This window comes from Bosea sp. 124, from assembly GCF_003046175.1.
Lineage (GTDB): Bacteria > Pseudomonadota > Alphaproteobacteria > Rhizobiales > Beijerinckiaceae > Allobosea.
Window position 1 is genome coordinate 1,831,594 of sequence record NZ_PZZM01000001.1, and the last position, 55,149, is coordinate 1,886,742.

Consider the following 55,149-nt stretch of genomic DNA (forward strand, 5'->3'; position numbering starts at 1 on the left):
AGAGGTCTCGCCGAACTGCGACCGCAAGGTGCCGGCATGGACGAGCCGCGTCTCGGGATGAAGGCTGGCTGCGCCGCCGTCCGATGCCGACATGATGAAAACTCCAAAACGTTCGATATAACGAACTTCCGAGGTATCATCCTGCATCGCGTTCGTAAAGAAGAACAGGCTTCTCCCAGCGTTGGAGACAGCAACAGCCTATGTCCGCGCGAGCGGCGTCAGGAAACCGGTCAGGTCGGAGGTGACATGGTGAACGTGGCCGGCCTCGACGGCGGCCTGCTCCCAGGCCTCGCGGAATGGGTCCGGCGTCTGCGGGATGATTAGCACCGTCTTCATGCCGAGTGCGCTCGGGACGAGAAGGTTCTTCTCGATATCCTCGAACATCGCCGCCCGACCGGGATCGACCGCATGTTTGGCGAGAAACAGCTCATAGGTCGAGCGCTCGGGCTTCGGCATGAAACCGGCCGCGACGATATCGAAGACGTCCTCGAAATGCTGAAGGATGCCGAGCTTGCCAGCGACGTTACGGGCATGGCCGACCGAGCCATTGGTGAGGATCAGCTTGCGCCCAGGCAGTGCCGCGATCGCCGCGCCCAGCGCCGGGTCGGGCTCGAGCAGGCTGAGGTCGATGTCGTGGGCGAAGTCGAGAAAGTCGTCGGGCTCGACGCCGTGCTCGGTCATCAGCCCGTTCAGCGTCGTTCCGTAGCGGTGATAGTAATAGTTCCGGAGCGCGTGCGCGGAGAGGCCGTCGAGCCCGAACAGCTCCTGCAGGAACAGGGTGATGCGCTGGTTGACCTGCGGCCAGACCTGGCTCTCATGCGAATAGAGCGTGTTGTCGAGGTCGAACACCCAGTGATCGACATGCGCGAAGGCCTCCGCCTGCAGCGGCGGCACGGAAACGGGAATGGGGGCGTGCGTGTTCATGGGATGGACTCATGTGGCGAGCCGATCCTGACATGCAAGAGTTCTGCTAAGGGTTAAAGGCAACCCGAGATGCTCGGGCTTGACCCGAGCATCTCGGAAACCAGCACCTTCGTGTCACGAGATTCCCGGGTCGCCGCTTCGCGACGCCCGAGAATGACGCTCTCCCCTCAGCGCCGGATGATCGTGCCCGAGCCGGTATCCGTGAACAGCTCGATCAGCGCCGCATGCGGCACCTTGCCGTCGAGGATGACGACCGCCTCGACGCCCTTTTCCAGTGCATAGATGCAGGTCTCGATCTTCGGGATCATGCCGCCCGAGATCGTGCCGTCGGCGATCAGGTGGCGGCATTCCTCGACCGTCAGCTCGGGGATCAGCTCCTTGTCCTTGGTCAGGACGCCGGGAACGTCGGTGAGCAGCAGCAGGCGCTTGGCATTGAGCGCGCCGGCGATGGCGCCGGCGAAGGTGTCGGCATTGACGTTGTAGGTCTGGCCATCGTCGCCGGCGCAGACCGGCGCCAGCACCGGGATCAGCTCGGCCTTGAGGACGGAATCGAGCACAGAGGTGTCGACCTTGTCGGGCTCGCCGACAAAGCCGAGATCGAGCACCTCCTCGATCTTCGAATCGGGATCGACGATGGTGCGCGTCACCTTGCGGGCCGTGACCATGTTGCCGTCCTTGCCGCAAAGGCCGATCGCCTTGCCACCTTCGCGCGAGATGTAGCCGACGATCTCCTTGTTGACCGAACCGGCCAGGACCATCTCGACGACGTCGACCGTTGCCGCATCGGTGACGCGCAAGCCCTGCTTGAACTCCGACTTGATGCCGAGCTTGCCCAGCATGCGGGCGATCTGCGGCCCGCCGCCATGGCAGACGACCGGCTTGAGGCCCGACTGCTCCAGCAGGACGATGTCCTCGGCAAAGTCCTCGGCGGTGGCGGCATCGCCCATGGCGTTACCGCCATATTTGATCACGATGATCTCCTGATCGTAGCGCTGCATGTGCGGCAGCGCCTGGACCAGCAGGTCGGCGGCTTGCGACGGCGTCAGATGGGCGGGGTTGATCATCGGGCAGGGTCCGCAATACCGCGAGGAAGTGTGCGGCGCGCTTCTAGCGGAAGATCGGCCGCGGCGGAAGGATGAACCGCCATCGAGGCGTGCCAGAGATCACATCGACAACCTGAGATTGTATTTTTTTCGAATGCTCGCTTTAATCCCAATCTGCCGATGATTCGTCGGCTGAAATGGAGACAAGCCGATGAGCAGTTGCACCGACAAAAATGGGGACAGGTGGGAAATCTACCCGTCTGGAAGCGAGTGGCGCTGGCGTCGAACGGCATCAAACGGGCGTATTGTTGGCGCTTCGACTGAGGGCTACTCAAGCAAGGCCGCCTGCATCGCCAACGCGCAGCGCAATGGCATGACCTGCACGCCAAGCTGACGACCTCGGCGGTCAGGTGCGCGGCGCGAAGAGGGCCGAGAGCGCCAGCCCGAACCAACTGGCCATCATCAGGAAGCCGCCCGTGGGCGCCGCGTCCTGAAACAGCCGCTGACCGCCGAAGCCGCGGCGCGCGAGATCGGCTGCAAACACCACGACGCCCAGGCACAGAAAGGACAGCGCGATGCGGGCCATGATCTGATGCAGCAGCCCGACCTTGCGGGCAGCCGTGGCAGCGATGACGACCGGCGCATGGAAGAGCAGCATCTGGCCGGCTGTGGTGACGGATTCGGCGACGCCGCTATGGGCGCCCGCCGCGAGGAGCCCGACACCAGCCAACCCCAGCAGCATCGCGATGGTCAGATGGATCTTGGCGGCGTTGTGCCTCATCCCCGCTCCGCCAGCACACGCCCGACCGCCGCGCGCAGTTCGGGAATTCCCAGGCCCGTTTCGCTCGAGGTCAGCAGCACCTCGGGAAAGGCGGCGGGGCGACGCTTGATCTCGTCATAGGTCGCCTCGCACATGAACTGCTGGTCGGCCTTCTTGAGCGCATCGCCCTTGGTCAGCACGACCTGATAGGACATCGCCGCCTTGTCGAGCGTCTCGAGCACGGCATTGTCGACGTCCTTCAAGCCATGCCTGGCGTCGATCAGCAGATAGACCCGCATCAGGTTCGGCCGCCCGCGCAGGTAGTTGTGGATCAGGTTGGTCCAGGAGGCGACCTTGGCCCGGCCGACCGCCGCATAGCCATAGCCCGGCATGTCGACGATGGTCAGGCGCTCGTCGCCGCCGACCTGGCGGAAGAAGTTGAGCTGCTGGGTGCGGCCGGGCGTGTGCGAGGTGCGCGCCAAAGCGTTCCGTCGCGTCACGGCATTGATCAGGCTCGACTTGCCGACATTGGAGCGGCCGGCAAAGGCGATCTCGTGGCCGACCATCGACGGCAGGTCGTCGATATGGGTCGAGGCCCAGACGAAATCCCACGGCCCCTCGAAGAGCTTGCGGGCGGATTCGATCTCATCGTCGGTGAAGGGTGTCGTCATGCTCGTGGTCATGGCGCCTACGCCTACACGGCCGCGTGCAGCGCGTCGATGTCGGCACCCGCGATCGCCGCGACATTGCGCGCGATCTTGTCCGCTTCCCAATCCCACCAGCGGATCGCCAGCAGCGCCTCGACCACCTCCGGCGGGAAGCGCAGCTTCACCACGCGGCCGGGATTCCCGACAACGACGGCATAGGGCGGCACGTCCTTCACCACCTGCGCCCGCGTCCCGATGACGGCGCCGTCGCCAATGGCGACACCCGGCATGATCACGGCCTCGCGGCCGATCCAGACATCGTTGCCGATGACCGTATCGCCGCGATGGGCATGGCCCGCGATGTCGGGCGCTCCTTCGATGCCGAACATCTGGAAGGGATAGGTCGAGAAGCCGCCCATCGGGTGGTTGGCACCGTTCATGACAAACTGGGAGCCTTGAGCGATCGCAACAAATTTCCCGATGACCAGCCGGTCGCCGACGAAATCGAAATGGTAGCGGACGCAGCGGGCGACGAAATGCTCGGGGCCGCGCGAGTCGTCGTAATAGCTGTAGTCGCCGACCTCGATCAGCGGGTGGTCAACGATCGCCTTCAGGAAAGCCGTGCCCTTCCAACCGGGGATGGGGTGGCGCGTGAGAGGGTCGGGCAGCGGCATCGGCTCTAAAGGCGAAGGGCGGGGAAACCCCGCCCTTCGCTCCTTCACTTCTTGTTGCTGTTGGCGGGCTTGCCCGGCGTGGGCGCAGCCGCGGCAGGGTCCGGCTTCTTGCCGAACATTCCCTTGAGATTGTCGAACAGCTCGATCTTCACACCATGCTTGCGCATGATGTAGCCCTGCTGCGTCACCGAAAGCAGGTTGTTCCAGCTCCAGTAGATCACCAGGCCAGCCGGGAACGAGCCGAGCAGGAAGGTGAAGAACACCGGCATCCAGGTGAACATCATCTTCTGGACCGGGTCCGGCGGCTCCGGGTTCATCTTCATCTGCACGAACATCGTGATGCCCATGATGATCGGCCACAGGCCGAGATGCAGCATCGCTGGCGGCGTAAAGGGCACTAGGCCAAAGAGATTGAACAGATTGGTCGGATCGGGCGCTGCGAGATCGCGGATCCAGCCGAAGAACGGCGCGTGCCGCATCTCGATGGTGATGAACAGGATCTTGTAGAGCGCGAAGAAGACCGGGATCTGCACCAGCACCGGCCAGCAGCCGGCGAGCGGGTTGATCTTCTGGGTCTTGTACAGCTCCATCAGAGCCTGCTGCTGCTTCATCTTGTCGTCGGCATAGCGCTCGCGCAGCGCCAGCATCTCCGGCTGCATCGCCTTCATCTTCGCCATCGAGGCGTAGGACTTGCTGGCGAGCGGGAAGAAGACGCCCTTCAGGAGCAGCGTGACGATCAGAATCGCGACACCGAAATTGCCGACATGCTTGTAGATCCAGTCGAGCAGGAAAAACATCGGCTTGGTGATGAAATAGAACCACCCCCAGTCGATCAGCAGGTCGAAGCGCTTGATGCCGAGATCGCGCTCATAGCCGTTGATGGCGGCAACTTCCTTGGCGCCGGCGAAGAGCCGCGCCGTGCTCACAGCGCTGGCGCCAGGCGCGACCGTCACGGCTTCCGAAAGGAAATCCGCCTGGTAGGTGCGCTGCGAGCCGGTCTGCACCGAGGAGAAGCGGCCCTCATATTTGCGGCTCTGCTCCGGGACGACCGTCGCCGCCCAATATTTGTCGGTGATGCCGACGAAGCCGCCGACGGCATCCTTCCAGACGCGCCCATTGGTGCCGGGTGCGAGCAGCGGCTCCTTGTCGACATGGTCGTAGGTGAACTCCTGCAGACCGTGTTCGCCGAGAACGCCGATCAGGCCCTCATGCAGGACGTAATAGCCGAGCGTCGGCGGCCGGCCGTGACGGACGACCTGGGCGTAGGGGAACAGCGTTACGGCGGCCGCGCCCTTGTTCTCGACTTCGTCCTTGACGGAGAACATCGCGTTCTCGTCGATCGTGACGATGCGGCGGAAGAGCAGGCCCTGGCCGTTATTCCAGGTCAGGGTCAGCGGCTTGGCCGGGGTGAGCACCTGCGCGTCCGGCGTCCAGACGGTCGAGGCATTCGGCAGCGGCACAGTGGTGCCGGGCGCCGCGACCCAACCGAAGTCGGAGTAGTAGCCGTTGGGGCCGCCCAGCGGCGACAGCAGCACGATGATCGGGCTGTTGGGATCGACGGTCTCGCGGAAGGCCTTCAGCGAGATGTCGTCGATGCGCGAGCCGGTCAGCGAGATCGAACCCGCGATTCTCGGCGTATCGATGCGGACACGCGGGCTGGCCGCAAGCGCCTGGTCGCGCGTCGCGGCAACCGCGGTCACCGGAGCAGCGCCGGGAACCGTCGTTGCGTTCTGGCCCGGCACGGTCGAGGGTGCAGGCGCGACGCCCGCTCCCGGAGCCGCCTGGCTCTGCGCCTGCTGGTTCTGCTGCGCGATCTGCTGCTGCTTGTCCATCTGCGGCTTGGCGTAGAAGAACTGCCAGCCGAGCAGAATGACCACCGAGAGCGTGATCGCGAGAAGCAGGTTGCGGTTGTCTTCTTTCATCATGATCGGAAACAGATCTCGCTGACGCCCCGTCGGGCTTTAGGGATTTCGGGGGCTTTTAGGATTGCGGGCGCGCATCGCCGCTGCGGGCGGCCGCCTTGTCGGGCAGGGCCTTGTCGGGCAGCGCGGCCTTATCGGAACGAGGCTTGTCGAGGCGAGGCTTGCGGCCCTGCCCCTGCGGCCGAGCGCGCTCGATCGCGACAGAGAGTTCGTCGACCAGCATGCGGAAATGGGTGGTGAGGGTCTCGGGGCGCGCGACGATGACGACATCGCAGGGCCGGCCAGCCTGGCCGGCCAGAGCCTCGGCGGCTGCGACGCGCAGGCGCCGGCGAATGCGATTGCGCTTGACGGCGTTGCCGGCCTTGCGCGACGCGGTCAGACCGAGGCGCAGGCCCTCGGGCTCGCGCGCATCGCTACCGTTGGCATCGCGCAGCGGGGCGTCGAGGACCTGGACGGTGAATGCAGACGAACGAAAACGGCGGCCTTTATCGGCCGCCGCCAGAAACTGCTTGCGTTGCGTCAGACGGGCTAGGCGCATGGCGATTGGCCAGTCTTCCGGAAAAGGCGCGCCGAAATCACGCGCCTGTGGCTCAGGCCGAAAGCTTCTTGCGGCCGTGAGCGCGGCGAGCGGCGATGACCTTGCGGCCGCCGGCGGTGGCCATGCGGGCGCGGTAGCCGTGGCGGCGCTTGCGGACCAGCTTGCTGGGTTGATAGGTTCTTTTCATCGTCCGTCTCCGGGGCCCTGTCGGCGTCGCGGTCGCAGCCTTCCGTGGAAAGCGTGGCCGGCGGCGCCTGTCATGCAAAAGGTTCCGCGCCGCCCGGAGGGCTGCGCAAGTGGCGGGCTTATGGCGGATGGCCCGATCCAAGTCAATGCCGAAGTCGCGACCGAAGCGGCACCTGCGGCGAAGCTTCACGCCGATTTTCGACAGTCGGCCCGGTTCGCTGCGCTTGCGCTCGGCATTCTTATCACCGATATAGCGGCCGGGAGGTTGGCGAGGGACGTCTCACTCGCCAACCGGGTCAGGTCCGGAAGGAAGCAGCCCTAACGAGACCGAACGGGTCTTCGTCCAGCCTCCCACCCTGCTGGCGCGCGTGTTGCGACGCCGCTCCTGCCAGACCGGCGTCGCCACCCGAAAACGGGCGTTGACCCCCGCGCGGCGAAACGCCAAACCAGACCGATGAGCGACGATACGAACGCAGCGCCCCCCGCCGACGAGCCGGGCTTTGCCGGCTTCGACCCGGCGCCCCCGGCCGCGCCCGCGTCGACGGCTGCCTCGCCCTATCGCGTGCTGGCGCGCAAATACCGCCCGGCCCATTTCGGCGACCTGATCGGCCAGGATGCGATGGTGCGCACCCTCACCAACGCCTTCGCCGCCGGGCGCATCCCGCAGGCGTGGATGCTGACGGGCGTGCGCGGTGTCGGCAAGACGACGACCGCCCGCATCCTTGCCCGTGCCCTGAACTACCAGACGCCCGATGGCGGCGGCGGGCCGACGACCGATCTCCGGGAGTTCGGCGTCCACTGCAAGGAGATCATCGAGGGCCGCCATATTGACGTGCAGGAGATCGACGCGGCCTCCAACAACAGCGTCGACAATGTCCGGCAGATCAACGACGCCGTGCGCTATGCCCCAACCTCGGCCCGCTACAAGGTCTACATCGTCGACGAGGTGCACATGCTCTCGACCGGCGCCTTCAACGCCTTCCTGAAGACGCTGGAGGAGCCGCCGCCGCATGCGCGCTTCATCTTCGCGACGACGGAGATCCGCAAGGTGCCGGTGACGGTTTTGTCGCGCTGCCAGCGCTTCGACCTGCGCCGCGTCGATGCCGGGCTTCTGGTCTCGCATCTCGCGGGCATCTGCAGGGCGGAGAATGTCGAGGCCGAGGACGAGGCACTGGCCGCGGTCGCCCGCGCCGCCGAGGGCTCGGTGCGCGACTCGCTCTCGATCCTCGACCAGGCCATCGCCCATGCGGCCGGCACGATCACGCTGGAGGATGTCCGCTCGATGCTCGGCCTCGCCGACCGGGCGCGCGTCATCGACCTGTTCGAGGCGGTTATGAAGGGCGACATCGCCGCGGCGCTGGGCGAATTGCGGGCGCAGTATGATGCCGGCGCCGACCCGGTCGTGGTGCTGACCGATCTCGCCGAGTTCACCCATCTGGTGACGCGGCTCAAGCTCGTGCCCGATGCCGTCAAGGACAACAGCCTGGCCCAGGCGGAGCGCGTGCGCGGCGGCGACTTCGCCCAGCGCCTGTCGATCCGCATCCTGGCACGTGCCTGGCAGATGCTGCTGAAGGGCATCGGTGAGGTGAAGCAGGCCGACCGGCCGATCATGGCGGCCGAGATGGTGCTGGTGCGCCTGGCCCATGCCGCCGACCTGCCGACGCCAGACGAGGCCCTGCGCCTGCTGCGCGACGGCTCGGGCGCCCTGCCTTCTGGCCAAGTGTCCGGCCAAGCCGCCTCGTCTTCGCCGCGTCCGCCCTCGGGCGGCGGCAACACCGCGCTCGCCGCGCGGCCGGTCCTGGCCAGCGCCAATCCGATGCCCGAGATCGCGGCCGCGCCGCGCGCCCAGGCCCAGCCCGCCGTGATGGTGGCCTCGCTGGAGGATGTCGTCGCGCTCGCCTCGCAGCATCGCGACATCACGCTGAAGCTGGCGCTGGAGCGCGATGTCCGGCCGGTGCGCTTCGAGCAGGGACGGATCGAGTTCGCCCTGGCCGCCGGCAGTTCGCGCACGCTCGCCACCGATCTCTCGCGCCGCCTCAAGGAATGGACCGGGCAGACCTGGATGGTCGCCGTGGTCAATGGCGAGGGCGGCGCGACGCTGCGCGAGCAGATCGAGGCCGCGCGCGGCCAGCGCGAAAGCGACGCTGCCTCGCATCCGGCCGTGAAGGCGGTGCTGGAGCGCTTTCCGGGCGCACGCATCGTCGATGTGCGCGATCCGCGGGCGGCGGAGGCGGACACGCCCGCGACCGCTGCGGCGGAAGATGAATACCTGCCGGATGGCGAACCGCTCTTCGACGATGCGGAGCCCGATTTCGACGGCATCGATTTCTGAGATTCAATAAGGAGACCGACGCGATGCGCGACATCATGGGCCTGATGAAGCAGGCGCAGGACATGCAGCAGAAGATGGCCAACGTTCAGGCCGAGCTCGACACGATCGAGGTCGAGGGCGCGGCCGGCGGCGGCATGGTCACCGTGACGATGACGGCCAAGGGCGCGCTCAAGGCGGTGAAGATCGACCCGGCCCTGATGGTGCCCGACGAGCGCGAGATTCTCGAGGATCTGATCGTCGCGGCCAGCAGCGACGCCCGCAGCCGTGCCGACCGCGTGATGCAGGAGCGCATGGCCGAGATCACCAAGGGCCTGCCGATCCCGCCGGGCATGAAGCTGTTTTGAGCATGTGGCGCGCGGACGGCTGTCATTCCGGGGCTTCGCCCAGCGAAGAACCCGGAACCCACGACCGGGCGAGCCTGCTCGTGACGCCGCGTCGTATCGCGGTCACCCGGTCGGGGGTTCCGGGTTCGTCCTGCGGCCGCCCCGGAATGACGGCGTAGCCCCATGTCCCGCGCCATCGCCGGCCCCGAGATCGAACGGCTGATCCAGCTCTTGGCCAAGCTGCCGGGGCTCGGGCCCCGCTCGGCGCGGCGCGCGGCGCTGCACCTCGTCAAGAAGCGCGAGGCCCTGCTCGGGCCACTGGCCGAGGCGATGGCGGTGGCGAAGGAGCGCATCGTCGTCTGCTCGACCTGCGGTAATGTCGATACCAGCGACCCCTGCTCGCTCTGCCGCGACCCGCGCCGCGACGACGGGCTGCTCGTCGTCGTCGCCGACATCTCCGATCTCTGGGCGCTGGAGCGTTCGGGCGCAGTGCCCGGCCGTTACCATGTGCTGGGCGGGGTTTTGTCCGCACTCGACGGAGTCCGCCCGGAACATCTTTCTTTCGACGCGCTGGTGGCGCGCGCCTCCAACCCGGCCGTGAAGGAGGTCATCCTGGCGCTGAGCGCCACGGTGGATGGCCAGACCACGGCGCATTTCATCACCGATCTCTTGGCGCATCTGCCGCTCAAGGTGACGAAGCTCGCCCATGGCGTGCCGGTCGGCGGCGAACTGGACTATCTCGACGACGGCACGCTCGCCGCCGCGATCCGCCAGCGGACCGGGTTCTGAGGCAGTCTCAGAACTTGTAGGCGACGCTGGCGCGCAGCGCGTGCGTCGTCGATTCCTGGCGGATGGCGAGCCCGAGCAGCGGGCCGCTCGCAGCGTAGTTCAACTTGCCGAAATCAGTGTAGCGGTATTCGACGCCGAGGATCAGGTTGTCCGTATAGGCGAAGTTGACGCCCGCGCCGGCTGTCCAGCCGGTTTTCGAGCGATCCGCGCTTTCGGCCAGCCCCGTCGCGGTGTTCTGAAGCTGGTAGTCGAAGTCGGTGAAGGCGGCGCCGCCAGTCGCGTAGATCATGAAGCGGTCCAGGGCGAAGCCGACGCGGCCGCGCACGGAGGCCTGCCAGTCGCGCCGGACTCGCGCCGCGATCCCCGGGGCGATGAGCGTTTCGCCGACATCGAGCGCCTCGACGTCGCCCTCGATGCCGAAAACAATGCTGCCCGCCTGATAGTTGAAGCCGGCATGCGCGCCACCGAGCGCGGAATCGGAGCTCTGGCGGAAGGCGGCGCCGTTGAAGGCGCGCCCGAGCGTGTCGGAAAGCGCTGTGCGCTCCTGCCCCCAGGAAGAACCCGCTTGCACGCCGAGATAGACGCCCGTCCAGGAGTAGAAGGCGGGCAGGGCCGGAGCCGGCGGCAGGCGGGACGAGGGCATGTCGGCTGCGCCGGCCGGGGCGAGCGACAGAAGCCCGCCACACAGGGTGAGAACACCAGCCAGACCGGCTTTCCGATGCATCGTCATCACGGCCTCAACTCGTCAACGAAACGGGGCGGCGCGCGCCTCATGCGGCGGCGAACATGGCCATGATCAGAAAGCATTAAGGTTAACGATCGGCTAAGCCCGGGCCATCGGTGGCGTCGCCTGGAACCTTCGCGGCGACACGCTGTTGCTTCGCGGTGCTGCCGCGACGAAGCTGGAGCGGCAGTGGAGACGGTCCTGAATGTCCTTCCTGAAACGGATCACGGGTGCGGCAGGCGCTGGCGTCGCGCTGGGCTATGTCACCGAGGCGATCACGGCGCGTCTGTCGCGGCGCAAGCGCGAGGCGGCGCGGGGACGCATGGCCCGCACACCACTGCAGATGCCCTGGCTCGGCTGGAAGGATGTGCTGCTGCGTTTCGCCGGCAATGTCGCCGACAACCGGCTGAGTTCGCTCGCCGGCGCCGTCGCCTTCTTCACGCTGCTGTCGCTGGTTCCGGCCCTGTCGCTGCTCGTGACGCTGTATCGCTACTTCACCGACCCGGCGACGATCGCAGGGCAGCTCGATACGGTGACGACGGTCTTTCCGCAGGCGGCCCGCGACCTCATCCATGAGCAGGCTATGCGCCTGGCCCTGCTGCCGGCCTCGCCGCTCTCACCGACCTTCATCATCAGTCTGCTGGTCGCCGTCTGGTCGGCGAACGCCGCCGTCAAGGCGATCTTCGATGCCTTGAACATCATCTATCGCGAGCAGGAGAAGCGTAGCTTCCTTTGGCTGAACGCCGTCTCGCTCGTCACGACGCTGAGCGGCGTCATGCTGCTCGTGGCGGCGCTGACCGCGATCGCCAGCGTGCCGGTTGCAACGGCGCTGTTTCCCTTCGCCTTCGAGCTGGAGCGCCTGCTGAGCCTTGTGCGCTGGCCTGTCTTCCTCGTCGTCGCCACGCTGTCGATCGCCTGCCTGTACTGGATCGGACCGAGCCGGAAGCGAGCGCGTTTCGTCTGGGTGATGCCGGGCGCCGTCGCGGCGGCGATCCTGTGGGCCGCCGCCTCCTGGGCCTTCTCCTGGTATGTCGGCACGCTCGGCAACTACACCGCGACCTATGGCTCTCTCGCCACCGTCGTCGTGTTCATGACCTGGCTCTGGCTCTCGGCCATGATCGTGCTCGGCGGGGCGGAGCTCAACGCCGAACTCGAGCACCAGACCGCGCACGACACCACGACCGGCCAGCCCAAACCGCTCGGCATGCGCGGCGCCACGATGGCAGACCGGGTCGGCCCCCCGGCCGCCGGATAGGAGTCTCGCCCCGCCATGCTCAACCCCGAGAACACGCGCCAGGACGATCTGCGCAGCGGCCACAGCCCCTGGCTTGCGGGGCCGCCGCGGCCGGCGAGCGCAGGGCTCGACGCCGACATCCGCTGCGACGTGGTCATCGTCGGAGGCGGCATCACCGGCGCGCTCGCCGCAGAACATCTGACGGCGCTCGGCCACGATGTCGTCGTGGTCGATCGTGAGCGCGAGGGCTTCGGCAGCACGGCCGCCAGCACCGCGATGCTGCAATGGGAGATCGACCTGCCGCTGCGCCGTCTCGCGGCGCTCTATGGCTTCGACAAGGCGGCCGATATTTACCGCCGCAGCTTCAAGGCGGTCGAGGGGCTGCGCGACCGGATCGCACAACTGGAGCTGGGCTGTGCGTTCCTGGCGCGCGACACCGTCTATCTCGCGGCAGGCGAAGTCGGCCCGCGCGAATTGCTGGATGAAGCGATCCTGCGCCAGAAGGCCGGCCTGCCCGGGACGCTGCTCGACCATGCCGCCCTGCTCGGCGCTTTCGGCTTTGACCGCGCGGCGGCCATCGTCTCGCCCGGTTCGGCCGAGGCCGATCCGCTCAGCCTGTGCCATGCGCTCCTGCATGTCGCGGCCGGACGCGGCGCGCGGATGATCCGGGACGAGGTCGTGAGCTTCGATGCGACCGCGGCGAGCGCCGCCGTGCAGCTCTCCGGCGGCCACACGATCGAGGCCGGCCATGTCGTTCTGGCCACCGGCTATGTCATGCCGGACGGCGTCGGCAGCGCGCTTCACCGCGTCGCTTCGAGCTGGGCGCTCGCCACCCTGCCACAACCGCCCGCCGCGCTCTGGCCCGGGCCCGCTCTCGTCTGGGAAGCATCGGAGGATTACGTCTACTGCCGCACCACGACGGATGGCCGCATCATCATCGGCGGCGAAGACGAGGAGACCGATGATCCGGAGCGGCGCGAGGCGCTGGCGGCCGCGAAGACCGCGGCCCTGCTCGGCAAGCTCCGCGCCCTCGTTCCCGGCGCCGAGCCCACGCTCGGCCACGCCTGGTCGGGAGCCTTCGGGCAGACGGTCGACGGGCTGCCGCTGATCGGGCGGGTGCCCGGCCGGCCGCGCATGCTCGCAGCCTATGGCTATGGCGGAAACGGCATCACCTTCAGCTTCCTGGCCTCGCGCCTGATCGGCGCGCTGATCGCGGGCGCGGACGCACCCTGGTTCAGCCATTTCGCCATCGACCGGCCGGAACCCACCAGGCTCTGAAGATGGCACGATTGCGAGGCTGCAATCGTGGCCTTGCAGCCGATGGGGGAGACAAGGCGGGCGAGCAGGCTCATCTATCCGGCGTGCGGCCCAGGAGCCGCGAACCGATGGAGACTGCCATGCTCGCGGTCGATGACAGCAAAATCGCCACGCCCGTCAAACTCGAGGCGCTCGACGCACCCTATCATATCGGCGCGGTGACCCTGCGCGTGCATGATCTCGCCGGGCTGACCGCGTTCTACCGTGATGGCATCGGGCTGGGCGTGATCGAACAGGGCGCGGAGTTCGCGACGCTCGGCGTCGACGGCGAGGTGCTGGTGCGGTTGCAGCAGGGCGGCACGCGGCCGAGTTCGCCCGTCGGCCTGTTCCATCTGGCGATCCTCCTGCCGTCGCGGGCCGATCTCGCCGACTGGGTCGCCCATGCCGCGCAGACACGCGTCCCGCTCGAAGGCGCTTCCGACCATCTCGTCAGCGAGGCGCTCTATCTGTCCGACCCGGAAGGCAACGGCATCGAGATCTATCGTGACCGGCCGCGTGCCGACTGGCCGCGACGCGACGGCGCGATCAAGATGGCGACCGACCGGCTCGATCTGAATGCGCTTCTCGCCGAGGCGCGGCCGGGCTCCTATGCCGGCATGCCAAGCGGCACCCGGATGGGCCATATCCATCTTTGCGTCGGCGATACGGCCGAGGCCGAGCGCTTCTATGCCGGCACGCTCGGCTTCGATGTGATGGTGCGCTATCCAGGTGCGAGCTTCCTCGCCAGTGGCGGCTACCACCACCATATCGCCGGGAACATCTGGAACAGCCGGGGTGCGGGTCCGCGCCAGCCCGGCGAGGCAGGGCTCGACTCCTTCGCGCTGATCGCCCGCGGCGCGGCCGATTTCGAAGCGATGCGCAGCCGGATCCTGGCGGCGGGCGGCAGCGAGACGGCCCAGGGCCCGTCGATCGCCGATCCATGGGGCAACCGCCTCACTCTCGGAAGGCGATAGGCTAAAAAAGACAACGCCGCCGTTCAGAACCGAACGGCGGCGTTTGCTTGTCGACTTTGTCGGCGGCGACCGATCTCCGGGACAGATTGCCGCCTCGCGGCGACAGCCCGTTCGGTTACGCCTTGCTGGGCGTAGCGACGGCGTCGGACACGAAATTCGCGATCTCGCGGATCGAGAACGGCTTGCGCAGGAAGCGCACCGTGCGCAGCGCCTCGGGAACGTCGCTCGGCGTCGAACCGGAGACGAAGGCGAAGGGCGTACCGCTCTGCAGCAAATCCGCCGCGACGTCGAAGGTCTTGCCGCCGACGACGTCGATGTCGAGAAGCGCACAAGAGAGCTTCGCAGCGGAGGCGCGGCGAGCCTGGGTGACGGATTCGACGACGATCAGTTCGGCCGAGGCGCCGAGCTGCTCCGCTACCGCCGACTCGATGTCCATGGCGATGAACGGGTCGTCTTCTACGATCAGGACGCGGATATCAGACATCGACTCCCGCTGCCTTTCCAACTCTAGAACCCAAAACGTATCGATGGGACAACGTTATGGGGATGGCGATGTTCCGGAGACGATACCGGGACCAGCCTTTGTCTTGGTCAAATTCGATTCAATTTGCCGCAACAAGGTTAGCGAACGGTAAGCCAGAGCCCGCCCGGGCGGGCTCGTCAGCGACGGCGTCCGGGCGGGGCGAGGGTCAGATCGAAGCCGGTGACGCCCAGAGCGACGTTGACGCCACGGGAGCCCTGAAGCGACAGCGGCTGCAACGTCACCTCGTCATTGTTGCCGCCGACCAGCAGGTTTGCACTGCCGCCGACACCGGCGGAGGCGCCGGCCGTCGCGCCGGCATAGCGGCCCGAAAGCGCACCAAGCGGCGCCCGGGCATAGGGTCCGTAGACGCGCCAGGACATCGTGCTGCTGCGAATGGTGCCGAGATCGAGCCCGAAATTGCGGACAACGCCGACATAGCGCTGAGCGGGGCCGCGCCGGGGCGTGAAGGTGCAGTTCATCGGACGCTTGGACGTCACGACCAGCCCGATGCCGCCCCCGACATTGCAGGTGAGGCGCCCGGTCGGGGGACCGGACTGCGAAAATGATGGAGCGCTTGAAACCAGAAGCCCCGCTGCAGCGACGACAGCAGCAAGGACTGGGCGGTAATGCCGATCGATCATCTGGGAGCTCCTGACATGAAGGTGTCCATCAACGCCGCAACGCCACCACAGTTCCGCGCAAGCTGGAACTAGTTAACGTCTATCGCGTTGACGCGTCACCACCGCATTCAAAGGCCGATGATCGTGAGCCAGAACCGGGCCGCTTTCCCCATCTCCCTGCTGGCCACCGGCCCGCGTACCGGGAGTCCAACGCCGTTCTGGGAGCTGGAAGAGCTGATCGCTCTCGGCTTCGATCGCGATGTCGCCCTCAAGGTGATGTCGGTCAGGCGATGCGAGCATCCCGTCATGCCGATGCCCGACGTGATCTCCCAGCTCACATTGCCGCGTCACCGGCGGGCGCTTCTGTCGTCCAGATGAGTTTTCGGTCCTGACAGGTTTCCTGCGGGTCAAGGCGCACTCGCCCCGTCCGGCCTGTCCTTCCCGTCATTGACAGAACCGGCTCGCGGATATCCGGCGCTCCTGGATGTCGACATGCAAATGGTTGCTGTGGGCAGCATCGGAGCCGGGACCGAGGCTGGTCATGAAGGCGCCGCAGGCCGACTGCCTCACGCCCGCCAGAAAGCGCTGCTGGGAGGCCCCGTCCGGCTTCTCGACCACGACCGTCCCATCCACCTTGCCGTCGCCGATCACGAAGCCGAAAATATCGAGCGCGCGGCCATTGGCGTGCTCGCTCAGCGCACCGGTCGACGATCGGTTGCGACGCCGGCATTCGTGACCGCCGCCGACCCTCAAGGCGGTCAGTTCCCGCGTGAAATGCCCTCGCGCCAGAGGCTGGACGCTGGTCCCGAGCCATTGCGCGACGACTGTCGCCATGGCGCAGCTCAGCGTCACGGGTGGCTGGAAAGCGATCCGGCGCGGCTCCGCGTCCGTGCGCAGCGTCAGCGCCTCGACGACCACCGGCTCGACGACGGCGCAGGCTGCGTCCTGGCCGGGCACTGTCTCGGCAGCGCGAACGCCGGTTCCATGGGTCACCATCAATGCAGCCAGACACGCCGGGCTCGCGCCTGACCCGGCAGGCGCGTCCTGGTTCTCGCCAGTGGCGGGCTTCGGTGCGTCGGGAACCGGCACAGGTGCGGCCGGCAAATCCGCCGGGCGGCGGGGCGGCATCGTCGGCGGCGCCTGTGATTGAGCCGATCCGACCGACGGGAGAAGGAGGAGGAGCCCGAGCAGACCGACCGCCGATGCGCGGCGGCGGCCTGCCCGGGCTCGCTTCCCTGAAAGATCAGCTATCAAGCGCCGAAGCGCTGGCCACGGCGACCGCCGTGACACCCGCCAAAGCAAGCGACAGAAGCTCGGAGGTCAACGCGCCCTGCGGCACAGCTCCGCTGAACAGCGCCGCTCCGATCGAGGCGGCCGCGATCAAGGCTGCAATGCAAGTCATGGCCATGGATCCACACCTCCCCAGATGACGAGCCGGAACTTTCTTTGCGAGCAGCCGATGGAACGCCGATGCCGGCGCCTTGTTCCACGACCGCGCGACATATCGGAGCCGCGGCCGGCGTGAACGAAAACGGCCCGCAACACAGCGCGTCGCGGGCTGGAAAAGACATCCGATCCAGCGGCGTTCAGGCGGCCTTGCGGCCCGCGCGCCGGTCGAAGAACAGCGCCTGGCTGATCGCGGCCTTCACGGCCTCGGGCTGGAACGGCTTCGTGATCAGGAAAGCCGGCTCCGGGCGGTCGCCGGTGAGCAACCGCTCCGGATAGGCGGTGATGAAGATCACCGGCACATCGATGGTGGCGAGAATTTCGTTGACCGCATCGAGGCCGGAGCTGCCATCGGCGAGCTGGATATCGGCCAGCACGAGACCAGGACGCTTCTTGGCGACCAGCGCGATCGCCTCGCGCTGGGTCCGGGCGACGCCGGTCACAGTATGGCCGAGCTCCTCGACCATCGTCTCGATGTCGAGGGCGATGATCGGCTCGTCCTCGATGATCAGCACATCCGTCGCGACCTGCTCGGCGATCTCCTGGCCCGCCGTCTGGATGAGGCCGGCCGTCTCCGCCGGAGACACTTCCATGATCGCGGCGACCTCGTCGATCGAGAAGCCCTCGACGGTGCGAAGCAGGAAGGCTTGACGCGGGCGCGGGGTCAGCGCCTCGAGATTGCGCTCGGCCGGCGAGCGGTTCAGTGAGACGGCGGCACCCGACTCCATCGTATTGAGCCCAACCGAAGACCAGAGCTTCAGGAACGTCCGGTAAAGCCCGATGCGGGGATTCAAGTCTCGCGGGAAGGCGCCGGGATCGAGCACCAGTGCCTCGAGCATCGCAACAACATAGGCATCGCCGCTGTTCTGTGTCCCCGTCAAGGCGCGTGCGAATCGGCGCAGATAGGGCAGATGCGGCGCAATTTCCTTGGCAATCGACATGGATGCGTCCTCTTAGAAATGTGCCGGAAATGAGCACCGGACGCGGCTTTCTGACAAGCGTTTTATTTTTCATTCCGCCCGGAACCTTTTGCCGAAAAGGCTGTTGAACGGGAGTACGAGTGTCGGTATCGCCCAACGAAAGGCGATCCGGCCGGAATGGAAGTAAGCCGGGACCTGCTGGAAAAGCAGGCCTGGATTTTGCGCGAGGGCTGACATGAGCAAGATGGATTCAGGGACAGCCGCTCCCGATGACGGCGGGGATCAGGACAGCGAGCTGAGCCTCGATCCCAAAGTCCAGGAATCGATCGGCCGCTCGCTGAAGGCGCATTACGACGACATCGTCAATGCGCCGGTACCGGACAAGTTTCTGGTGCTGCTGGCGCAGCTCGAGGCAACCGAACACCGCGCTGCCGGAGCGTCGACCGATGAGTTCAACTGATTTCAAGGATGGCCTCATCAAGGAGATCCCGAACCTGCGCGCCTTCGCGGCCTCGCTTTCGGGCTCCATGCAGCTGGCCGACGACCTCGTGCAGGACACCCTGCTGAAGGCTTGGGGCAACTCGGAGAAGTTCGAGCCGGGCACGAGCCTGCGTGCCTGGCTCTTCACCATCCTGCGCAACACCTATTACTCGCTCTACCGCAAGCGCGGGCGCGAGGTGCAGGACAGCGAAGGCACCTATGCCGAGCGCATGGCGACGCATGGCAATCAGGAAAGCCATCTCGACCTGGCCGACTTCCGCAAGGCTCTGGCGAAGCTGCCGGAGGAACAGCGCGAGGTGCTGATCATGGTCGGGGCGACCGGCCTTTCCTATGAGGAGACAGCCGAAATCTGCGGCGTCGCTATCGGTACGATCAAGAGCCGGGTCAACCGGGCTCGCACGAAGCTCGCCGAACTGCTCTCGATCGGCAGCCTCGACGATCTCGGGCCGGACCGCAAAAGCGCGGCCGCGATGCAAAGGGTCGGTTCTGAAATCGTCGGGCCCTGATGAAGCTCGCGCGCTTCCGCACAGTTCGAGGCCGCCTGCTCGCGCTGCTCGTGGCGATCGCGCTTCCGATCGCCGGGCTGACGGCCGTGGCGGCGGTGACGACCTATCAGACGGTGGTCGCGGCGATCGAGATCGCGCAGGCGCGGACGGCGGATGACTTTGCCGTTCGGACCCGTGTCTGGAACCGCGGCGCGCAGCGCGCGCTGATGGCGGCCGGATCCCTGATCGCAAGCACGGGCCTGAGCGGGCCTGGCTGCCAAACCGCGGCGCGCGACATGCTGGGTCGCATTCCGGGATATCGCGCCTTCCATGTCGTTCTTCCGGACGGCAGGGTGTGCTCGGCCTCGCTGGACAGCGAGATTTCCGAAGCGGATCTGGCCGCCGTATCGGCTAGGCTCGCGACTTTGCCACGGTCCATCGTGAAACTCGGCTCCGGCTTGGCTGGCGCACGCTACGATCATATCCAACTGGGCGGGCGCGACCATCTCGCCGTCCATATCCAGGCGACCGCCGACGGCCTGCTGCAGGAAGGTCTGCTGCTGGTCGATCCGGACCTGCTCGACCAGGTCTTCGAACTGGGGGACAATGGCGGCAGCATGAATGTCGCCCTGATCGCGCAGGGCCATGCCGTCGCGACGCATCACGGCGCTGCCGAGACCGACACGTCCTGGCTCCCCGCGCAGGAGGTCGTTCCCGAGGATGCGCGGCGCTGGGAGGCGAAGAGCCGCGCCGGAAGCTGGCGCACCTATGCCGCGCGACTGGTCACCGCCCCTGATTTCTACGTGATCGCGAGCTTCGACGATGCGCCCGAACGGGCGGCGCGGATGCAGTTCCTGGCACTGCTGGTGGCGCCGCTGCTGACCTTGTTGCTGCTCTGCATGGTCTATCTGCGTGCGATCGACCGGCACTGCGTGCACTGGCTGCGCGGCATCGAGGCCGCGGCGCGGGCAAGATCGACCCAGCCGAACGCAAGGGCGGTCATCGCCGAGGACATGCCAAGCGACATCCGCAGCGTCGCGGAGGCCTTCAATACGATGGTCGACGAGCAGGAGGTGCGCCAGCGGCGGCTCCAGACCGCGCTCGACGACAACCGCTTCCTGGTGCGCGAGCTGCATCACCGGGTGAAGAACAGCCTGCAGGTCGTGCAGAGCTATATCGGCCTGACCAAGCGCGACTATCGCGAGGAGGCGCGACTGGCGCTGGCCGATGCCGAATGCCGGGTCCATGTGCTCTCGGCGGCCTATCGCTTCACCCTGGCCGATGGCGAGATGCAGCCCGTGCGCGTCGACCTCTTCATCGAGGACGTGGTGACGATGATCGCCAACCTGATCCGCCGCCGCGGCCAGGACGTCTCGAGCCGACTCGAAACCGCGGCGACCCTGTCCGTCGACCGGATCATTCCGCTCGGCTTCCTGGTCGTGGACGTGGCGTCACGGGTGCTGCGCAGCAACCCCGAGGTCGGCATCACGATCATCGTCCGCGATGTCGATGACACCACGCTCGAAGTCGCGCTGGAGGCGGATCGCGATATCGCGCCGAGCGAGCCGCCCAAGCTCTTTGCCGGCCTCGTGGCGCAGATCGAAGCGGTTCAGGTCGGGCCGGCCGAAGGGCGCAGGCTCGGGAGCTGGCAGGTCGGCCACAGGTCCTGACGAAAAGTCGCGCGGCCGGCGGAACCTGTCAGGCCAGCTCCTCGACCATCTCGATCGTGACGCCGACACCGAGCCCGAGAAACGAGCCGGTCAGGCCGGTGAAGCTGCCGGAAACGGGCGAGGCATCCTCCGGCACGCGCGCGACGGCAACCCGCAGGAGTTGCCGGTCGGCGACGAGGTCATTGGTCGGATCGAACTCGACCCAGCCATCACCCGGAATGAAGACGTCGGCCCAGGCATGGGTCAGGCCCACGGTGGAAACGAGCCCGGCGGCATCCGGCGTCCGGTCATGGATGTAGCCCGTGACGAAACGCGCCGCGAAACCCATGCGGCGGGCGAGTTCGATGAACAGCCAGGCATAATCGCGGCAGGAGCCCGCCTGCTGGCGCAGCGTATCGGCCGGATGCTGCGTCCCTTCGTCATAGCGCAGGGCGTAACTCAGCCCGCCATAGATCGCATGGGCGAGATCGCGCAGCAGATGACCGCTGCCCTGCCCGATCCGGGCCCTGAAATCGCTCAGCCACTGATCGAGCATACCATCGGGATCGGCAGCGGCCAGATCGAGATAAGGTTGCAGCACGGCCCGCTCGCCCTCGCTGTAGACAACGCCGCTCACCGAGGCTGCCGGCTCGATCTCGGTGCGCGGCAAGGCCGACCCGAAGCGCTGCAACACGAGTTCGCTGACGATGTCGAGCGTGTCGGCCGGGGCGTCGAAATTCGCGATGGCGACGGAGTTGCCATAGGCATCGTGCATCCAGCGCAGCCGTGCCTGCGGCGAGATCGAGAGCGCCGTATCGACGACACGCAGATCGAAGCTGTCGCGGGGGCGCAGCATCAGGCGATGCGGCCCGAACGCCACCGGCCCGCCGTAGCGGTAGGTCGTGGAATGCCGGATGCGCAGATACATGGGTTATCCCCGGGTGTCGGATCGACCCTCGCCTCCATCAGCAAGGGGCGTGGCCAAAAAACAAGCCGCCCGAAGGCGGCTCTTGAGTGCGGCGCGAGGGTTGCACCGCCCGATCAATGCGCGACGAGCCTGAAAGTTCCGCGTCTTCTGCGTACCCGTCGGATTTCTCAGCGTGTAACCGCGCCACTCGCCTTCTCAGCGCGTAACCGCGCCATCCGCACGTGACAGCATCGCCTGCTGCGAGCCACCGATGGCGCGCTTGGTCACGCCGACCGAACGCTGCGAAGGATCGACCGACGCGACGCGCGTGTCGGTCGGCACCTGCCGCTCGATCTTGGCCTGCGCGACGGCGGCCGAACTGTCGGCGTTGGTCTCCTGCAAACCCGAGCCGAGGGTCAGCGCGAACACCGCGGCGCCCATGAAACCGAAGAAGAGGCCGGCGCGCTTGATGGGGGCAAGGCTGTTGTTCAACATCTGTCTCTCCCGACGCCGTGGCCGGGCAAGAACGACCGGCTTCCGGTGAGTTAACGCGAGGAGGCGCGGCGGGTTCCCATCTCGCAGCGGCAAGACGGGACTGGCCGATCACATCGGCGCGAGCGCACCGGCCTCACGCGGCCTCGTCATTGGCGGCCTTGCGGGTCTTGAACAGGCGCCAGAGCGATTTGCCGAGCCGGCGCGAGGTCAACTGCGCACCGGCGAGCCGCTTCTCCAGCGTGATCTTGCGGTCGTGGAACTCCTCGAGACCGGGACGGTGGCCGACGCTGATCACAGTCGCATCGGCGAGTTCGGCCTCGAACAGGCCGAGCAGCGCGGTCTGGCTGTCCTCGTCGAGGGCCGAGGTCGCCTCGTCCATGATGATGATGTCGGGCCGCCGGATGACGAGACGCGCGAAGGCAACGCGCTGGCGCTCGCCGCCGGACAGGATGCGGTCCCACTTGTCCTCATCGTCGAGGCGCTTGGCGAGATAGGCCAGGCCACAGCGCTTGAGGGCAGCGATGACGATCTCGTCCGGCACCGGCTTCTCGGCCTCCGGATACAGCAGAACGGTGCGCAGATTGCCCATCGGCAGATAGGGTTTCTGCGGCACGAAGGCGAGCGACTTGCCGCGCGGCAGCGCGATCGAGCCCGAGCCCCACGGCCAGAGGCCGGCGAGCGCGCGGATCAGTGTGCTCTTGCCGGTGCCGCTCTCGCCGACGATCAGGACCTTCTCGCCGAGCTCGATCACCACATTGGCATCGGCGATGACGATGCGGCCATTGCTGTGCGCGATCGAGAGGCCGTCGATATGGATGGCGCCATCGTCGCTCTCCTCGACCGCGATATGGCTCTCGCCCTCCATGATCGTGCCGATGTCTAGCCCTTCGAGGGCCTCCTGCAATTCGTCGACGCGGGTCACCGAGGCGAACCATTCGGCAAGGCGGACGAAGTTGTCGACAAACCAGATTAGCGCCGCCTGCACGGCGCTGAACGCCGCCACCACCTGCATCACCGCCCCCAGCGAGATATCGCCGGCGAGGTATTTCGGGGCAATCAGCAGCAGCGGCACGATCGGGAAGAGCGCGCCATTGGTGTTGAGCACCAGCGCGATGACGCCCTGCTGCCGGATCACCCGCAGCCAGGCCGCGACCACCCTACCGTAGTTCTCGCCGACCGAGCCGCGCTCGTCGGCATCGCCGCGGATCAGCGCGATGCTCTCGGCATTCTCGCGCAGCCGTGTCATCTCGGCCCGGAACTGCGCCTCGGCCTCATTCTTGGCCGCGATCCGGGCGACCAGCGGGCGCCCCGTCAGATAGGCCGCGAGCGAGGCGACGAGCGCGTAGCCGATGGCGGCAAGCGCCATATAGCTCGGGACCACGATCTCGACGCCGGCCAGCATGAAGCGAGCGGAACCAGCGACATGCCAGAGGATCGCGGCGAAGGTCGCGGCCGTGACCGCCGCACTGATCAGGCCGATCGCGAACTCGACCAGGGGCTCGATGGCGAGGCGGACATCCTCGGCGATGCGATATTCAGGTGCCGCCTGCTCCTGGGCGACGAATTGCAGCCGATAATAGCGTTGGTCGGCAATCCACCAGCCCGCGAGCCGGCGCGTCAGATACTCCCGCCAGCGCATCTGCAGCAGCATGCGGCTGATCACCAGGGCCGACAGGCTCAGCGCCGAGGCGGCGATCAGCAAAGGCAACCACGCCGCCGCGCTCCAGGCAGCTGCGGTGTCGCGCTTTTCGAGCGCGTCGAAAAACAGCCGGTTCCAGGTGTTGACCCCAACGGCGGTCGCAATCTGCGCCGCGACGAAGGCGAGGACGACGAGCGTCAGCCCCCAGGCGCGAACCTTCGTCTGCCCTTTCCAGAAGGGCAGAGCCGCTGCAAAGAACCGGCGCATGCGCGAACGCCCGGCGACGCGCGGTTTTTCAGTCATAGGGCTTGTGTCTCCGGAGCAGTGCGCGCGTATTTGCCGTTCCTGCGGGAGCGGCTCATCGAAAAACGTTTGGCCGCAGCGACAGTTCCCGGGAACCAGACGGAATGTTGCTTTGCACAATGGTCAAATGAGAGGAACTGCTATTGAGTTAGCTGCTATCGACCGAATTGCTATCGACCGACCTGCAACGCGAGGCCCGCCCAGGCTCCGGGTTCGGCCCATTGAGAGACGATGACGGATATCGCCCATAACGGCCGGAATGGCGTACCCTGCCTGGCATGTCCGCTGCGCCTGAAGCCGGCCTTCAAGGACAAGGCCGACGAGGAGGTTCGCTTCATCCAGTCGATGAAGGTCGAGCATCGTCATCTGGCGGCCGGGGCCGACATCATCCATCCCGGACAGGAGGATGCCGAGCTCTACACGCTGTTCTCCGGCTGGGCCTTCCGCTACCAGCTCCTGCCCGACGGGCGCCGGCAAATCCTGAACTTCCTGTTGCCGGGCGATCTGGTCGGATTGCAGGCCTCGCTGCTCAGCGCCGCCCAGCATGGCATCGAGGCGCTCACCGATGTCGAACTCTGCGTCTTTCCCCGCAAGCGCGTCTGGGATCTGTTCGTGCACATGCCCAGCCTGGCCTATGAGGTCGCCTGGCTCGGCTCGCGCGAGGAAAGCCTGATCGACCAGAACCTGACCTCGGTCGGCCAGCGCAACGCAGGCGAGCGCATCGCGGCGCTGGTCATCTCCCTGCACCGACGGGCCGAGGCCCTCGGGCTCGTCACCGATCACAGCTTCCGCTTCCCGCTCTCCCAGCAGCAGCTCGCCGACGCGCTCGGCCTCTCGCTGGTCCACACCAGCAAGACCTGGTCGCGTCTGCGCAAGGCCGGCCTGTTCGCCATGGCGGACGGGCGGCTGACCCTGCTCAACCCCCGACTGACCTCGCGGATGGCGCTGCTCTACGAGCGGGAAGTGGCGCCGAGGCCGCTGATCTGAAACCATTGGCCGCCTGCCGCGTCTAGCGAGTAACGGATCGGGATTCGGCCGTATCGGGACGCGAACGGATAAGGGCTTGGCTCGGGGGCACTCTTGACCCCATATGACGCCCAGGTAACGTTCGCGGAACGTCACGGTCGCGCCTGTCCGGGCGACGTCAGAGGTATCATGTCACTCACGTCCCATCGCCGACCCTCGCAGGGGCAATCGCTGGCGGCCCGTCTCGGGCAGTCCCGCGTCGCCGCGCGCATCGAGGACGAGGTGCGTGTCACGGCCGCCGATCTCGTCGACAGCGTCGCCGAAGCCCGGCTGAAGGTCGCGACCGTGCGCTACAAGGTGCAGGACGAGGTCCGCAACAAGACCGAGAAGTTGCGCACGCGAGTCAGCGAAGCCCGGACGAAACTCGGCGACGAGGCGCGCTTCATCAAATCCTGGATCGACAACCCGCTGCGGACCGGCTCGGTCACGCCGTCGAGCCCGGCGCTGGCACGGCGCATGGCGTCCTTCGTCGATCCGACGCTGCCCGGGCCCGTGATCGAGATCGGGCCTGGAACCGGGCCTGTCACCGAGGCGCTGATCGAGCGCGGCATCAGCGAGGACCGACTGGTGCTGGTCGAATACAGCCCCGAATTCTGCAAGCTTCTGCGCCAGCGCTTCCCGCGCGCCACGATCGTCGAGGGCGACGCCTATACGCTGTCGACCACGCTGGCCGGGCATCTGCAGGGCAAGGCGATCGCCGTCGTCTCCAGCCTGCCGCTGTTCAACCAACCGCCGGCGATGCGCAGCGCGCTGGCGAAGGACGCCTTCACCCTGCTGATCGAGGGCGCGCCGCTGATCCAGTTCACCTATTCGGTGGTCTCGCCGGTTCCGCGCAAGGGCTCTGGCCTGAAAAGCTTCGTCTCGGACTGGGTCCTCCGGAACATCCCCCCTGCGCGCGTCTGGGTCTATCGCCAGGCGGGCTGATGGCGGTTCGCCTGCGGCGCGAGGCCGCGCCTCGCGACCGGCCATCCGCTTAAATCCCGCCTCCGGTGCCAACCCAATCGTAACCCTTCGGCGCTAATAGCGCCGAGCGGGGGCGGCGGCATTCGGGCCGCGGCGAAAAAGCGGGGCATTGGCAGGCGCATGACAGGCGAGACGCCGCGTTTCAGCCTGCCGCGATGGCGCCTCACCCGCTGGCTGGCGGATGCCGGCCCCGATGTCCCGACCGAGATCAGGGTCGCCCTCGTCGGCGGGCTCTACGGGACGCTGCCGATCTTCGCCGGCGGCGTGATCAACACCGTCGCGGTGTCGTTCCTGATCGCCATGCGAATTCCAACGCCGCCTTTCTTGGCGTGGTGCCTCTTCGAGACGCTGTGCTGCGCGATGCGGCTCGTGGTCCTGCTGATCGCGCAGCGCCGCGCCGCCCGGCAGGAACCGACCCCGACCGACCTCTATCTGCTGCTCGGGGTCGCCTGGGCGGCGGGTGTCGGCTTCGGCACCTTCATCAGCCTGTCCAGCGGCGACTGGGTTGCCGCGACGCTGGCCTGCCTCTCGGCCGCGGCCATGGTCGGCGGCATCTGCTTCCGCAATTTCGGCGCGCCGCGCATGGCCGGCCTGATGATCTTCCTGACGCTCGGCCCGTGCTGCTTCGCGGCGCCCTTCCTCGGCGAGCCGATGATGCTGATCGTCTTCTTTCAGATCCCGTTCTATCTCTACAGCATGAGCAAGGCCGGATACCGGCTGAACGCCATGCTGGTCTCGACGATGCAGGCGGAGCGCGAGCACGAGTTCCAGGCGAGACACGACATGCTGACCGGGCTGTCGAACCGGGCGGGCCTGACCAAGGCGCTCGATGCCAACCTGGCACGGGCGGCGGGGGGGAAGACCCTCGCCTTCATCTATCTCGACCTCGACGGCTTCAAGGCGGTCAACGACACGCATGGCCACATGGCGGGCGACAGGCTGCTGCAGCTCGTCTCGGAGCGACTGCGCCGGCTGGTGCGCGCTGGCGATCTCGCGGCCCGGATCGGCGGCGACGAGTTCGTCGTGCTGTCGAACCAGGTCGGCAGCGCGCAGTTGAAGCGCTTCGGCGAACGCCTGATCCGCGACATCTCGCAACCCTATGAGCTCGACGACCGCTTCGCGGTCAATATCGGCGCCTCGGTCGGAATCGCGCTGGCGCCGGAGCACGGCGTCGACATGGAGAGCCTGATGAGCACGGCCGACAAGGCGCTCTATCAGGCAAAGTCGACGGGAAAGTCGCGCTGCGTCATCGCGCCCAGTGCCGTCGATGGCTCGTCCCTCCGGCGCAGCCCACCGCCGGCCGTGCCTCAGTTGCACTGAATCACGGGGCCGGGGATCATCAGGTCCGAGATCATCGGAACGATGCGCCAGGCCACCTATTCGATCACGCAGGCATCGGCTGCCCGCCCGAGCCGCCAGAGGCCATCATCGGGTCTGGCCGGAATCGCGACCGCGTTATCGGCGATCTCCTCGGCATCATAGGGATTTGGATTGGCGACGATGCCGCCGTTGCGGATATCGAGTGCACCATCCGGGCCGCGTTCGATGCGCCAGCTTCCCGCCTCCCATTCCGGGACGCAATGGACGCCCGTGCCGCGCGGCTTGCAGAAGCCGCTGATGTGGTAGTCGTAGCCCGCGCGGGCCTGAGTGCGCTGGCGCAGGTTGATGTAGAGCACGACGAAGAAGCCGCGCGAGGGCTCGGCTTTCCCGTCATCGGGCAGATGCACGAGCCGGATGCGGCTGACCTTCTGGCGCGGATGGGCCGCCAGATGGGCTGAATCATAGCGGCGCTCCCAGCAGGCCGCGCGTTTCGGCGGCAGCTCGCCTTCGAGCGGGCGGGCGCAGGCCGGGCCGGCCAGCAGCAGCGCCGCGGCCAGGCCGACAAAGCTCAGGGTTGCACGCATGGCGTCTTCTCCTTCCGGCGAGGCTGCCTCAGATCAGGGCAGGGGCAGATCAAGGCAGGTTTCGACGCGATGCAACGCCTTTTGGACAGCCGTGCTTGACCTCCGCGAGGCGCTCGGGCTTGGTTCGCACTCGCGCGGCCGGAGGTGAGCAGGCGTGCCGGACATTGCGCGGCTCGTCCGCGACATCGCAGACGAGATGGCGACGCTGCCCGAGCGCGGCGAGGTCGCGACCTATATTCCGCCGCTGGCGGCGGTCGATCTGCGCCATTTCGGCATCTGCGTCGTGACGGCCGACGGCGCCGTCCATATGGCGGGCGACGCACTCGAACCCTTCTCGATCCAGAGCATCTCGAAGGTCTTCGCGCTGACGCAGGCGCTCGGCAAGGTCGGCGAGGCGTTGTGGACCCGTGTCGGGCGCGAGCCTTCGGGCACGCCGTTCAATTCGATCGTCCAGCTCGAACGCGAGCAGGGCATCCCGCGCAATCCCTTCATCAACGCCGGTGCGCTCGTCGTCGCCGACGTCAATCTCGCGGGGCACGAACCGCGCGTGGCGATCGGCGAGCTTTTGCGTTTCGTGCGCTATCTCGCCGATGATGACAGCATCGCCATCGACGAGGTCGTTGCGCGCGCCGAGCAGGCGACGGGCTTCCGCAACATCGCGCTCGCCAACTACATGAAGGCCTTCGGCAATATCCGACAGACGCCGGAGCGGACGCTCGGCGTCTATTTCCATCAATGTGCCATCGCGATGAGCTGCCGGCAGCTCGCCATGGCCGGGCGCTTCCTGATGCATGGCGGCCTGCTCTGCCCCGGCGGCGCCCGCGTCGTGCCGCCGCGGCGGGCGCGCCGGATCAACGCTCTGATGCTGACCTGCGGTCATTACGACGCCTCGGGCGACTTCGCCTTCCGGGTCGGGCTGCCGGGCAAATCCGGCGTCGGCGGCGGCATCCTGGCGATCGCGCCCGGCGAGGCCTCGATCGCGGTCTGGTCGCCCGGCCTGAACGCCAGCGGCAACTCGAAGCTCGGGACGCTGGCGCTGGAACGGGTCGCCGAAGCGACGGGATGGTCGGTGTTCGGCGTCGACTGACGGGCCGCGGCAACCCCGAACCCCTCGGTAGGGTTACCGCTTCGTGCAGGACAGGGGGAAAATCTTAATCATCGACGGGCAAGCTCCCGGTCAGGATTTCCGGCAACGTCGCAGCATCCAAAGTGTCGCGATCGAACGCCACTTTCGACCTGGATGGTGCCCGTGCAGCTCTTCCCCGCCTCGATCAAGAACTACCTCGTCGCGACCATGGCGTGCCTCTGCATTCCAGGCGTCGGAGCCTTGACCTATATGGCGGGCCAATCGCTGGGCGATGTCCGCACCAACATGCGCCTGACCGATCTCGTCGAGGCCGACCGCGCGCTGCTGCTGGCCGGCAACCTGATCCGGAGCAATCGCGGGCAGGCCCAGACTGCAATCCAGGCCGCCGACGACCCGAAGCCGGTGATCCAGAAGATCGAGCAGGTGAGCCGGACGGAGCTGGCCAATGCGGTGACACGGCTGAAGGCGACCGACCTGGCCGATCGCAGGAGCCTCGTCGACGCGATCATCCGGCAGGAGAAGGCGACGGAGGCCAAGCTGGCCGACATTCACGCGGAGGCCGCCAAGCCGAAGGCTCAGCGCAGCCTCGCGGCGACGATGCCCTGGTATAATGGCGTCGGCGAGATCGAGGGCGCGCTGGTCAAGGCATCGGACGCCACGTCCAATGCCGTCAGGCTCGCCGATCCCGTGCTCGCGGATCTGCAGGCCTTCAAGGCGGCTGGCTGGCGCGTGCGCTCCAGCTACGGAACCCAATGCTCGGTGCTGCGCCCCGCGCTCGGCTCGGGCAAGGCGCTCGAACCCGCCCAGTGGCGGGCGATGGGTGAGCTGCGCGGTGCCTCGAATGCGGGCCTCGCCCAGTTGCAGCAGCTCAGCGCGCGGCCGGGCGTCGGCGCCGATCTCGTGCGCAAGGTCGGCTTGGCATCGAATGAGGTCCAGGCCGCCAACCGCTTCATGGACGACCTGATCGGCCGCCTCGGCGCCGGCACCGGGCCGGTGATCTCGCCCGAGGACTGGACGAGGCAGTGCAACGGGCCTTTCGCCGCGATCGTCGCCGCCGTCGAGCAGTCGCTCGACGACATGGCGGCAGCGACCCAGGCGCAGCTCAGCCAGGCCTGGATCCAGCTTTCCATCATCGGCACGCTGCTGGCTGCTCTGCTGGCGGTCTGCGTGCTGAGCTGGCGCGGCGTCCAGCGCCGCATCGCCCGCCCGGTCGTCGCCCTGAAGTCGGCGCTCGATGTGATGCAGGCCGGCGATTTCTCCCAGCCGATCCCGAAGCCCGCCTCGCCGGATGAAATCGGTGCGCTGAGCGGAGCCCTCGAAAGCTATCGCGAGAATGCGTTGGCGCTCGAGGCGAGCCGACGCGACCGCGAACTGTCAATGCTCGCCGACAGCGAGCAGGCCGCCAATGTGCAGAAACTGCTCGGCGAGGTGGCTGCGATCGTGGCCGCCGCCCAGAACGGTGACTTCTCCGGCCAGGCGGCTGTCGGCGATGTCGGCGGCGCGCTGGGCGATCTCGTCGCCGGCATCAACGAGATCAACGCGGTTGTTGATTCGGCGACGAGCGAGTTCGCGCGGACGCTGTCGGCCGTGGCGGGCGGCGACCTGACGGTGCGGGTCGATGCGGCCTATCGCGGCAAGTTCGCCGAACTCAAGGGCGCGATCAACGAGACGGTGGACCGCCTGTCCTCGACGGTGCGCACGATCCAGGTGACCTCGGCCGATGTCGGGCTGGCGGCGCGCGAGATCAACATGGGCGCCGACGATCTGTCGAAGCGCACCGAGGAGCAGGCCTCCTCGCTGGAGGAGACCGCCGCCACCACCGAGGAGCTCGCAGCCTCGGTCAAGGCCTCGGCCCAGGCCTCGCGGGATGCCGCCGCGATCGCCAATGATGCGATGCAGGCGGCCCAGTCGGGTGGCGCCATCGCCGGCCAGGCGGTCGACGCCATGGCCCGCATCGAGACCGCCTCGCAGAAGATCTCCGACATCATCCGGGTGATCGACGACATCGCCTTCCAGACCAATCTGCTGGCGCTGAACGCCGCCGTCGAGGCAGCCCGGGCCGGCGATGCCGGCAAGGGCTTCGCCGTCGTCGCCTCGGAGGTGCGCACCCTGGCGCAGCGCTCCAGCGCCGCCGCCAAGGACATCTCCGGCCTGATCTCGTCGTCCAACATGGAGGTCGGCGAGGGCGTCAAGCTGGTGCGCCAGGCCGGCGACCAGCTCAGCCAGATCCTCAGCCACTCGCAGAAGGTCGCCGCCACCATCGCCGACATCTCGGCCGCCTCCGGCGAACAGGCCAACGGCATCGACGAGATGAGCCAGGCCGTCGCCCATCTCGACGAGATGACCCAGCAGAACGCAGCCCTCGCCGAACAGAGCGCCGCATCCGCCGGCTCGCTCTCGGGACGCATCGGACAGCTCAACGACCTCGTCGCAGCCTTCAGGACAGGGCCGGACGAGGCGAATTCGGCGCGCAGCTACCCGCAGCACGCCAGCACTCGCCGCGCGGCGTGACCGGACGGACGCGACCTGACGCCGGTCCCGGCGTCAGGTATCGACGGTGGCGTTCAGCGCGTTGCTCTGGATGAATTCGCGCCGGGGCTCGACGACGTCGCCCATCAGCTTGACGAAGAGATCGTCGGCCTCGTCGTTCTGGTCGTTCTTGACCCTGAGCAGCGAGCGGACGTCGCGATCGAGCGTGGTCTCCCAGAGCTGGTCGGGGTTCATCTCGCCCAGACCTTTGTAGCGCTGCAGCGAGACGCCCTTCTTGCCGATGGCGGTGACGGCATCGAACAGGCCGGTCGGGCCGTTGACGGCGTGGTCGTCGCCTTTGCGGCTGAGCACGCCGGGCTTCGAATAGGCCTCCTGCAGCGACACCGCCGCGGCATCGAGCTTGCGGGCCTCGGCGCTGGCGAGCAGCCCGGCATCGATCGCCGCGACCTGCTTCACGCCGCGCACCATGCGCGAGAACAGGAAGCCACCCTCGCCGACCTTGCCCTCCCAGCCGCGCTCGAGTTCGTCCGAGATCGCATCGAGGCGCCTGGCGACCTTGGCCGCGGCCTCGTTGGCCTGCGCCTCGTTCTCCTCGGAGACGGGATTCAGCGCGCCGGCGATCGCCATCTGCTCGACGACGCGCCGGTCATAGCGCGAATGGAGCTGCGATAGCGTGTGACGGATGCCGCGCGCCTCCTCGATCAGGCCGCGCAGATCGGAGCCGCCGCGCTCGACAAAGCTGGGCGTGTCGCCGGCGCTCGTCTTGAAGACGGCGCCGTCGAGCGCCGTCTCGACGAGATAGTCCTCCAGCGCGCGCTCGTCCTTGAGATAGACGTGGCTCTTGCCGCGCGCCGCCTTGTAGAGCGGCGGCTGGGCGATGAAGAGATGGCCGCGCTCGATCACCTCCGGCATCTGCCGGTAGAAGAAGGTCAGCAGCAGGGTGCGAATGTGGGAACCGTCCACGTCCGCGTCGGTCATGATGATGATCTTGTGGTAGCGCAGCTTCTCGATGTTGAACTCCTCGCGGCCGATACCGGCGCCGAGCGCCGTGATCAGCGTGCCGACCTGCTCGGAGGAGAGCATCTTGTCGAAGCGCGCGCGCTCGACGTTCAGGATCTTTCCGCGCAGGGGCAGGACCGCCTGATATTCGCGGGCACGACCCTGCTTGGCGGAGCCGCCGGCCGAGTCGCCCTCGACGATGAAGAGCTCGGACTTGGCCGGATCTCTCTCCTGACAGTCGGCGAGCTTGCCCGGCAGCGAGGCGATATCGAGCGCGCCCTTGCGCCGGGTGAGATCGCGTGCCTTGCGGGCGGCCTCGCGCGCGGCGGCGGCTTCCGCCACCTTGCCGACGATGGTCCTGGCTTCGTTGGGATGTTCCTCGAGCCAGGTCGAGAGCGCCTGGTTGACGACGTTCTCGACGACGGGACGGACCTCCGAGGAGACCAGCTTGTCCTTGGTCTGCGAAGAGAATTTCGGGTCCGGCACCTTGACCGAGACGATGGCGGTCAGACCCTCGCGGCAATCATCGCCGGTGAGCGAGACCTTCTCCTTCTTCGAGATGCCCGAGCTTTCGGCGTAGCCCGTGACCTGGCGGGTCAGCGCGGCGCGGAAGCCGGCAAGATGGGTGCCGCCGTCGCGCTGCGGGATGTTGTTGGTGAAGCAGAGCACGTTCTCGTGGTATGAGTCGTTCCACCAGAGCGCGACGTCGACGGTGATGCCATCCTTTTCGTTGGACAGCATGACCGGCTGGCTGATGACCGGCGTCTTGGCGCGGTCGAGATAGCGCACGAAGGCCTCGACGCCGCCTTCATACATCAGCTCCTCGCGCACGACCTCGGCACGACGGGCGTCGGTCAGGACGATGCGAACGCCGGAATTGAGGAAGGCGAGCTCGCGCAGGCGATGTTCGAGCGTCTTGTAGTCGAACTCGATCATCGTGAAGGTTTCCTGGCTCGGGGTGAAGGTCACCTCCGTGCCACGCTTGTCGCCGGCCGGGCCGACGACGGCGAGCGGCGCGACCGCATCGCCATGGCGGAACTCCATGAAATGCTCGTTGCCGCCGCGCCAGATCCTGAGCTTCAGCGAGACCGAGAGCGCGTTGACCACCGAGACACCGACGCCGTGCAGGCCGCCGGAGACCTTGTACGAGTTCTGGTCGAACTTACCGCCGGCATGGAGCTGGGTCATGATGACCTCGGCCGCCGAGATGCCTTCCTCGCTGTGGATATTGGTGGGGATACCGCGGCCATTGTCGGTGACGGTGACCGAGCCCTCGGCATTCAGCGTCACGGTGACGAGGTCGGCATGGCCGGCCAGCGCCTCGTCGATCGCGTTGTCGACAACCTCATAGACCATGTGGTGCAGGCCGGAGCCGTCATCGGTGTCGCCGATATACATGCCGGGGCGCTTGCGCACCGCATCCAGGCCTTTGAGAACCTTGATGGAATCGGCGCCATAGGCGGCGTCTTCAAGGTCGCGGGCAGCTTCGTTCATGTCGTGGTCCTTCGGCGGGCGCGCGGGCACCCGCGATCGTCTTGATTCGTATCACGAATATAGGGGGTGAAGACGGCTTTTTCACGCGCCTACGCGTGCGTGCGCGTAGGGCGACGAAATCAGCCCGGAAACGCCGCGATCGCCTCCAGGAAGGCCTCGCCATATTGCGTGAGCTTGCGCTCGCCGACACCTTCGATAGCGCGCATCTGCTCCAGCCCGGCAGGCCGCGCGCGGGCCATCGCGATCAGCGTGCGGTCGGTGAAGATGATGTAGGCGGCGACGCCCTCCTCGCGAGCGAGCGACAGGCGCAACTGGCGCAGATGCTCGAACAGCCCGGCCGTGCCTTCGTCGAGCCCATCGGCCCGGGCGGTCTCCCGGCTGTCGCGGCGCGTCCTGCGCTCGGCGAAGGGATCGGCCCTGAGCGCGATCGACTCGCGGCCGAACAGGATGTCCTCGCCCTTCGCGGTCAGGCAGAAGCCGCCATGCTCGAGGCTGGCCTCGGCCAGAGCGCCGGAAGCGAAGAGCTTGCGGGTCAGGGCCGTCCAGGCGCTCTTGGGCTTGTCCTGGCCGACGCCGAAGGTCTTCAGCCCATCATGGTTCTGGCGGCGGATGGCCTCGGTCGTGGTGCCGGTCAGGATGTCGGCGAGATGGGCGGCACCGAAGCGCTGCCCCGAACGCGCCACGGCCGAGAGCAGCTTGCGCGCATCGAGCGTCGCGTCGCTGAGTTCAGGCGCCTCCGCACCACAAAGATCGCAGCGGATCGGCGCATGTCCGTGCCGGCAGCTCTGCGTCTCCTCGCCGAAATAGGCGAGCAGCGCCGAACGGCGGCAAAGGGCCGACTCGCACAGGTCGATCATGGCGTCGAGGCGCTTGTGCTCGATGCGGCGGCGCTCGTCGTCGATCGCCTTCTCGTCGATCTGGCGGCGGCGCAGCGACATGTCGTCGATGCCGTAGAGCGTCAGCGTATCGGCGCTCAAGCCGTCGCGGCCGGCGCGGCCGATCTCCTGGTAATAGCTCTCGATCGAACCGGGCATATCGGCATGGACGACGAAGCGGACATCGGGCTTGTTGATGCCCATGCCGAAGGCGATGGTGGCGCAGACGACGACGCCGTCCTCCTGCAGAAAGATGTCCTGGTTGCGGTTGCGCAGGCCCTGCTCCATGCCGGCATGGTAGGCGAGCGCATTCCAGCCCTTCTCGCGCAGGCCCTCGGACAGCTTCTCGGTACGGCTGCGCGAGGAGCAGTAGACGATCCCCGATCCGCCGCGATGCCGCCGCAGGAATTCGTCGATCTGCCGGCGCGGCTGGTCCTTGGGCGCGAAGGCGAGCTTGAGGTTCGGCCGGTCGAAGGAATGCACCACCAGATGCGGCGGCTTCGGGAAAAGCTGCTGGGCGATGTCGTCCCGCGTCTGGCGATCGGCGGTTGCGGTCAGCGCCGTCACCGGCACACCGCCCAGCGCCTCCCGCGTCTTGGCGAGCAGGCGGTATTCGGGACGGAAATCATGGCCCCATTGCGAGACGCAATGGGCCTCGTCGATGGCGAGCCGGGTGACGCCGAGGCGTCGCAGCCTGTTGACCAGCCCCTCGCCGGCAAGACGTTCCGGCGAGACGAAGAGCAGGCTCAGGGCCCCGGCGTTGAGCTTGTCCCAGGCCTCGGCGGCCTCGATCTCGCTGTTCATCGAATTGAGCGAGGCGGCCGCGACGCCAGCCCGGGTCAGTTGTCCGACCTGGTCCCGCATCAGCGCGATCAGCGGTGAAACGACGAGGGTGAGCCCGCCCGCGACCAGCGCCGGAAGCTGGTAGCACATCGACTTGCCGGAGCCCGTCGGCATCACGGCGAAAACATCGCGGCCAGCCAGCGCGGCCTCGATCACCTCCCACTGGCCCGGCCGGAAATCATCATAGCCGAAGACGGATTTGAGGATCGCGCGGGCGTCTGATTCGCGAGATTGCGGCATGGCAAAGCATGTGCCCGAGGCCGGCGCGGATTGCCAGTCCCAAGCCGTTCCGCCAGTGCGGCTCAGCTCGCGTCGCGGATGACCGAGCCGTGCCGGTCGGCACGCGCCTGCGCGACCTCGCCCAGGAAAACGGCAATCGAGCCTTCCAGCTCCTGCGCCAATCGCGAGGTCGCCTTGATACGTTCGTCGGTCTGCCGGGCGAGGATCGCGGCCTCTCCGGCCAGCCCCTCGACCAGCGCGGCGTGGCGCGCGATCGCATCCACGCCGAGCGACGAGGTCTCCGCTTGGGCTGCCACCGCCTCGATCCGGCCATGCTGTCCGGCAGCGGAAGCGGCAACGAGGCGGGCGCTGGCTTGCATAGCCTGCATGGTGCTGCCGAGCTGACCCACCGCATCGTCGATCGCCAGGCTCGCGCCGACCACCTCTTCGATGCCTTGGCGGATGGTTTCGGTCGCGCTGTTCGTCGCCGTCGCCAAAGCCTTGACCTCGGCCGCCACCACCGCAAAGCCGCGCCCGGCCTCACCAGCACGCGCCGCCTCGATGGTGGCATTGAGGGCCAGCAGATTGGTCTGCGCCGCAAGGCTGCGGATCAGTTCGACGACATTGCCGATGCGGCCATTGGCCTGCCGTAGCATGGCGACATTGCCGGCGATGTCATCGCAATCGGCCCCCGCTTCATCTGCCGCCCGACTGGAATTCGCGGTCTCGACCGTGATCTCGGCGCAAGATGCGCCGAAAGCACGCGTGGCTGAAACGATCTCGGCCACGGATGCCGCGACCTGCTCGGGCCGGCGCTGCGTTCCGGCGACCGCGCACAACGTTTCGCCGGCCTTCGCCGACAGTTCGCTCGAGAAGCCGGAGATGTCACCCATGCTCACCTCGATCGCCGAGATGCGTTCGGCGATGCCGCTTCTGAAGGCGCGTTCCACGAGCCCGATGCGCTCTGACGTATGCAGTTCGATCGCCTCGTCGAAACGGGCGATGGAATAGGAGATGTCCGTCAGCATCAGCTTGCAGAAGACACGCAACGCCTCGTCAACCGGGCCCCAGCGCCGCTTCCAGCGCGAAACGATGACGGACAGGAAATTCGAGAAATCCTCTAGGAAGAACAGCGGATAGTCGGCCAGCAGGACATTGTGCTGATTGGCGCGGCTCACGATACGCCGCTTCGCGGCGACATAGTCGGCATCGAACTGCAGGGCGAAGAGCATGCGGTATTTCGCCTGCTCGTCGCGATGAAGCTGACGGTCCCGGTTGAGCTTGTCGCGTCCGAAGGTCGCGCTGTAGAGCTTTTCGATCGAGGCATCGAAATGCGGTGACAGCAACGCGAGCAAACGGCTCGCGATCTCTTTCTCCGATGCCGAGAACATGTTCGATGAGGGCTGCATAGGCCCAACCACTGACATGCAATGGTTAACCGCTCATCAACCATGACCATGCGGCATCAAGCCTGGGCCGGACCTCAGTCGAGACTCTCGACCTGCCCCGGCACTACCGCCAGCCGCTGCGATCCCGATGGAAGCTCCGAAAACAGCGCCGGATCAGCGCCCGTCATCCAGACCTGGCAGCCGAGGCCGGTCAGCGCTTCATAGAGCGCGGCGCGACGGCGCGGATCGAGATGGGCGGCGATCTCGTCGAGCAGGACGATGGGGTTGAGACCGCTCATCGCGGCGACGAGCCTGGCGTGCGCCAGCACCAGCCCGATCAACAACGCCTTCTGCTCGCCGGTCGAACCTTGCCCGGCCGGGATGCCCTTCGGCCCATGGAGGACCTCGAGGTCCGAGGCCTGCGGGCCGGTGAGCGTGCGCCCGGCCGCACGGTCGCGGGCGCGACCCTGGCGCAGCAGCGCGCGGTAGCCATCTTCGGCGTCGAGGGCCGCTCCGCGCGCAACCAGAAGGTCGATCTCGCCCGAGAGCGCAATGCCGGCATGAGGAAAGGGCGACCCGTCATCGCGCGTCTCGGCGATGATCGCCGAGAGCCTAGCCACCGTTTCGGCGCGGGCGGCGGCGACCGCGACGCCAAGTTCGGCGATCTCGCGCTCGATCGCGTCAAGCCACTGGGTCTGGCCGGGATTCTCCTCAAGGATGCGGTTGCGCGAGCGCAGCGCCTTTTCGAGGGCGTTGGAACGCGTGCCGTGCACGGGATCGACCGCCAGGACCAACCGGTCGAGGAAGCGGCGGCGGTCCCCCGCCGCGCCCCGGAACAGCCCGTCGAAATCGGGCGTCAGCCAGACGACACGCAGATGGTCGCTGAAGGCCAGCGCCGAGCCGGCCGGGGCGCCGTCGATCCTTGCAAGGCGTGCCCGCTTGCCCTCGGCATCGGCCGGCCCCAGCCCGATGCCGAGCCGCGAACCGTCATCGCCCAGGGCAATCGAAACGGCGAAGGCGCCATCGCCGTCCAGACGGGCCAAATCCGCCAGATCGGCGCGGCGCAGGCCGCGCCCGGGCGAAAATAGCGAGAGCGCTTCCAGGATATTGGTCTTGCCGGCGCCGTTCTCGCCGACCAGCGCAACGATTTGGCCCCCGATCGTCAGATCGAGGGCCTCGTAGGAACGGAAATCCTGCAGGATCAGGCGCGCGACGGCGGCCACGGCAATTGCTGCTAGACGCGCATCGGCATCAGCACATACAGCGCCGAGGCCCCCTCGCGGTCCTGGATCACCGTCGGCGAACCGGGATCGGCGAGCTTGAGCAGGGCGGTGTCGCCATCGAGCTGGGCTGCAATGTCCATCAGATAGCGGGCGTTGAAGCCGATATCGAGCGGGCTCGAATCGTAGTCGACCTCGATCTCTTCCGTGGCCGAGCCGGAATCCGGATTGGTCACCGAGAGCGTCATCCGGCCATCCGCCATGGAGAGCTTCACGGCGCGGCCGCGCTCCGAGGAGATCGTCGAGACGCGGTCGACGCTCGCGGCGAAATCGCCCTTGTCGACGGTCAGACGCTTGTCGTTGCCGGCCGGGATGACGCGCTGATAATCGGGGAAGGTGCCGTCGATCAGCTTCGAGGTCAGCACGACATCGGCGGTCGCGACGCGGATCTTGGTGGCGGAGAGCTCGATCGTGACCTCGCTCTCGCCGTCCTCCAGCAGCTTCTGGATCTCGGACACGGCCTTGCGCGGCACGATCACGCCCGGCATGCCGACCGAGCCCTGCGGCGCGGCCGTATCGACGCGAGCCAGACGGTGACCATCGGTCGCGACGGCGCGCAGGATCGGGCGGCCGTCGACATCGATGGTGTGGAGATAGATGCCGTTGAGGTAGTAGCGCGTCTCCTCGGTCGAGATCGCGAACTGGGTCTTGTCGATCAGGCGCTTGAACTCACCGGCCGGCAGGGAGAAGCGGTGGGCCATCTCGCCGGCGGTGATATCCGGGAAGTCGCTCTCGGGGAGGGTCTGAAGCTGGAAGCGCGAGCGGCCCGAGCGCAGCACAAGCCCGGTCTCGCCAGTCGTCTCGAGCGAAACCTGGGCGCCGTCGGGCAGCTTGCGCACGATGTCGTAGAGCGTGTGGGCCGGAACGGTCGTGGCGCCGGGCTCGGCGACATCCGCGGCAACCGTCTCGACCACCTCGATGTCGAGATCCGTCGCCTTCAGCTTCAGCCCGGCCTCCGTGCCGCTGAGCAGCAGGTTGGACAGGATCGGGATCGTATTGCGGCGCTCGACCACGCGATGCACATGGCCCAGCGACTTCAGCAGGGTGGAACGTTCGACAGTGACCTTCATATCTTTAAGTCTTCTGGCGTGCTGGCGCCGGCGACGAATGTGCGGGCGGCGGAATGGCCCGCGACATTGCCGGAGGCCAGCCGCAGGCGCAAGGGCGGCGGCGGCCTGAAATCACAGCCAAACGCCGCATGGCCGGCAGCGCAGAACCGGGAGCGCTGCCGGCCGGCCGCCTTCACGCCTGCCGTGCCCGTTACTCCTGCAGCATGCGCTTCAGGAGATCGACCTCGTCATGCAGCGAGCGATCCTCGGTGATCGCCTTCTCGATCTTGCGGACGGCGTGCAGCACCGTGGTGTGATCGCGGCCACCGAAGCGCCGGCCGATCTCCGGCAGGGAGCGCGGGGTCAGCGCCTTGGAGAGATACATCGCGATCTGACGCGGCTTGACCACGGCAGCGGTGCGGCGCTCCGAAAGGATGTCCGCCCGGCTGACATTGTAGCGGGTCGCGACCAGCTTCTGGATGTCCTCGATCTTGACGCGGCGCGGCTCGCGGGTGCGCACCAGGTCGCGGATCGCCGCTTCTGCGGTCTCCAGCGTCACCGGCTGGCCTGACAGGGTGGCATGGGCGAGCAGCCGGTTGGCGGCGCCGTCCAGGTCGCGCCCATTGGTGGCGACGACGCGGGCGACATAGGAGACGACGTCGGGATTGACGTGGAAGTTCGGATGGGCCGCGTGCAGCGCCTCCAGCCTGCTCGCCAGAATCTTGCCCCGCAGCACCTCGTCGAGATCGCCGACCTCGACCACGAGCCCGCCGCCGAGACGCGAACGGATGCGCTCGTCCAGCGCCTCGAGATCATTGGCGAGCCGGTCGCCCGCGACGACGATCTGCTTGCCGGCGTCGATCAGCGCGTTGATCGTGTGGCCGAACTCCTGCTGGATCGACTTGCCCTGGATGAACTGGACATCGTCGACGACCAGAAGGTCGATGCCGCGCAGCTTCTCCTTGAAGGCCAGCGCCGTCTGCGATTTCAGCGCGGCGACGAAGCCATACATGAAGCGGTCGGCGGTGAAATAGGCGACGCGCTTGCCCTGGCCGCGCGCCTCCTGGGCGATCGCCTGAAGCAGATGCGTCTTGCCGAGGCCGACGCCGGCATGGATGTAGAGCGGGTTGTAGGGAGCCGTTCCGGCGGGCGCCGCCGCAATGCGCTCGGCAGCCGCGAAGGCAAGCTGGTTCGACTTGCCGACGATGAAGGCCTGGAAGTTCATCCGGCGGTCGAGCAGCGTGCCGCAGGCATCGACCAGGTCGCGCTCGCCGGTCTCGGCGGGGACGCTGCCAACCGGGGCGGGCCTGGCCTCGGCGGGCGCGGCCTGGGCAGGCCGGCTGCGCAGGGCCACGATCTCGGCTGGAGCCTGCGTCGCATCACGGGACACCTGGCGCACCGAGAGCATGATCCCGTTGAGGCCCGGCAGCTCGGCCATGCAGTTGACCCGCAGACGCTCGGCGTAGTGAGCCTCGAGCCAGCTCTTCAGGAAACGGGTCGGCACCGTCAGATAGGCGACGCCGTCGATGATGCCACCGAGCTCGACGCGGGCGAACCAGCTCGAGAACACATCCTCGCCAAGTTCGGCCCGCAGGCGGCGGCGCACACGATCCCAAGCCTCGGCCGACGAAGCCAGCATCGCCGCGGGCGGCGCGGGCTCTTCCTCGGCCGGCCGGGCCTGCTCCACCAACACTGCCACCATCGACGCCGACGCAACCTCCACTGCCTCGTTCATCTGCCGCCGCTCGAACATCGTCTGCCCCAATTCTTCAAAATTCACACGCCAGGCCACGGCGGCCACTGCGTGGCCGCCGGACCGGATGCTGTTGTGTCCGGTCAAAGGACAAGGCTTCCCGCGAACGTGAACGCTCGCCGGTCTCCCGGTCCGACATGATCGATTACGCTTGGAAGGCTCGCCGGAAGGCGACGCCGCACTTCATCTCAGACTAACAAGACAAAGAGCCGCATCCTCCAACCTCCCGGGTCGCGAGCCGAAAACCGATAATCTTGTGGAAATGCCGGGCGGCCATCGCTGTCCGACCGGCGTTGAAAAAGACCTTACAGGGCGCCCTCGAAAGGCTGCAATATCCCTTTCGCCAGGCTCCCCAGAGTCACCCCCTGCAGGGGCCTTCGTGACCTACCGGCAGCCGGCTCGCAATTGGTTGGGGAACTTAAGATTTTCTTCATGAAGCTGGTCCGCCGCAGAGCCCGAATCTTTTTTTTCAGGGCCGCGGGTATGGCGCCCGAGAGTCGCCATGATTCCCGAAACAGAAATCCTTTGCCCGCTAAAGTCATGAAAAATAAGCGCTTTCCCTGCGCGGTCGCCTGGGTGGAAATGGGCGATTCGCGGCCCTGAAACGCCCCCTTGAGTCAAGCCCGCAAAGCCTCGGAATGATTGCGAAATCGGCCCTCCGGCAGTTCGATTCGCATCGCCGGAACACTGTGGCGCAATCGCAACAAGCCGGCTCGACGACAAACAAAAAGCCCGGCGCGAGGCCGGGCTTTTCAGGGTCGTTTCAAAGTGTGTCGCCGGCTGCGATCAGGACGCCAGGGCGCCGATCCGGTGCGCAAGGCGCGAGACCTTCCGGGAAGCGGTGTTCTTGTGCACGATGCCCTTCTGAGCAGCGCGCATGATCTCGGGCTGGGCGGCCTTGAGAGCCTCGGACGCGGCTCCCTTGTCGCCGGAGGCAATCGCCTCCTCGACCTTGCGCAGGAAAGTGCGCATCCGCGAACGGCGCGCCTTGTTGACCTCGGTGCGGCGCTCGATCTTGCGCGTCGCCTTCTTGGCCGACGTCGTATTGGCCATCGGATACGTCCTCGTCTGCTTCATCACGACCGGACACCTGGCAATTTGCCTGGCGGGCCCCGACCGCTACCTTGATGGAAATGCGTGGGCGACGACCGATGCTTTCGCGGGCCGTCGCGAGTGGGTGGCGTATAGTCGCAAGCTCGGTTCCCGTCAACGCGGAATCAGAGGGACGGCCGCTTTTTCAGCCGGCCGGCGCGAGGAAGCGGGCGTAGCTCGCCAGATCGACATTGCCGCCGCTGATGATGACGCCGACGCGCCGGCCCTCGACGGGGACGGCGCCGGTGAAGGCCGCCGCGGCGGCAAGGCAGCCCGTCGGCTCGACGACGAGCTTCATCCGCTCGGCGAAGAAGCGCATCGCGGCGACGAGCGCGTCGTCGCTGACAGTAACGATATCCTCGACCAGAGCCTGGATGATCGGGAAGGTGTAGTCGCCGAGGAAGGGCGTCTGGGCCCCGTCCGCGATGGTCTTGGGCACGGCGATCTTGACGATCTTGCCCGAGCGCAGCGACTGCTGCCCGTCATTGCCGGCCTCGGGCTCGACGCCGAAGACGCGGCAGGCGGGATTCAGCGCCTTGGCGGCCAGCGCGCAGCCGGCAAGCAGGCCGCCGCCGCCGAGACAGACCAGCAGGATGTCGAGCGGGCCGGCATCCTCGATCAGCTCCTTGGCGGCCGTGCCCTGCCCGGCGATCACGTCGGGATGGTCATAGGGCGGGATCAGGGAGAGGCCGCGCTTCTCGGCAAGCTCCGCGCCGATGGCGAGCCGGTCCTGGCTGTAGCGGTCATAGGTCACGATCTCGGCGCCGTAGCCGCGCGTGGCGGCGACCTTCGCGGCCGGCGCATCCAGCGGCATGATGATCGTCGTCGGCACGCCGAGAAGCCGGCCGGCATAGGCAATGGCCTGGGCATGGTTGCCGGAGGAGTAGGTGACGACGCCCGCCTTCTTCCGCTCGGGCGAGAGCGCCGCGATCGCATTGTAGCCGCCGCGGAACTTGAAGGCGCCCATGCGCTGCAGGTTCTCGGGCTTGAAGATGAGATTGCCGCCGGTGCGGGCATTGGCGGTGCGCGAGGTCAGGGCCGGGGTGCGATGGGCGACGCCCTTGATGCGCTCGGCGGCCGTCTCGACATCGGCATAGCTCGGCAGGGTGAGCCCGTCTGGGCCCTTGATCATGATGTTCATGGCGGCTCTCGTCAGTTGTTCTTGAAATCGGGCTTCCGCTTTTCGGCGAAGGCGGCCATGCCTTCCTTCTGGTCCTGCGTCGCGAAGAGCGAGGAGAACAGGCGGCGCTCGAAGCGCACGCCCTCGGCCAGCGTGACCTCGAAGGCGCGATTGACCGTCTCCTTGGCCATCAGCACCGAAGGCAGCGATTTTGCCGCGATCGCCTCGGCGGCCTTCATCACCTCGGTCATGAGATCGGCGAGCGGCACGATGCGGGCGACGAGGCCGGCGCGCTCGGCCTCGTTCACATCCATCATCCGGCCGGTGAGACAGAGATCCATCGCCTTGGCCTTGCCGATGGCGCGCGTCAGGCGCTGGGTGCCGCCCGCACCCGGAATGACACCGAGATTGATCTCGGGCTGGCCGAACCTGGCGTTGTCGGCCGCAATGATGAAGTCGCACATCATGGCGAGTTCGCAGCCGCCGCCGAGCGCGAAGCCCGCCACCGCGGCGATGATAGGCTTGCGACGCTGGCCGATGCGGTCCCAATCGGCGAATTTGTCGTCGAGATAGGTCTCGGGATAGGTGCGGCCCTGCATTTCCTTGATGTCGGCGCCAGCGGCGAAGGCCTTTTCCGAGCCGGTCAGGACGATGCAGCCGATGCCCGAATCCTTCTCGAAGCCGTCGAGCGCCGTGTTGATCTCGGCGATGAGCTGGCCGTTCAGCGCGTTCAGCGCCTGGGGACGGTTCAGCGTGACGACGCCGACCTTGCCCTTCGTCTCGACGAGAATGGTCTCATAAGCCATGGCGGCCTCCCGGATGATCTCTTCGGGCTGAGCTTTAGCGGGGCGGCGGGCAGCGGTCCATGCGCGGCCACGCAAGGCCGGCTGTGCCACAGCGGGCGGCGAGAGATCGCGGCCAGAGATCCGCAGGCCGCCATCGCGCGTATCCCATTCGACAAATCACGATCATCGGGGCGGGGGCAGCGGAGCATCCTTCATGAAACGACCGATCGCCACGGCCTTCGCCGCGATGATCCTGCTGGCCGGCTGCGCTGGCGTCGAAACCTCGGGCGGAGCGCCGCAGCCGGCCAGGACGATCGATGCAGCCCGCCTTTATAGCGGCCTCTGGCACGAGATCGCGCGCCGGCCGATGGCGATCACCGATGGCTGCGTCGCCGGTGCGACCGAATACAAGCGCGGTGCCGGAGGCAAGATCGAGGTGCTCGATTCCTGCCGGATGGGGACGCCGGCGGGCGAGCTCAAGACGATCGGCGGACCGGGCGAAATCCTCGATCCCGGCACGAATGCGAAATTGCGCGTGACCTATACCGTGTTTGGCGTCGTGCCGGTCGTGCGCGACTACTGGATCCTCGACCGCGCTGCCGACTACAGTTGGTTCATCTCGGCCGATCCGACGCTGAAGGATCTCTATATCTTCACCCGCAACCCGCAGATCAGCGCAGCCGAACGCAACCGGCTCGTGAAGCGCGCGAGCGACCTCGGCTACGACATCTCGAAGCTCGAATTTCCGGAGCAGCCGAAGCGCTGAAGCGGCGTCGTTCAGCCGCGCTTCGCCTGTCGCGGCTGGCAGCTCTCGCAATAGAAAGTCGAGCGTCCGGACTGGACCAGTCGCTTCACCACCATGCCGCAGCCCGGCGCCATGCAGGGTTCGCCCTCGCGGTCATAGACCTTGAAGCGGTGCTGGAAATAGCCGAGCGAGCCGTCGGCATGGGCAAAATCGCGCAAGGTCGAACCGCCCGACAGGATCGCCTCCTCCAGCACCTCGCGGATGATCCGCGCCAGCTCATGCGCCTTGTCGCGCGGGCGGCCGGTCGGCGTCGCGATCGATCCGGCCTCGGCCTCGGGATGCAGGCCGGCCCGAAACAGCGCTTCGCAGACATAGATGTTGCCCAGGCCTGCCACGAGCCGCTGGTCGAGCAATGCGGCCTTCAGCGGCGCGAATTTGCCGGCGAAGAGCCTGGCCAGGGTCTCGCCAGAGAGCTCGTTGCCGAGCGGCTCGATACCCATGCCGGCGAAATGCTTCGAGGTCGCGAGATCGGCGCGCGGGACGAGGTCCATGAAGCCGAAGCGGCGGACATCATTATAGGTGACGCGGGCACCGGAGCCGAGATGGAAGACGACATGGTCGTGGATCAGGTGCCGGCCGATCTCGTTGTAATAGGCGCCGGGCTCGACCGGCTTCGTACCCGGCGCCTCGACCACGAAGCGCCCGCTCATGCCGAGATGCATGATCAGCGCCTGACCGTCGTCGAGATCGGCGATCAGATACTTGGCGCGGCGCGACAAAGCCTCGATGCGCCGCCCCGTCAAGCGCTCGACGAAGCGGTCCGGCAGGGGAAAGCGCAGATCGGGCCGGTTCTGCTCGATGCGGGTGAAGGTCTCGCCCAGCATGGCCGGTTCCAGCCCGCGCCTGACGGTTTCGACCTCGGGAAGTTCGGGCATCCTCAAACTCTCTCGTAAAGCCTGCGTCGAGAGGGCCCGCGACAAGCCCCGTTCGTTTGGCTATGCATCGCCACAGGCAAAAACAAGACAGATTTGCACAAGGTCAGCCCGATCGTGACAGCAGCCTCCGACACCACCCATTTCGGCTTCGAGACCGTAAAGCTCGCCGAGAAGCAGGCCAAGGTCGACGACGTCTTCCACAAGGTCGCAGGCCGCTACGACCTGATGAACGATTTGATGTCGGCGGGGCTGCACCGGGCCTGGAAGAGCGCGCTCCTCACCGCGGTCAACCCGGCCAAGGACCGGCCTTTCCACCATCTCGACGTGGCGGGCGGCACCGGCGATGTCGCCTTTTCGGTGCTGGAGGCCGGCGGGCCACTGACCGATGTCACCGTGCTCGACATCAATGCCGAGATGCTCTCGGTCGGCCGTGACCGCGCCGCCAAGCGCTTCCCGAACGATGAGCGCATCCGCTTCGTACAGGGCAATGCCGAGGAACTCGGCCTGCCCGACAACCAGTTCGACTGCTACACGATCGCCTTCGGCATCCGGAACGTGCCGCGCATCGACAAGGCGCTCAGCGAGGCCTATCGCGTGCTCAAGCGCGGCGGGCGTTTCCTGTGTCTCGAATTCAGCCATGTCGACGTGCCGCTGCTCGACAAGGTCTATGAGGCCTATTCCTTCAACGTGATTCCGCCGATGGGCCGCATGGTGACGGGCGAGGCCGAGCCCTATCAGTATCTGGTCGAATCCATCCGCAAATTTCCGCGGCCTCAGGCTTTTGCGGAGATGATCGAGGCCGCCGGTTTCCGCCGCGCGAAGTTCACGCCGATGACCGGCGGGGTGGTGGCGCTGCATTCGGGCTGGAAGCTGTGACGCGTCCCGCAGCGTCATGGTCGGGCTTGACCCGAGCATCTCTTGCCGGAAAAGGCGATCTGCCTGAGATGGTCGGGTCAAGCCCGACCATGACGGCGGCCCTATGATCTCCTCGCTCTTTCATCTCGCCCGCACAGCCCGCGTCGGCTTCGTGCTGGCGCGCGAGGGCGCGCTCGCGCTGGTCGATCCCTCGGTGCTGCCGCCACTGGCGCGCGGGCTGATCCGGCTCGGACGGCTGATCGAGCGGCGTGGTGCCGGGACCTCGGCGACGCGGCTGGCGACCGCGCTGACGCGGCTCGGGCCATCCTATGTGAAGTTCGGGCAGTTTTTGGCGACGCGTCCCGATGTCGTCGGCATGCGGATCGCATCCGATCTTTCGGCGCTGCAGGACCGGATGCCGCCCTTCCCGATGGCGCAGGCGCGGGCCATCGTCGAGGCCGCGCATGGGCAGCCGCTGGCGGCGATCTTCCCCGAATTCAGCGAGCCGGTCGCGGCGGCGTCCATTGCTCAGGTGCATCGCGCCCGGCTGAAGGACGGCCGCGAGGTCGCGGTCAAGATCCTGCGGCCGGGCATCCGCGACCGCTTCCATCGCGATCTGGGCGCGATGCGCTTCGGCGCCGAGCTGGCGGAGAGCCGCTCCGCCGAGGCGCGCCGCCTTCGCTTCACCGGCGTGGTCGAGACGCTGGCGCGCTCGGTCACGATGGAGATGGATCTGCGGCTTGAGGCCGCCGCGCTGTCCGAATTCGCCGAGAACACCAAGGACGATGCCGATTTCCGCGTGCCCGAGCCCGATTGGCAGCTCACCGCGCGCGAGATGCTGGTCGACGAGTGGATCGACGGCGTTCGCCTCTCCGACATCGAGGGCCTGCGCGCGGCCGGCCACGACCTGCCGGCACTCGGGCGCAACGTCATCCAGTCCTTCCTGAAGCATGCGATCCGCGACGGCTTCTTCCACGCCGACATGCATCCCGGAAACCTGTTCGTCGATGCGCAGGGCCGGCTGGTCGCGGTCGATGGCGGCATCATGGGCCGGCTCGGCCTGAAGGAACGGCGTTTCCTCGCCGAGATCCTGCTCGGCTTCATCACGCGCGACTACCGTCGCGTGGCGGAGGTGCATTTCGAAGCCGGCTATGTGCCGGGCCATCACGCGGTCGAGGATTTCGCCCAGGCGATCCGCGCCGTGGGCGAGCCGATCCACGACAGGAGCGCCGACCAGATTTCGATGGCGAAGGTTCTGACGCTGCTCTTCGAGATCACCGGCATGTTCGACATGGCGACCCGGACCGAGCTCGTCATGCTGCAGAAGACGATGGTGGTGGTCGAGGGCGTGGCGCGGACGCTCGACCCGCATCTCGACATGTGGACGACGGCCGAGCCCGTCGTGCGCGACTGGATCGCCCGCAATCTCGGCCCGCTCGGGCGGATCGAGGAGGCGGGCCGGGGTGCCGGCTCGCTGCTGGGGAGCCTCTCCCGCCTGCCCGAGACGATCGGCCGGGCCGAGCGCGTGCTCGGCCAGCTCGAGGATGCCTCGCGCCACGGCTTCTCGCTCGACGAGCGCAGCGTCGCTGCGATCGGCCGGGCCGAAGCCCAGCGCAACCGCTGGGGCAACTGGGCTCTCTGGGTGATCGCGGGGCTGATCGCCTGGGCAGTGCTGAGCTGAGGCGCCACAGCCCTCATGCTCGGGCTTGATCCGAGCATCTCATGACGAAGCCGGCGCCTATGCCGGCGTCTTCTCCTGCCAGAGATTCCCGGGGCGCCACTCCGCTTCGCCCGAGAACGACGCGCACTTCACCCGCAATTCGCCTGCTCGGCCGGCATATCGGCGCCGACCATCCAGTTGGTGCCGAAACGGTCGCGCAGCATGCCGAAGCGCGGCGACCAGAAGGTTTCCGCCATCGGCATCTGGACCGTCGCGCCCTCCGACAAGGCAGCGAAGATGCGTTCGGCCTCGGCGATCTCCGGGACGTTGACCGAGACCGACACGCTGCGCATCGGGCCGTCGCTGCGATCGGGCGGCGCGTCGGAGGCCATCAGCATCTGGCCCTCGATCTCCAGGCAGGCATGCAGGATCTTGTCGACCCAATCCGGCGAGACATGCGCCTCGGCGGGCGTGCCCCTGTGGTCCATCATCGCCGTCAGCTTTCCACCGAGCACGGTCTGGTAAAGCGTGAAGGCCTCGCGGCAATTCCCGTCGAACATCAGATAGGTGGAGAGCTTCATCGTTATCCTCCTTGGATCGGCAGGCGTCGGATCGGCAGACGTCGCGTCAGGCCTTGCGGCGGTAGTGCGCGGTCATGAATTCGGTCCAGCCGCCGTTCCCGTCGGGGGTGTAGGAGGACAGGATGCGATGATCGGGGGCGACCATCGTGATGACGTCTCGATAGGGGATGATCGCGCCGTCGCCGGCCATGTTCGGCCCGGCGCTGTCGAGCGTCAGGACCTTGCCGGTCTCGTCGAGAGCGCCGTCATAAAGCCAGAGATGCGTCATCATCGAGCCGACGAAGCTGCCGACGAAGCGCCCCTTGGCCGGATCGAAACCGAGCGTCATCAAGGTCTTGCCCGTCGTGCCGTCGGGCATTTCGCCTTCGCCCTCGCCAAGCGTCCAGAGGCCGCCGAGCGAGCGCACGCTCTCCTTGCCCTTCGATTTCTGACGAGGCTGGTTGGGCCCCATCACGCAGTCTATTTCCGCGGTCCATTCGCCGACGAGCTGATGCAGCCAGTCGTGTTCTTTCTGCGGTTTTGCGAACATGGGCCTATGCTCCTCCTTGCTGATGATTGCTTTTACGAGCCCTTCAGACCGGCCGTTCGGCTGTGGCCTTCATGGCCGCGAGTCCGGCTTCGAAGTCACCGCCGACCATCCTGTCCATGTTCATGAAGACGTGGATGATCTTGCCGATGAAGGGCGTCGGCCCGGTCATCGTCCAGGTGACGGTCGTCGCGGTCGCCGCACCCGGACCCTGAGGCTGTAGGGCAAAGACGGCCATGTTGTGGGCCTCGAACGGCGCCAGGAAATCGAGCTTGAGCGCCACCCTGGACGGTGCCGCCTCGACGATCTCCATGGTGCCGCGCCCGACATTCTTGTCGCCGTCCCAGGCATAGCGCGCGCCGACCCCACTTTCGGGGCCAGTGACACTGCGCTTCATCGCCGGGTCCTTCTTCTCCCAGGGTGACCAGTCGCCCCAGGCCCTGAAATCGGCGATCAGCGGATAAACCCGCTCCGGCGGTGCATTGACGACGATGGAGCGCTGAACCTGGAAGCTGTCCGGCTTCATCGCCGCGAGGATCAGCACGGCGGCGATCGCGATGGCGACGCAGCCTGCGAGGCTGAACAGAACGGTCTTCATCGCATTGCCCTCGCTCCAAGGCGCGCAGAACCCTCCCGGGTCGCACGTTACTTAACTTATCGGTTTAGTAAAAGAGCGCCTTGGCCGAGTCAACCCGCAGGCCCTGTCAGAAACCGGCAGTTGTCACGCGGTCGATGCCGCGGCTAAAGCTCGACCGAACGAAAGGACGCGCTCGCCCATGACGTTCGAGACCGCCGCCAGCCCCGCCGCCGCCGTCGACCGGCTCGAGACGCTCTATGCGCAGGCACGGGCGGCGCTGCGCGACGATCTGCAGCGCTTCTTCGTGACCGGGCAGGCGCCGACCGCGGAGGAGCGGGCGCGCTATCGCTATCCGCTGCTGCGCGTCACCTACGAACCCTCGAAGCTGCCCGCCGCAACGCGGCGCGGCTATGCCAAATTCGCCGCTCCCGGGGTCTACTCGACCACGGTGACGCAGCCGGCCGAGTTCCGGAGCTACCTGCTCGACCAACTCCAGCCGCTGGTCGAGGAATATGGCGCGACGATCGAGACCGGCGTCAGTCCGCAGGAAATCCCCTATCCCTACGCGCTCGACGGGGGAGACGAGCTCGGGCGCGGCAAAGCCACCGCCGCGGAACTCGCGCGCCATTTCCCGACGCCGCTGCTCTCGCTCGTCGGCGACGAGATCGCCGACGGTACTTTCGACATCGTCGAGGGCGAGCCACGGCCGCTGTCGCTGTTCGACGCCGTGCGGGTCGATTATTCGCTCAGGCGGCTGGTGCATTACACCGGCACGGACTGGCGCGCGGTGCAGCCCTGGGTGCTGCTGACCAACTACCACCGCTATGTCGACCAGTTCGTGCGGCTGGCCCTGGCCGAGATCGAGGCCGGCACGGCGCTGGCGCTGGTGACGCCGGGCGGCATCCGGATCGAGCGCGACGGCATCGACGTCAGCGCGGCCGAACGGGTGATGGCAGCGCCCTGGCACCGCTTCCAGATGCCGGCCTACCACCTGATCCGCGAGAACGGCGACGGCGTCACGTTGGTCAATATCGGCGTCGGCCCCTCCAACGCCAAGAACATCACCGACCATCTCGCTGTGCTCAGGCCGAATTGCTGGCTGATGGTCGGCCATTGCGGCGGCCTGCGCCAGACGCAGATCATCGGCGACTACGTGCTGGCCCATGCCTATCTCAGGCAGGACGGCATCCTCGACGAACTGGTGCCGCCAGACATTCCGATCCCGGCGCTGGCGGAGGTGCAGGTCGCGCTCCAGCAGGCCGCCGCCGACGTCACCGGCGAAAAGGGCGAGCAGTTGAAGAACCGGCTGCGCACCGGCACCGTCGTGACGCAGGACGACCGCAACTGGGAGCTGCGCTGGACCAAGGAGCGCCGCCGGATCAACCTGTCGCGCGCCATCGCCGTCGATATGGAATCCGGCACGATCGCCGCGCAGGGCTACCGCCTGCGCGTGCCGTACGGCACGCTGCTCTGCGTCTCCGACAAGCCGCTCCACGGCGAGATCAAGTTGCCCGGTGCCGCCAACGCCTTCTATGAGCGCGCCGTCAGCGAGCATCTCAGGATCGGGCTCGCGGCGCTGGAGAAGCTGAAGGAGGCCGGCGCAACGATCCATTCCCGCAAACTGCGCAGCTTCGACGAGCCGCCATTCCGATAGGGCATCGCTCCTGACAGCTTCTTGCGAATCGCCGCCTCCCCCCGATGGACCGCCCGGCGCCGCCCGCTTATGGTCCGCGCCATGAGCGAGACAGCCCAGACCACCGCCGCCCCCGCGCTGAAGCCCGGCGACCATCTCTTCCTGGTCGACGGCTCGAATTTCATCTTCCGCGCCTATTTCCAGTCGATCAACCAGGACCGGAAATACAACGCCCGTTCCGACGGGTTGCCTTCCGGCGCGGTCCGACTGTTTACGACCAAGCTGTTCCAGTTCGTCCGCGAGGGCGTGCTCGGCGTGAAGCCGACGCATCTCGCTATCGTCTTCGACAAGTCGGAGAACTCGTTCCGCAAGGCGATCTACCCCGCCTACAAGGGCAACCGCTCCGACCCGCCGCCCGATCTCATTCCGCAATTCCCGCTGATGCGCGAGGCCGTGCGGGCCTTCGGGCTGCTGCCGGTCGAGCAGGACGTCTACGAGGCCGACGACCTGATCGCGACCTATGCGAAGCAGGCGCGCGAGGCCGGCGCGGACGTGCTGATCGTCTCCGCCGACAAGGATCTGATGCAGCTCGTGGGGCCGGGCGTGGCGATGTACGACCCCGCCTCGGGCGATGCGAAGAAGGGTGCCGGTTTCCGGCCCGAACGCCGGATCGGCGAGCCCGAGGTAGTCGAATATTTCGGGGTGACGCCGGACAAGGTCACCGATGTGCAGGCGCTCGCGGGCGACGCCACCGACAACGTGCCCGGCGCGCCCGGCATCGGCATCAAGACGGCGGCCCAGCTCATCGGCGAGTACGGCGATCTCGACACGCTGCTGGCGCGGGCCGGCGAGATCAAGCAGCCCAAGCGCCGCGAAACCCTGACCAACCCCGAGATCGTCGAGAAGATTCGCATCTCGCACAAGCTCGTGACGCTGGTCGACGATGTCGACGTCGAGACGCCGCTGTCGCATTTGACGCTCGGCCAGCCCGACCCAGTGAAGCTCGTCGCCTTCCTGAAGGCGATGGAGTTCACCACCATCACCAAGCGCGTCGGCGAAGCCTATGACGCAGATGTCGCCGCGATCGATGCCGACGAGGCGCTGGCTCCGGGCGGCGCCCGCGCGGCTGAGCTGAAGGCGCTCTATGCCGCGCTGGATGAAAATGTAGGGCAGCCGACGCTGTCCGAGGCCGCGAGCGCAGCCGTCACACAGCCGACAACACCGGATGGCGATGGCTGGCTCAAGCCTGCCGATCTCGCCGCCTTCCGCAAGAACGCGGCGGTCGCCGCCAAGATCGATCGCTCGGCTTATGAATGCGTGCGCAATCTCGCGACGCTGAAGCGCTGGGTCGAGCGCGCCTATGCGGCCGGCCATGTCGCGCTCGACACCGAGACCAATTCGCTCGACGCGATGCAGGCCGATCTGGTCGGTATTTCGCTGGCGGTTGCGCCCGGCGAGGCCTGCTACATTCCGCTGCAACATCGCGGCGGCACCGATCTGTTCGGCGAAGGCACGCTGGAGGGCCAGATTCCCTTGACCGATGCGGTCGCGGTGCTGAAGCCCCTGCTGGCCGATGCGGGCGTGCTCAAGATCGGCCAGAACCTCAAATACGACCTGCTGATCCTGCGGCGGCACGGGCTGGAGGTGTCCCCGATCGAGGACACCATGCTGATCTCCTATGCGCTCGATGCCGGCAACAACAATCACGGCATGGACCGGCTCTCGGAGCTGCATCTCGGCCATGAGACGATTCCGTTCAGCCAGGTCGCCGGCACCGGCAAGTCGCGGGTCATCTTCGACAAGGTCGCGCTCGACAAGGCAACGGACTACGCCGCCGAAGATGCCGACGTGACGCTGCGGCTCTGGCAGGTGCTGAAGCCGCGCCTCGCAGCCGAGGGCCGGACCACCGTCTACGAGACGCTGGAGCGTCCGCTGATCGCCGTGCTGGCCCGGATGGAGGCGCGCGGCATCGCCATCGACCGGCAGATCCTGTCGCGGCTCTCGGGTGATTTCGCGCAAAGCCTCGCCCGGCTGGAAGACGAGATCTACGAGATCGCCGGCGAGAAGTTCACGATCGGCTCCCCCAAGCAGCTCGGCGACATCCTGTTCGGCAAGATGGGGCTCTCGGGCGCCAAGAAGACCGCCACGGGCCAATGGGCGACCGGAGCGGGCGTGCTCGAGGACCTGGCCGAGCAGGGCCACCCGCTGCCCTCCAAGATCCTGGAATGGCGCCAGCTCGCCAAGCTGAAATCGACCTATACCGACTCGCTGCCGACCTATGTAAACCCGCAGACCCAGCGCGTTCACACGTCCTACGCTCTGGCGGCGACGACGACGGGCCGGCTCTCATCGTCAGAGCCGAACCTGCAGAACATCCCGATCCGCACCGAGGCCGGGCGCAAGATCAGGACGGCCTTCATCCCGGAAAAGGGCTACAAGCTGGTCTCGGCCGACTACAGCCAGATCGAATTGCGCCTGCTCGCCCATATCGCGGAGATCCCGCAGCTTCGGCAGGCCTTCGCGGATGGCATCGACATCCATGCGATGACGGCGTCCGAGATGTTCGGCGTGCCGGTCCAGGGCATGCCGAGCGAGGTGCGCCGCCGCGCCAAGGCGATCAATTTCGGCATCATCTACGGCATTTCGGCCTTCGGTCTGGCGAACCAGCTCGGCATCGGCCGCGAGGAGGCGAGCGCCTATATCCGCAAATATTTCGAGCGCTTTCCCGGCATCCGCGACTACATGGACCAGACCAAGACCTTCGTGCGCGCCAATGGCCATGTCGAGACGATCTTCGGACGAATCTGCCATTTCCCGGCCGTCGCGTCGAAGAACCCGTCCGAGCGCGCCTTTGTCGAGCGACAGGCGATCAACGCGCCGATCCAGGGCTCGGCCGCCGACATCATCCGCCGCGCCATGATCCGGATGGAAGGCGCGCTGGAAGCGGCCAAGCTCGATGTCCGCATGCTGCTGCAGGTCCATGACGAACTGGTCTTCGAGGTGCCGGACGCGCAGGTCGAGGCGGCGCTGCCAGTGATCACGCGGGTTATGGTCGATGCGCCGCATCCGGCGCTCCAGCTCAGGGTGCCACTCCAGGTCGACGCGCGCGCGGCCGGCAACTGGGACGAGGCGCACTGAGGCGCGCGGGCGCGGCAGGACACCGGCAACTTTCCGGCGCGCGGATCGATGCGCCGTTGCTGCTGGCGGCGATCTGGCCCGCAGCCGCCTATTTCGCGATCCATTTGATCGAGGGCAATGCGGTGACCCCGCTTTTCGTCGGAAGGAGGCTGAGGTCTCGCCCTTCCTGATCTTCATCGGTTTCATCTTGTGGCTCTGGCTATGGGGCCGATCGGCGCGGTCCTCTCGACTCCGATGCTGCTCGTTGCCATGGTGGCGCAGGAGGAATTTTCCCGATA

The 55,149-nt window shown here is 66.9% G+C and carries 53 protein-coding genes and 1 other RNA gene (1 of these 54 only partly in view); 22 read left to right on the forward strand and 32 right to left on the reverse strand.

Annotated features, from left to right (window positions below; all coding sequences use genetic code 11):
• The 3 genes from C8D03_RS08545 to argB all read right to left on the reverse strand — a co-directional run.
• On the reverse strand, positions 1-93 hold the 5' end (the start) of the coding sequence (locus C8D03_RS08545; RefSeq protein ID WP_108051398.1) for an O-succinylhomoserine sulfhydrylase. The gene continues 1,104 nt to the left of window position 1, outside the view; 93 of the gene's 1,197 nt are visible here — the first part of the coding sequence; the start codon lies at positions 91-93; its stop codon lies beyond the left edge, outside the window.
• Positions 94-198: 105 nt separating this feature from the next.
• Positions 199-924 (reverse strand): pyrimidine 5'-nucleotidase, encoded by a 726-nt coding sequence (locus C8D03_RS08550; protein WP_108045879.1) that lies wholly within the window; start codon positions 922-924, stop codon positions 199-201.
• Between the two features lie 167 nt (positions 925-1,091).
• Positions 1,092-1,988 (reverse strand): acetylglutamate kinase, encoded by an 897-nt coding sequence (gene argB / locus C8D03_RS08555; protein ID WP_108045880.1) that lies wholly within the window; start codon positions 1,986-1,988, stop codon positions 1,092-1,094.
• A 190-nt stretch (positions 1,989-2,178) separates the two neighbouring features.
• On the opposite strand from argB, the gene C8D03_RS08560 reads away from it, so the two are divergent.
• The gene (locus C8D03_RS08560; RefSeq protein WP_108045881.1) at positions 2,179-2,361 is read left to right on the forward strand and encodes a YegP family protein; all 183 of its coding nucleotides are present in this window, start codon (positions 2,179-2,181) and stop codon (positions 2,359-2,361) included.
• 12 nt (positions 2,362-2,373) lie between these two features.
• Here the strand turns inward: C8D03_RS08560 and C8D03_RS08565 are convergent, their stop codons facing one another.
• The 6 genes from C8D03_RS08565 to rpmH are packed head-to-tail and all read right to left on the reverse strand — an operon-like array spanning position 2,374 to position 6,695.
• Positions 2,374-2,748, reverse strand: coding sequence for a DUF423 domain-containing protein (locus C8D03_RS08565; protein ID WP_108045882.1), 375 nt, complete (start codon positions 2,746-2,748; stop codon positions 2,374-2,376).
• Positions 2,745-3,398, reverse strand: a complete 654-nt coding sequence (gene yihA, locus C8D03_RS08570) for a ribosome biogenesis GTP-binding protein YihA/YsxC (RefSeq protein WP_108045883.1) — start codon at positions 3,396-3,398, stop codon at positions 2,745-2,747. Before yihA ends, C8D03_RS08565 begins: the two co-directional genes overlap by 4 nt.
• A gap of 23 nt (positions 3,399-3,421) precedes the next feature.
• A complete protein-coding gene (locus C8D03_RS08575; protein WP_108045884.1) occupies positions 3,422-4,048 on the reverse strand; it encodes a CatB-related O-acetyltransferase in 627 nt (208 codons plus the stop codon).
• Positions 4,049-4,092: 44 nt separating this feature from the next.
• The gene (gene yidC / locus C8D03_RS08580) at positions 4,093-5,970 is read right to left on the reverse strand and encodes a membrane protein insertase YidC (protein ID WP_108051399.1); all 1,878 of its coding nucleotides are present in this window, start codon (positions 5,968-5,970) and stop codon (positions 4,093-4,095) included.
• Positions 5,971-6,028: 58 nt separating this feature from the next.
• The gene (gene rnpA, locus C8D03_RS08585; protein WP_108045885.1) at positions 6,029-6,508 is read right to left on the reverse strand and encodes a ribonuclease P protein component; all 480 of its coding nucleotides are present in this window, start codon (positions 6,506-6,508) and stop codon (positions 6,029-6,031) included.
• A 52-nt stretch (positions 6,509-6,560) separates the two neighbouring features.
• Entirely contained in the window at positions 6,561-6,695 is a 135-nt protein-coding gene (rpmH, locus tag C8D03_RS08590) for a 50S ribosomal protein L34 (RefSeq protein ID WP_067253664.1), read from the reverse strand.
• Positions 6,696-6,953: 258 nt separating this feature from the next.
• On the opposite strand from rpmH, the gene ffs reads away from it, so the two are divergent.
• From ffs to recR, 4 genes are all read left to right on the forward strand, one after another.
• Positions 6,954-7,050: signal recognition particle sRNA small type (ffs, locus tag C8D03_RS08595), an RNA gene on the forward strand.
• A 98-nt stretch (positions 7,051-7,148) separates the two neighbouring features.
• Positions 7,149-9,026: a DNA polymerase III subunit gamma/tau gene (locus C8D03_RS08600; RefSeq protein ID WP_108045886.1), complete on the forward strand. Its 1,878-nt coding sequence runs from the start codon at positions 7,149-7,151 to the stop codon at positions 9,024-9,026.
• A complete protein-coding gene (locus C8D03_RS08605; RefSeq protein WP_282568614.1) occupies positions 9,023-9,370 on the forward strand; it encodes a YbaB/EbfC family nucleoid-associated protein in 348 nt (115 codons plus the stop codon). Before C8D03_RS08600 ends, C8D03_RS08605 begins: the two co-directional genes overlap by 4 nt.
• Positions 9,371-9,532: 162 nt before the next feature.
• On the forward strand, positions 9,533-10,138 hold the full coding sequence (recR, locus tag C8D03_RS08610) for a recombination mediator RecR (protein WP_108045888.1): 606 nt from the start codon (positions 9,533-9,535) through the stop codon (positions 10,136-10,138).
• Positions 10,139-10,145: 7 nt separating this feature from the next.
• On the opposite strand, the gene C8D03_RS08615 is transcribed toward recR, so the two are convergent.
• Positions 10,146-10,868, reverse strand: coding sequence for an outer membrane protein (locus tag C8D03_RS08615; RefSeq protein ID WP_108045889.1), 723 nt, complete (start codon positions 10,866-10,868; stop codon positions 10,146-10,148).
• Between the two features lie 199 nt (positions 10,869-11,067).
• On the opposite strand from C8D03_RS08615, the gene C8D03_RS08620 reads away from it, so the two are divergent.
• The 3 genes from C8D03_RS08620 (at position 11,068) to C8D03_RS08630 (ending at position 14,366) form a co-directional block, all read left to right on the forward strand.
• A complete protein-coding gene (locus C8D03_RS08620; protein ID WP_108045890.1) occupies positions 11,068-12,117 on the forward strand; it encodes a YihY/virulence factor BrkB family protein in 1,050 nt (349 codons plus the stop codon).
• A 15-nt stretch (positions 12,118-12,132) separates the two neighbouring features.
• Positions 12,133-13,374 (forward strand): NAD(P)/FAD-dependent oxidoreductase, encoded by a 1,242-nt coding sequence (locus tag C8D03_RS08625; RefSeq protein WP_108045891.1) that lies wholly within the window; start codon positions 12,133-12,135, stop codon positions 13,372-13,374.
• Positions 13,375-13,493: 119 nt separating this feature from the next.
• Positions 13,494-14,366 carry a VOC family protein gene (locus C8D03_RS08630; RefSeq protein WP_108051401.1) on the forward strand — a complete coding sequence of 291 codons (873 nt, stop codon included), beginning with the start codon at positions 13,494-13,496 and terminating at the stop codon, positions 14,364-14,366.
• A 115-nt stretch (positions 14,367-14,481) separates the two neighbouring features.
• Here C8D03_RS08630 and C8D03_RS08635 read toward each other — a convergent pair whose 3' ends face one another.
• The gene (locus C8D03_RS08635) at positions 14,482-14,850 is read right to left on the reverse strand and encodes a response regulator (protein ID WP_108045892.1); all 369 of its coding nucleotides are present in this window, start codon (positions 14,848-14,850) and stop codon (positions 14,482-14,484) included.
• Between the two features lie 176 nt (positions 14,851-15,026).
• Entirely contained in the window at positions 15,027-15,530 is a 504-nt protein-coding gene (locus tag C8D03_RS08640) for a DUF992 domain-containing protein (protein ID WP_108045893.1), read from the reverse strand.
• 123 nt (positions 15,531-15,653) lie between these two features.
• On the opposite strand from C8D03_RS08640, the gene C8D03_RS08645 reads away from it, so the two are divergent.
• Complete coding sequence (locus C8D03_RS08645) at positions 15,654-15,887, forward strand: hypothetical protein (RefSeq protein ID WP_146170114.1); 234 nt, start codon at positions 15,654-15,656, stop codon at positions 15,885-15,887.
• A 66-nt stretch (positions 15,888-15,953) separates the two neighbouring features.
• On the opposite strand, the gene C8D03_RS08650 is transcribed toward C8D03_RS08645, so the two are convergent.
• From C8D03_RS08650 to C8D03_RS08655, 3 genes are all read right to left on the reverse strand, one after another.
• Positions 15,954-16,637, reverse strand: coding sequence for an extensin-like domain-containing protein (locus C8D03_RS08650; protein ID WP_108045895.1), 684 nt, complete (start codon positions 16,635-16,637; stop codon positions 15,954-15,956).
• A 115-nt stretch (positions 16,638-16,752) separates the two neighbouring features.
• Complete coding sequence (locus tag C8D03_RS26410; RefSeq protein WP_210203910.1) at positions 16,753-16,911, reverse strand: hypothetical protein; 159 nt, start codon at positions 16,909-16,911, stop codon at positions 16,753-16,755.
• Between the two features lie 184 nt (positions 16,912-17,095).
• Positions 17,096-17,896 carry a response regulator gene (locus C8D03_RS08655; protein WP_108045896.1) on the reverse strand — a complete coding sequence of 267 codons (801 nt, stop codon included), beginning with the start codon at positions 17,894-17,896 and terminating at the stop codon, positions 17,096-17,098.
• Between the two features lie 214 nt (positions 17,897-18,110).
• On the opposite strand from C8D03_RS08655, the gene C8D03_RS08660 reads away from it, so the two are divergent.
• The 3 genes from C8D03_RS08660 to C8D03_RS08670 are packed head-to-tail and all read left to right on the forward strand — an operon-like array spanning position 18,111 to position 20,531.
• Positions 18,111-18,335, forward strand: coding sequence for a NepR family anti-sigma factor (locus C8D03_RS08660; protein WP_248308403.1), 225 nt, complete (start codon positions 18,111-18,113; stop codon positions 18,333-18,335).
• Positions 18,322-18,882 (forward strand): sigma-70 family RNA polymerase sigma factor, encoded by a 561-nt coding sequence (locus C8D03_RS08665; protein WP_108045897.1) that lies wholly within the window; start codon positions 18,322-18,324, stop codon positions 18,880-18,882. The genes C8D03_RS08660 and C8D03_RS08665 overlap by 14 nt, the downstream gene beginning before the upstream one ends.
• Positions 18,882-20,531, forward strand: coding sequence for a histidine kinase dimerization/phosphoacceptor domain -containing protein (locus C8D03_RS08670; RefSeq protein ID WP_108045898.1), 1,650 nt, complete (start codon positions 18,882-18,884; stop codon positions 20,529-20,531). The genes C8D03_RS08665 and C8D03_RS08670 overlap by 1 nt, the downstream gene beginning before the upstream one ends.
• A gap of 28 nt (positions 20,532-20,559) precedes the next feature.
• Here the strand turns inward: C8D03_RS08670 and C8D03_RS08675 are convergent, their stop codons facing one another.
• The 3 genes from C8D03_RS08675 to C8D03_RS08685 form a co-directional block, all read right to left on the reverse strand.
• Positions 20,560-21,438, reverse strand: a complete 879-nt coding sequence (locus tag C8D03_RS08675; protein WP_108045899.1) for a transglutaminase family protein — start codon at positions 21,436-21,438, stop codon at positions 20,560-20,562.
• 195 nt (positions 21,439-21,633) lie between these two features.
• The gene (locus tag C8D03_RS08680) at positions 21,634-21,912 is read right to left on the reverse strand and encodes a hypothetical protein (protein ID WP_108045900.1); all 279 of its coding nucleotides are present in this window, start codon (positions 21,910-21,912) and stop codon (positions 21,634-21,636) included.
• A 133-nt stretch (positions 21,913-22,045) separates the two neighbouring features.
• Positions 22,046-23,854, reverse strand: coding sequence for an ABC transporter ATP-binding protein/permease (locus C8D03_RS08685; protein ID WP_108045901.1), 1,809 nt, complete (start codon positions 23,852-23,854; stop codon positions 22,046-22,048).
• 231 nt (positions 23,855-24,085) lie between these two features.
• Here C8D03_RS08685 and C8D03_RS08690 point away from each other — a divergent pair, with 231 nt between their 5' ends.
• The 3 genes from C8D03_RS08690 (at position 24,086) to C8D03_RS08700 (ending at position 27,163) form a co-directional block, all read left to right on the forward strand.
• On the forward strand, positions 24,086-24,841 hold the full coding sequence (locus tag C8D03_RS08690) for a Crp/Fnr family transcriptional regulator (protein ID WP_108045902.1): 756 nt from the start codon (positions 24,086-24,088) through the stop codon (positions 24,839-24,841).
• A 168-nt stretch (positions 24,842-25,009) separates the two neighbouring features.
• Positions 25,010-25,804, forward strand: a complete 795-nt coding sequence (locus C8D03_RS08695; RefSeq protein ID WP_108045903.1) for a class I SAM-dependent methyltransferase — start codon at positions 25,010-25,012, stop codon at positions 25,802-25,804.
• A 159-nt stretch (positions 25,805-25,963) separates the two neighbouring features.
• Positions 25,964-27,163, forward strand: a complete 1,200-nt coding sequence (locus C8D03_RS08700; protein ID WP_108045904.1) for a GGDEF domain-containing protein — start codon at positions 25,964-25,966, stop codon at positions 27,161-27,163.
• 56 nt (positions 27,164-27,219) lie between these two features.
• Here C8D03_RS08700 and C8D03_RS08705 read toward each other — a convergent pair whose 3' ends face one another.
• A complete protein-coding gene (locus C8D03_RS08705) occupies positions 27,220-27,747 on the reverse strand; it encodes a hypothetical protein (RefSeq protein ID WP_108045905.1) in 528 nt (175 codons plus the stop codon).
• Between the two features lie 154 nt (positions 27,748-27,901).
• Between C8D03_RS08705 and C8D03_RS08710 the strand changes: the two genes are divergently transcribed.
• Both C8D03_RS08710 and C8D03_RS08715 read left to right on the forward strand, forming a co-directional pair.
• Positions 27,902-28,834: a glutaminase gene (locus tag C8D03_RS08710; RefSeq protein ID WP_108045906.1), complete on the forward strand. Its 933-nt coding sequence runs from the start codon at positions 27,902-27,904 to the stop codon at positions 28,832-28,834.
• 162 nt (positions 28,835-28,996) lie between these two features.
• Positions 28,997-31,345 (forward strand): methyl-accepting chemotaxis protein, encoded by a 2,349-nt coding sequence (locus C8D03_RS08715; protein WP_146170115.1) that lies wholly within the window; start codon positions 28,997-28,999, stop codon positions 31,343-31,345.
• A 33-nt stretch (positions 31,346-31,378) separates the two neighbouring features.
• On the opposite strand, the gene gyrB is transcribed toward C8D03_RS08715, so the two are convergent.
• The 9 genes from gyrB to C8D03_RS08760 form a co-directional block, all read right to left on the reverse strand.
• Positions 31,379-33,817 carry a DNA topoisomerase (ATP-hydrolyzing) subunit B gene (gyrB, locus tag C8D03_RS08720; RefSeq protein WP_108045908.1) on the reverse strand — a complete coding sequence of 813 codons (2,439 nt, stop codon included), beginning with the start codon at positions 33,815-33,817 and terminating at the stop codon, positions 31,379-31,381.
• 119 nt (positions 33,818-33,936) lie between these two features.
• Positions 33,937-35,775, reverse strand: a complete 1,839-nt coding sequence (gene recQ, locus C8D03_RS08725; RefSeq protein WP_108045909.1) for a DNA helicase RecQ — start codon at positions 35,773-35,775, stop codon at positions 33,937-33,939.
• 62 nt (positions 35,776-35,837) lie between these two features.
• Positions 35,838-37,163 carry a methyl-accepting chemotaxis protein gene (locus tag C8D03_RS08730; protein ID WP_181300804.1) on the reverse strand — a complete coding sequence of 442 codons (1,326 nt, stop codon included), beginning with the start codon at positions 37,161-37,163 and terminating at the stop codon, positions 35,838-35,840.
• A gap of 74 nt (positions 37,164-37,237) precedes the next feature.
• A complete protein-coding gene (recF, locus tag C8D03_RS08735; protein ID WP_248308404.1) occupies positions 37,238-38,365 on the reverse strand; it encodes a DNA replication/repair protein RecF in 1,128 nt (375 codons plus the stop codon).
• A gap of 11 nt (positions 38,366-38,376) precedes the next feature.
• A complete protein-coding gene (gene dnaN, locus C8D03_RS08740) occupies positions 38,377-39,492 on the reverse strand; it encodes a DNA polymerase III subunit beta (protein WP_108045912.1) in 1,116 nt (371 codons plus the stop codon).
• 190 nt (positions 39,493-39,682) lie between these two features.
• A complete protein-coding gene (gene dnaA / locus C8D03_RS08745; RefSeq protein WP_248308663.1) occupies positions 39,683-41,110 on the reverse strand; it encodes a chromosomal replication initiator protein DnaA in 1,428 nt (475 codons plus the stop codon).
• 900 nt (positions 41,111-42,010) lie between these two features.
• Positions 42,011-42,277, reverse strand: a complete 267-nt coding sequence (gene rpsT, locus C8D03_RS08750; RefSeq protein ID WP_108051406.1) for a 30S ribosomal protein S20 — start codon at positions 42,275-42,277, stop codon at positions 42,011-42,013.
• 184 nt (positions 42,278-42,461) lie between these two features.
• The gene (locus C8D03_RS08755; protein ID WP_248308405.1) at positions 42,462-43,457 is read right to left on the reverse strand and encodes a threo-3-hydroxy-L-aspartate ammonia-lyase; all 996 of its coding nucleotides are present in this window, start codon (positions 43,455-43,457) and stop codon (positions 42,462-42,464) included.
• Between the two features lie 11 nt (positions 43,458-43,468).
• Positions 43,469-44,242, reverse strand: a complete 774-nt coding sequence (locus C8D03_RS08760) for an enoyl-CoA hydratase (protein ID WP_108045913.1) — start codon at positions 44,240-44,242, stop codon at positions 43,469-43,471.
• Positions 44,243-44,435: 193 nt separating this feature from the next.
• On the opposite strand from C8D03_RS08760, the gene C8D03_RS08765 reads away from it, so the two are divergent.
• On the forward strand, positions 44,436-44,987 hold the full coding sequence (locus tag C8D03_RS08765; protein ID WP_108045914.1) for a lipocalin family protein: 552 nt from the start codon (positions 44,436-44,438) through the stop codon (positions 44,985-44,987).
• 11 nt (positions 44,988-44,998) lie between these two features.
• Here C8D03_RS08765 and mutM read toward each other — a convergent pair whose 3' ends face one another.
• Positions 44,999-45,901 (reverse strand): bifunctional DNA-formamidopyrimidine glycosylase/DNA-(apurinic or apyrimidinic site) lyase, encoded by a 903-nt coding sequence (mutM, locus tag C8D03_RS08770; protein WP_108045915.1) that lies wholly within the window; start codon positions 45,899-45,901, stop codon positions 44,999-45,001.
• A gap of 114 nt (positions 45,902-46,015) precedes the next feature.
• Between mutM and ubiE the strand changes: the two genes are divergently transcribed.
• Positions 46,016-46,777, forward strand: coding sequence for a bifunctional demethylmenaquinone methyltransferase/2-methoxy-6-polyprenyl-1,4-benzoquinol methylase UbiE (gene ubiE / locus C8D03_RS08775; protein WP_108051410.1), 762 nt, complete (start codon positions 46,016-46,018; stop codon positions 46,775-46,777).
• A 103-nt stretch (positions 46,778-46,880) separates the two neighbouring features.
• Positions 46,881-48,437 carry a 2-polyprenylphenol 6-hydroxylase gene (ubiB, locus tag C8D03_RS08780; RefSeq protein ID WP_108045916.1) on the forward strand — a complete coding sequence of 519 codons (1,557 nt, stop codon included), beginning with the start codon at positions 46,881-46,883 and terminating at the stop codon, positions 48,435-48,437.
• Between the two features lie 128 nt (positions 48,438-48,565).
• On the opposite strand, the gene C8D03_RS08785 is transcribed toward ubiB, so the two are convergent.
• Genes C8D03_RS08785 through C8D03_RS08795 form a run of 3 tightly spaced genes read right to left on the reverse strand, consistent with a single transcriptional unit; the run spans position 48,566 to position 50,121 of the window.
• Positions 48,566-48,997, reverse strand: coding sequence for a VOC family protein (locus C8D03_RS08785; RefSeq protein ID WP_108045917.1), 432 nt, complete (start codon positions 48,995-48,997; stop codon positions 48,566-48,568).
• 46 nt (positions 48,998-49,043) lie between these two features.
• Complete coding sequence (locus C8D03_RS08790) at positions 49,044-49,526, reverse strand: DUF1579 domain-containing protein (protein WP_108045918.1); 483 nt, start codon at positions 49,524-49,526, stop codon at positions 49,044-49,046.
• Between the two features lie 43 nt (positions 49,527-49,569).
• Complete coding sequence (locus C8D03_RS08795; RefSeq protein ID WP_108045919.1) at positions 49,570-50,121, reverse strand: SRPBCC family protein; 552 nt, start codon at positions 50,119-50,121, stop codon at positions 49,570-49,572.
• A gap of 178 nt (positions 50,122-50,299) precedes the next feature.
• On the opposite strand from C8D03_RS08795, the gene C8D03_RS08800 reads away from it, so the two are divergent.
• Together C8D03_RS08800 and polA are read left to right on the forward strand one after the other, a co-directional pair.
• On the forward strand, positions 50,300-51,754 hold the full coding sequence (locus tag C8D03_RS08800) for an AMP nucleosidase (RefSeq protein ID WP_108045920.1): 1,455 nt from the start codon (positions 50,300-50,302) through the stop codon (positions 51,752-51,754).
• 81 nt (positions 51,755-51,835) lie between these two features.
• Positions 51,836-54,871, forward strand: coding sequence for a DNA polymerase I (gene polA, locus C8D03_RS08805; protein WP_108051412.1), 3,036 nt, complete (start codon positions 51,836-51,838; stop codon positions 54,869-54,871).
• Positions 54,872-55,149: the final 278 nt, after the last annotated feature.

Bases quoted from the DNA above. Each gene is read 5' to 3' on its own strand.
- C8D03_RS08550 (WP_108045879.1), bottom strand. From the start codon at position 924: ATGAACACGCACGCCCCCATTCCCGTTTCCGTGCCGCCGCTGCAGGCG.
- argB (WP_108045880.1), bottom strand. From the start codon at position 1,988: ATGATCAACCCCGCCCATCTGACGCCGTCGCAAGCCGCCGACCTGCTG.
- C8D03_RS08560 (WP_108045881.1), top strand. From the start codon at position 2,179: ATGAGCAGTTGCACCGACAAAAATGGGGACAGGTGGGAAATCTACCCG.
- C8D03_RS08565 (WP_108045882.1), bottom strand. From the start codon at position 2,748: ATGAGGCACAACGCCGCCAAGATCCATCTGACCATCGCGATGCTGCTG.
- yihA (WP_108045883.1), bottom strand. From the start codon at position 3,398: ATGACGACACCCTTCACCGACGATGAGATCGAATCCGCCCGCAAGCTC.
- C8D03_RS08575 (WP_108045884.1), bottom strand. From the start codon at position 4,048: ATGCCGCTGCCCGACCCTCTCACGCGCCACCCCATCCCCGGTTGGAAG.
- yidC (WP_108051399.1), bottom strand. From the start codon at position 5,970: ATGAAAGAAGACAACCGCAACCTGCTTCTCGCGATCACGCTCTCGGTG.
- rnpA (WP_108045885.1), bottom strand. From the start codon at position 6,508: ATGCGCCTAGCCCGTCTGACGCAACGCAAGCAGTTTCTGGCGGCGGCC.
- rpmH (WP_067253664.1), bottom strand. From the start codon at position 6,695: ATGAAAAGAACCTATCAACCCAGCAAGCTGGTCCGCAAGCGCCGCCAC.
- C8D03_RS08600 (WP_108045886.1), top strand. From the start codon at position 7,149: ATGAGCGACGATACGAACGCAGCGCCCCCCGCCGACGAGCCGGGCTTT.
- recR (WP_108045888.1), top strand. From the start codon at position 9,533: ATGTCCCGCGCCATCGCCGGCCCCGAGATCGAACGGCTGATCCAGCTC.
- C8D03_RS08615 (WP_108045889.1), bottom strand. From the start codon at position 10,868: ATGACGATGCATCGGAAAGCCGGTCTGGCTGGTGTTCTCACCCTGTGT.
- C8D03_RS08620 (WP_108045890.1), top strand. From the start codon at position 11,068: ATGTCCTTCCTGAAACGGATCACGGGTGCGGCAGGCGCTGGCGTCGCG.
- C8D03_RS08625 (WP_108045891.1), top strand. From the start codon at position 12,133: ATGCTCAACCCCGAGAACACGCGCCAGGACGATCTGCGCAGCGGCCAC.
- C8D03_RS08630 (WP_108051401.1), top strand. From the start codon at position 13,494: ATGCTCGCGGTCGATGACAGCAAAATCGCCACGCCCGTCAAACTCGAG.
- C8D03_RS08635 (WP_108045892.1), bottom strand. From the start codon at position 14,850: ATGTCTGATATCCGCGTCCTGATCGTAGAAGACGACCCGTTCATCGCC.
- C8D03_RS08640 (WP_108045893.1), bottom strand. From the start codon at position 15,530: ATGATCGATCGGCATTACCGCCCAGTCCTTGCTGCTGTCGTCGCTGCA.
- C8D03_RS08650 (WP_108045895.1), bottom strand. From the start codon at position 16,637: ATGCCGCCCCGCCGCCCGGCGGATTTGCCGGCCGCACCTGTGCCGGTT.
- C8D03_RS26410 (WP_210203910.1), bottom strand. From the start codon at position 16,911: ATGACTTGCATTGCAGCCTTGATCGCGGCCGCCTCGATCGGAGCGGCG.
- C8D03_RS08655 (WP_108045896.1), bottom strand. From the start codon at position 17,896: ATGTCGATTGCCAAGGAAATTGCGCCGCATCTGCCCTATCTGCGCCGA.
- C8D03_RS08660 (WP_248308403.1), top strand. From the start codon at position 18,111: ATGAGCAAGATGGATTCAGGGACAGCCGCTCCCGATGACGGCGGGGAT.
- C8D03_RS08665 (WP_108045897.1), top strand. From the start codon at position 18,322: ATGAGTTCAACTGATTTCAAGGATGGCCTCATCAAGGAGATCCCGAAC.
- C8D03_RS08670 (WP_108045898.1), top strand. From the start codon at position 18,882: ATGAAGCTCGCGCGCTTCCGCACAGTTCGAGGCCGCCTGCTCGCGCTG.
- C8D03_RS08675 (WP_108045899.1), bottom strand. From the start codon at position 21,438: ATGTATCTGCGCATCCGGCATTCCACGACCTACCGCTACGGCGGGCCG.
- C8D03_RS08680 (WP_108045900.1), bottom strand. From the start codon at position 21,912: ATGTTGAACAACAGCCTTGCCCCCATCAAGCGCGCCGGCCTCTTCTTC.
- C8D03_RS08685 (WP_108045901.1), bottom strand. From the start codon at position 23,854: ATGACTGAAAAACCGCGCGTCGCCGGGCGTTCGCGCATGCGCCGGTTC.
- C8D03_RS08690 (WP_108045902.1), top strand. From the start codon at position 24,086: ATGACGGATATCGCCCATAACGGCCGGAATGGCGTACCCTGCCTGGCA.
- C8D03_RS08695 (WP_108045903.1), top strand. From the start codon at position 25,010: ATGTCACTCACGTCCCATCGCCGACCCTCGCAGGGGCAATCGCTGGCG.
- C8D03_RS08700 (WP_108045904.1), top strand. From the start codon at position 25,964: ATGACAGGCGAGACGCCGCGTTTCAGCCTGCCGCGATGGCGCCTCACC.
- C8D03_RS08705 (WP_108045905.1), bottom strand. From the start codon at position 27,747: ATGCGTGCAACCCTGAGCTTTGTCGGCCTGGCCGCGGCGCTGCTGCTG.
- gyrB (WP_108045908.1), bottom strand. From the start codon at position 33,817: ATGAACGAAGCTGCCCGCGACCTTGAAGACGCCGCCTATGGCGCCGAT.
- recQ (WP_108045909.1), bottom strand. From the start codon at position 35,775: ATGCCGCAATCTCGCGAATCAGACGCCCGCGCGATCCTCAAATCCGTC.
- C8D03_RS08730 (WP_181300804.1), bottom strand. From the start codon at position 37,163: ATGCAGCCCTCATCGAACATGTTCTCGGCATCGGAGAAAGAGATCGCG.
- dnaN (WP_108045912.1), bottom strand. From the start codon at position 39,492: ATGAAGGTCACTGTCGAACGTTCCACCCTGCTGAAGTCGCTGGGCCAT.
- dnaA (WP_248308663.1), bottom strand. From the start codon at position 41,110: ATGCTGGCTTCGTCGGCCGAGGCTTGGGATCGTGTGCGCCGCCGCCTG.
- rpsT (WP_108051406.1), bottom strand. From the start codon at position 42,277: ATGGCCAATACGACGTCGGCCAAGAAGGCGACGCGCAAGATCGAGCGC.
- C8D03_RS08755 (WP_248308405.1), bottom strand. From the start codon at position 43,457: ATGAACATCATGATCAAGGGCCCAGACGGGCTCACCCTGCCGAGCTAT.
- C8D03_RS08760 (WP_108045913.1), bottom strand. From the start codon at position 44,242: ATGGCTTATGAGACCATTCTCGTCGAGACGAAGGGCAAGGTCGGCGTC.
- C8D03_RS08765 (WP_108045914.1), top strand. From the start codon at position 44,436: ATGAAACGACCGATCGCCACGGCCTTCGCCGCGATGATCCTGCTGGCC.
- mutM (WP_108045915.1), bottom strand. From the start codon at position 45,901: ATGCCCGAACTTCCCGAGGTCGAAACCGTCAGGCGCGGGCTGGAACCG.
- ubiB (WP_108045916.1), top strand. From the start codon at position 46,881: ATGATCTCCTCGCTCTTTCATCTCGCCCGCACAGCCCGCGTCGGCTTC.
- C8D03_RS08785 (WP_108045917.1), bottom strand. From the start codon at position 48,997: ATGAAGCTCTCCACCTATCTGATGTTCGACGGGAATTGCCGCGAGGCC.
- C8D03_RS08790 (WP_108045918.1), bottom strand. From the start codon at position 49,526: ATGTTCGCAAAACCGCAGAAAGAACACGACTGGCTGCATCAGCTCGTC.
- C8D03_RS08795 (WP_108045919.1), bottom strand. From the start codon at position 50,121: ATGAAGACCGTTCTGTTCAGCCTCGCAGGCTGCGTCGCCATCGCGATC.
- C8D03_RS08800 (WP_108045920.1), top strand. From the start codon at position 50,300: ATGACGTTCGAGACCGCCGCCAGCCCCGCCGCCGCCGTCGACCGGCTC.
- polA (WP_108051412.1), top strand. From the start codon at position 51,836: ATGAGCGAGACAGCCCAGACCACCGCCGCCCCCGCGCTGAAGCCCGGC.